The following is a 57,671-nucleotide window of genomic DNA, read 5'->3' on the forward strand; positions in this document are numbered from 1 at the left end:
CGGGCGGATAGACGCGGGCCGGACACTGCATATCGGCCGGCCGATCGCCAACACTCAGGTGTATGTGCTGGATGAGCACCTGCAACCGGTTGCGCGGGGCCTCACGGGCGAGTTGTATGTCGGCGGTGCCGGTGTGGCGCGCGGTTACCTCAACCGCCCCCAGATGACCGCCGAGCGTTTTATCCAGGACCCGTTCAGCCACGCCCCCGATGCGCGCCTGTATCGCACCGGTGACCTGGCCCGTTGGCTGGAAGACGGCACGCTCGACTACCTGGGCCGCAACGATGACCAGGTGAAAATTCGCGGTGTGCGCATTGAGCTGGGCGAGATCGAAACCTGCCTGGGCGAGCACCCGGATGTGCGCGAAGGCGTGGTTGTGGCCCGGGATGGCCGCCTCGTGGCGTACTTCACCGAGTACCAGGCGCTCGACCTCGACAGCCTGCGCGACTGGCTGCAAGCCCGGCTGCCCGACGCTATGGTACCGGCCGCCTATGTGCGGCTCGACAACCTGCCTTTGACGGCCAACGGCAAGCTCGACCGCAAGGCCTTGCCGGAGCCGGATCAATCGGCCGTGCTCAGCCAGGCTTATCAGGCGCCTGAAGGCGAGGTGGAAGTCGCCCTGGCTGCGCTGTGGGCCGAGGTGCTTCAGGTCGAGCGTGTCGGTCGCCATGACAACTTCTTTGAGCTGGGCGGGCACTCCTTGCTGGCCGTCAACCTGATCGGGCGCATGCGCCAGGCCGGGTTGAAAGCCGACGTGCGCAACCTGTTCAGCCAACCGACACTGGCGGGCCTGGCGAGGGAGCTGGGCAACGCCGATGAAGTACAGGTACCGGCCAACCTGATCAGTGCTGACTGCACCCGGATCACCCCCGCCCATTTACCGTTGGCGAACCTTGACCAGGCGAGCATCAACCGGATTGTCGCCACCGTGCCGGGCGGCGTGGCCAATGTGCAGGATATCTACGCACTGGCGCCGTTGCAGGAAGGCATCCTTTATCACCACCTGAGTGCTGCGCAAGGCGACCCCTACCTGTTGCAGGCGCGTTTCAGCTTTGCCGATAAAGGCCGTCTGGATGCGTTTGCCCAAGCGTTGCAGGCGGTGGTGGACCGTCACGATATCCTGCGTACCAGCATCGTCTGGGAAGGCCTGGACACGCCGATGCAAGTGGTGTGGCGCAGCGCCAGGCTGGCGGTGCGGGCCATTGCCCTGAATGTGGCCGACGGGGATGTGCTGAGCCAGCTGCACGAGCGCTTTGATGCCCGGCGCACGCGTCTGGATGTGAGCCAGGCGCCACTGATGCAACTGGTTTACGCCCAAGACCCGGCGAACCAGCGGATCGCAGCGATCTTGCTGTTCCATCACCTGGCCCTGGACCACACGGCCATGGACGTGGTGCGCCACGAGGTGCAGGCGAGCCTGTCGGGCAGCCAGCAAACCCTCGGCGAGCCGGTGCCCTATCGCAACTATGTGGCCCAGGCGCGCCTGGGCGTCAGCGAGCAGGCCCATGAAGCGTTCTTCCGCGAACAACTGGCCGATATCGACGCACCGACGTTGCCCTTCGGCCTGCAAGACGTACAGAGCGACGCCGGCGGCATCGAAGAACACTCGCTGGCGGTAGATGCCGCATTGGCCCTGCGCCTGCGGGCGCAGTCACGGCAACTGGGGGTCAGCGCCGCGAGCCTGTTCCATCTGGCATGGGCGCAAGTGCTGGCGGCCGTCTCGGGCCAGGACACGGTGGTCTTCGGCACCGTGCTGATGGGCCGCATGCAAGGCGGCGCGGGCAGCGAGCGTGCCCTGGGCATGTTCATCAACACCTTGCCGCTGCGTATCGACCTTGCCGGGCAAGGTGCGCGCGCCAGTGTGCGAGCCACTCACTCACGCCTGAGCGCGTTGCTGGGGCATGAGCATGCCTCACTGGCGCTGGCCCAGCGTTGCAGCGGGGTGGCGGCGCCCGCGCCGTTGTTCAGTGCGCTGCTCAACTACCGGCATAGCCAGCCGACCGACACACAAAACCTGGAAGGCTGGCACGGTATCGAGGTGCTCGGCGGCGAGGAGCGCACCAACTATCCGCTGGCATTGAACGTTGATGAGTTGGGCGATGCTTTCAGCCTCAACGTACTGACGCAGGCGTCTGTGGGCGCGCAGCGTGTTTGCCGGTTCATGCACAACGCGCTGGAGCAACTGGTGCTGACGCTGGAGCAGGCCCCGGATGCGCCGATCGACGGTTTGAGCATCCTGCCGACGGCAGAGCGTGATCAGGTGTTGCTGGCATTCAATGCCACCGCGACGGACTTCCCATCGACTCAGACCGTGCATGGCGTGTTTGAAGCTCAAGTGGTTGCGCGTGCGCACGCCGTGGCGGCGGTGCAGGGCGCGGTTTCAATGAGCTACACGCAACTGAACGCGCGGGCCAACCAACTGGCCCACCACCTGCTGGGCCTCGGCGCAGCGCCGGGTGAGCGGGTGGCGATCCTGCTGGAGCGCTCCCTGGATTTGCTGGTGGCGCAGTTGGCAATCAGCAAGTGCGCGGCGGTATATGTACCGCTGGACGTTAATGCTCCGGCAGATCGCCAAGCCTTCATGATCGAAGACAGCGGCGCCCGCTGGGTGTTGACCACCAGCGCGACCGAGGTGGCTGGCCACCGTCTGGACCTGGATACCCTTGATCTCGGCGAGCAGCCGGAACACAACCCGGCCCTGGAGCAGTCATCGGAAACCGCGGCCTACATCATGTACACCTCCGGTTCTACCGGTACACCGAAGGGCGTGCTGGTGCCACACCGGGCGATCACGCGACTGGTGATCAACAACGGTTATGCCGAGTTCAACCCGCAGGACCGCGTGGCCTTCGCCTCCAACCCGGCGTTCGACGCCAGTACCCTCGACGTGTGGGCACCGTTGCTCAATGGCGGTGCGGTAGTGGTGGTTGACCAGGACACGCTGTTGTCCCGTGAGGCCTTTGCGACCTTGCTGCAAGAGCAGTCAATCAGCGTGCTGTGGATGACCGCCGGTTTGTTCCATCAGTACGCCGAGGGCCTGTTGCCGGTATTCCCGCAACTGCGCTACCTGATTGTCGGCGGCGATGTGCTGGACCCAAGCGTGATCGCCCGCGTACTCAAGGACGGCGCGCCGCAGCACTTGCTCAACGGCTATGGCCCGACCGAAGCCACCACCTTCTCGACCACCCATGAGATCACCCGGGCGGATGAGGGCAGCATTCCGATTGGCAAACCAGTCGGCAACAGCCGCGCCTACGTGCTCGATGCCCGTCAGCAGCCGGTGCCGGTGGGGGTTGCCGGCGAGCTGTACATCGGCGGACAGGGTGTGGCCCTGGGTTATCTGAACCGTGCTGACCTTACGGCCCACGCGTTCCTGGTCGACCCGTTCAACGACGGCGGCCTGATGTACCGCACCGGTGACCTGGTGGCCTGGCGTGGCGACGGTACCTTGCAGTACCTGGGGCGTAACGACCAGCAGGTGAAGATTCGCGGCTTCCGTATCGAACTGGGCGAGATCGAAACGCGCCTGGGCGAACACCCCCAGGTCAAGGACGTGGTGGTGTTGGCTCGTCAGGATGAGCCAGGGCACAAGCGCCTGGTGGCCTACTTCACTGAACGCAGCCGAGTGGAAATCGAAGCGCTGCGCGACCATTTGCACGACCAGCTGCCGGACTACATGGTCCCGGCCGCCTACGTACGTCTGGACAGCCTGCCGCTGACCAACAACGGCAAAGTCGACCGCAAGGCTTTGCCGGTACCCGATCAGGACGCGTTGCTCAGCCGTGGCTACGAGGCGCCCCAGGGGGAAATCGAAACCCTGTTGGCACAGATCTGGGCCGATGTGCTCAAGGTCGAGCAAGTAGGGCGCCACGACAACTTCTTCGAACTGGGTGGCCACTCGTTGCTGGCGGTGAGCCTGATCGAACGGATGCGCCAGGCCAGCCTGAGCGCCGATGTACGGGTCTTGTTCAGCCAGCCGACACTCGCCGCGCTGGCGGCTGCGGTTGGCAGCGGACGCGAGGTGGCCGTGCCGGCCAACCTGATTACTCCGGATTGCACCCGCATCACCCCGCAGTTGTTGCCGTTGATCAACCTTGATCAACCGAGCATCGACCGCATCGTCGCCACGGTACCGGGCGGCGTGGCCAACGTGCAGGATATCTACGCGCTGGCGCCCTTGCAGGAGGGCATTCTCTACCACCACATCACCGCCGAGCAGGGCGACCCGTACCTGCTGCAATCGCAAATGGCATTTGACAGCGTCGAACGTCTGCAACGTTTTGCCCAGGCCTTGCAGGGCGTGATCGACCGGCACGACATTCTGCGCACCGCGATTGCCTGGGAGGATCTCGGCACCCCGGCGCAAGTGGTGTGGCGCAACGCCCGGTTGCCACTGCAAGAGGTGATCCTCGACCCGGCTGACGGCGACGTGCTGAGCCAACTGCACGCGCGTTTTGATGCCCGTCATTACCGCGTTGATGTCAGCCAGGCGCCGTTGCTGCGCCTGGCCTACGCCCGGGATGAGCACAACGGGCGCACGGTGGCGGTGCTGTTGTTCCACCACATGGCGCTGGATCACACGGCACTGGAGGTGGTCAGCCGCGAAATCGCTGCCAGCCTGGCCGGATCAACCGCCGCACCGGCACCGGCCATGCCGTATCGCAACTATGTGGCCCAGGTGCGCCTGGGCACGGATGAGCAGGAGCACGAGGCGTTCTTCCGCGAGATGCTCGGCGATATCGATGAGCCGACCCTGCCGTTCGGCCTGCAGGACGTACAAGGCGACGGTCATGCCGTCAGGGAAACCGGGCAAGACGTGCCCGCCGCCCTGAACCTGCGCCTGCGCGCCGCCGCACGGACGCTGGGCGTCAGCGTCGCCAGCCTGTTCCACCTGGCTTATGCACGGGTCTTGAGTGCTGCCTCGGGCAAACCGGATGTGGTGTTCGGCACCGTGCTGATGGGGCGCATGCAGGGTGGCGACGGCGCCGACCGTGCGTTGGGCATGTTCATCAACACCTTGCCGTTGCGGGTGAGCCTCGATCACCAGGACGTACGTGCCGGGGTGCGTTCCACTCACGCCCGCTTGTCGGCGCTGCTGGGGCACGAGCACGCCTCGCTGGCACTGGCCCAGCGTTGCAGCGGCGTAGTGGCGCCTTCACCGTTGTTCAGTGCGATGCTCAACTACCGTCACAGCGCCAGCGATGGCGTCATGCACGAAACCCGTGACGCCTGGGTGGGGATCGAAACCCTGGCCGGGGAAGAGCGCACCAACTATCCATTGGCCTTGAGCGTGGACGACAGGGGTGATGGTTTCCGGCTGACGGCGCAGGTGTGTGGTGCGGATCCGGAGCGGGTCGTGGCTTACATGCAGGCGGCGTTGTGCAGCCTGGTGGATGCGTTGGAAACGGCGCCGGGTACGACCTTGCCGCAGCTGTCGGTATTGCCTGCTGCCGAGCGCGAGAGCCTGCTCGGGTTTAACGCCACCGACGCCGATTACCCACGCGATACCACCGTGGTGCAGATGATCGAGGCCCAGGCCGCTCGGGCCCCGGCGGCGATTGCGGTGGTGCTGGGCGACCAGCAGTTGAGCTACCGCGACCTGAACGAGCAGGCCAACCGCGTCGCCCATTATTTGCGCAGCCTTGGCGCAGGCGCCGATAGCTGCGTGGCGATTTGCATGCCACGCAGCCTGGAGCTGATTGTCGGCTTGCTGGGCATCCTCAAATCCGGCGCTGCCTATGTGCCGCTGGACCCCGAATACCCGGCGCAACGCCTGGCGTTCGCCCTGCAGGACAGCCAGCCGCTGGCAGTGCTGGTGCAGGACGCCAGCCGTGGCGCGCTGGGCGATACGGCCATGCCGCTGATTGACCTGGCGGATGCCGCTTTGGCAGGGCAGCCGCTCGACAATCCGCCCGCCCTGGCCACGGCCCATGACCTGGCCTATGTGATCTTCACCTCAGGCTCTACCGGCCGTCCCAAGGGCGTGATGGTGGAACACGGCTCGCTGGTCAACCACATCAGCTGGCAAACCCACGCCTTTGGCTTCGATAGTACAGACCGGTTCCTGCAGCGGACCTCGGTGGCGTTCGACGCGTCGGTCTGGGAAATCTGGACGCCGTTGGCCATTGGCGCGCGGCTGGTCTTGCTGCCGGCTGAAGCTTCGCGGGATGTCGAGCAGATGGCGCATACGTTGGTGGAGCAGGGCGTGAGTGTTGCCCAGTTCGTGCCGAGCCTGTTACGCCTGCTGGTGCAATTGCCCGAGACGGGCGTGCGCTGCCGCTACCTGTTCAGCGGCGGTGAAGCCCTTGACCCGCAGTTGGCCATGCAGGCCCGTGCACTGACCACCCACGGCATCGTCAACCTGTACGGGCCGACGGAAGCGACCATCGACAGCACGTCCTGGACCTTCAATGACCCAGGCCCGCTCGATGCGGTGCCAATCGGCAAACCCATCGCCAACGCCCGCGCCTATGTCCTCGATGCGCACCTGCAGCTGCTGCCGCTGGGGGTTGCCGGTGAGCTGTACATCGGTGGTGCCGGGGTGGCTCGCGGCTACCTGGGGCGTGATGACCTGACCGCCGAACGCTTCCTGGATGATCCGTTCAACCCGGGCGGGCGCTTGTACAAAACCGGCGACCTGGTGCGTTACCTGGCCGACGGCACGCTGGAATACCTGGGCCGTAACGACGACCAGATCAAGCTGCGCGGCTTGCGCATCGAACTGGGTGAAATCGAGGCGTGCCTGGTCGCCCACGCCCAGGTGGACGAAGCGGTGGTGCTGGTGCGCAACGAGCGTCTGATCGCTTATTGCCGTGCGCCGTCGAACCTGGACATCCAGGCCTTGCGAGCGCAGGTCCAAGCGCAATTGCCGAGCTACATGGTGCCCCAGGCGTATGTGCTGCTGGACGCGCTACCCCTGAGCCCCAACGGCAAGGTGGATCGCCAGGCGCTGCCGGACCCGGACAGCACGTCGGTGCTGGTGCGCGAGTACGAGGCACCGGTGGGCGAGACGGAAATCGCCCTGGCACGGCTCTGGTGCGAATTGCTCGAGGTGGAGCAAGTCGGTCGTCACGACAACTTCTTTGAACTGGGCGGCCACTCACTGCTGGCTGTCAGCCTGATCGGGCGGTTACGCCAGGATGGCATCGATGCGAACGTCAAGGCGCTGTTCGAGCAACCCACGCTCTGGGAATACGCCGAAATTACCGAAAGAATGGAGATGGTCCTGTGAGTGTTCTCGAACTGTTGGCGACATTAAAAGAAAAAGACGTTCAGCTCTCCGTCAAGGGTGACCAGCTCGTCGTACAGGGCAACAAGCAGGCACTGAAGGAGCCGAGTGTGCTCGCCTCGCTGCGTGAGCATAAGGCGGCGCTGATCGCCTTGATCAATGCCGGGCAGTACACGGCACAGCGCGCCGGGCAGGTGGACATTCCGGCCAACCGCATCGTCGCCGGTTGCACGCGGATCACGCCGGACATGCTGACGCTGACCACACTCGACCAGGCGGCCATCGACCTTATCGTCGCGAACATTCCCGGCGGGGCCGCCAACATCCAGGACATCTACCCGCTGGCGCCGCTGCAATCGGGGATTCTGTTCCACCACCTGTCGGCGCAGCAGGGCGATCCCTACGTGCTGCAATGCGTCATCGGCATGGATAACCGCCAGTGCCTGGACGATTTCAGCCAGGCCCTGCAATGCGTGATTGACCGGCATGACAGCTTTCGGACCGCCGTCATCTGGGACGGGCTCGACGAGCCCCACCAAGTCGTGCTGCGCCAGGCCCAGTTGCAGGTTGAAGAGCTCGTGCTGGACCCGGCTGACGGTGATATTCGCCAGCAACTGGAGCAGCGTTTCGACACCCGGCACTTTCGCCTCGACATCAGCCAGGCACCGCTGATCCGCATCGCCTATGCCCATGACCCACAGAATGGGCGTTGGCTGGCCTTGCTGATGTTGCATCACATCATCTCCGACCATGCCGCGCTGGCCGTGGTGCAGCATGAAATCCAGCAATACCTGCTGGGCCACGCCGCGCAACTGGGCAAACCGGTGCCGTACCGCAATTACGTGGCGCAGGCGCGCCTGGGCGTAACTGAACAACAGCACGAAGCGTTCTTTCGCGACATGCTCGGCGAGGTGGACGAGCCGACACTGCCGTTCGGCCTGGCAGATGTGCAGGGCGATGGCAATGCCCTGGAGGAGGCCGTGTTGGCCGTCGCGCCGACGTTGGGCCTGCGCCTGCGTGCACAGGCCCGTCAGCAGGGCGTGAGTACCGCGAGCCTGTGCCACCTGGCCTGGGCGCAAGTGCTGGCGGCCGTCACCGGCAAACAGCGCGTGGTGTTCGGCACGGTGTTCCTGGGGCGCATGGAGGCAGGCGAGGGCGCCGAGCACGCGCTGGGCATGCTCATCAATACCTTGCCGCTGCGGGTGGATATCGCTGAACAAGGCGCCCAGGCGGCGCTCAAGGCCACCCATGCACGGCTGACCGCATTGCTCGGTCACGAGCATGCACCGTTGGTGCTGGCGCAACGCTGCAGTGGCGTGGCCGCACCGCAACCCTTGTTCAGTGCCTTGCTCAACTACCGTCACAGTACGGTGGCCCACACCAGTGACGAGGCCGAAAAGGCCTGGCGCGGCATCGAATTCTTCCATACCGAAGAACGCACCAACTACCCGCTGACCCTAAGCGTCGATGAGTACAGCGACGGTTTTTCCTTTACCGTTCAGGCCTTGCCGGTGCTGGGCGCACAACGCTTCTGCGGCTACATGCATACCGCCCTGGACCATCTGATCCAGGCGCTGGAGCAAAACCCGCAGGCTCCCGTCAACCTGCTGTCGGTGTTGCCGGATGCCGAGCGCCAACAGGTGCTGGCAGGTTTCAACCAGACCCATGCCGACTACCCACGCGGTTTGACCATTCACCAGCGTATCGAACAGCAGGCAGAACGCAGCCCCGAGGCGCCCGCGGTGGTGTACGAGGGCCAGACGCTGAGCTATGCCGAACTGAACCGGCAAGCCAACCACCTGGCTTATCGCCTGATCGAACTGGGCGTGCAGCCGGACGATCGCGTGGCGATCTGTGCGCGTCGCAGCCTGGAAACCCTGGTGGGTCTGGTCGCCATCCTCAAGGCCGGCGCGGCCTACGTACCCGTCGACCCGGCCCATCCACCGGACCGCATCGGCTACTTGCTCGAAGACAGCGCTCCGGTGGTGGTGCTGGTGCAACCGGGGCTGACCGGGCGCTTGCCTGCGATGAGCGTACCGGTACTCGAACTTGACCGCCTGTTGCTGGCAGGCCCCGCGCGCGCCAACCCACAGATTGCCGGCCTGACCCCGGCACACCTGGCGTATGTGATCTACACCTCCGGTTCCACGGGTTTGCCCAAGGGCGTGATGGTTGAGCACCAGACCCTCGACAACCTGGTGAACTGGCATTGCGAGGCCTTCAACCTCAACGCCGGCAGCCACACGTCCAGCGTCGCCGGATTTGGTTTTGACGCGATGGCCTGGGAAGTCTGGCCGGCGCTGTGCGTGGGCGCCACCTTGCATCTGCCACCAGCGGCGCAGGGCAACGAAGACATCGATGCGCTGCTCACCTGGTGGCTGGCCCAGCCGCTGGACGTCAGTTTCCTGCCTACGCCGGTGGCTGAATACGCCTTCAGCCAGAACCTGCAACACCCGACCCTCAAGACCCTGTTGATCGGCGGCGACCGCCTGCGCCAGTTCACCCAGGCGCAGCGCTTCACCCTGGTCAACAACTACGGCCCGACCGAAGCGACGATTGTAGCGACCTCCGGCGTGATCGAAGCCGGGCAGCCCCTGCACATCGGCAAGCCGGTGGCCAATGCCCAGGTGTACGTGCTCGACGCACAACTCAAGCCGGTGCCGCTGGGCGTCGCCGGTGAGCTCTATGTGGGCGGTGCCGGGGTGGCCCGCGGTTACCTGAACCGTGCGCAAATGACCGCCGAACGCTTTCTGAAAGACCCCTTCAGCGCCGACCCGCAGGCGCGCATGTACCGCACCGGCGACCTGGTGCGCTGGTTGGCTGACGGCCGCCTTGACTACCTGGGGCGTAACGACGACCAAGTGAAAATCCGCGGTGTGCGGATCGAACTCGGCGAAATCGAGACCTGCCTGGGCGGACATCCCGATGTGCGCGAGGCTGTGGTGATTGCCCGCGACGGACGTCTGATCGCGTACTTCACCGCGCGTCAGGCGCTGGATATCGAGCAGCTGCGCCGCTACCTGCAAGCCCAATTGCCGGACGCGATGGTCCCGGCGGCCTACATGCACCTGGACAACCTGCCGCTGACGGCCAACGGCAAGCTGGACCGCAAGGCGCTGCCGGAACCGGATCAAAGCGCACAACTGAGCCGTGACTACGTGGCGCCGGTGGGTGAGGTGGAAGTCGCACTCGCACAGATTTGGGCCGAAGTGCTCAAGGTCGAGCGCGTGGGCCGCCATGATCATTTCTTCGAACTTGGCGGGCATTCGTTGCTCGCGGTCGGCCTGATCAGCCGCATGCGCCAGGCGGGCTTGCAGGCCGACGTGCGCGTGCTGTTCAACCAGCCAACCCTGGCAGCATTGGCCGCTGCCGTTGGCCACAGCCGTGAAGTGACGGTCGAGCCCAACCGCATTCAGCCCGGGTGCACGCGCATTACCCCGGACCTGCTGACACTGGTCAGCCTCGACCAGGCCAGCCTTGACCGGATTGTCGACAGCGTACCGGGTGGCGCCTCCAACGTGCAGGACATCTACCCGCTGGCCCCGCTGCAGGAAGGCATTCTGTACCATCACCTCAGCGCCGAGCAGGGTGATCCGTACCTGCTGCAGGCGCGCTTCAGCTTTGCCGACATGCAGCGTTTGCAGGCATTTACCCAGGCGCTGCAGCGCGTGATCGATCGACACGACATCCTGCGCACCGCGATTGTGCTCGAAGGCCTGCCGGCCCCGGTACAAGTGGTGTGGCGCAAGGCTGAGTTGGATGTGCAAGAGGTGCCGCTGGAAGAGACAGGCGACGATGTGATGGCCCAGCTTGAGCAACGGTTTGGGGCCCGCCAACATCGTCTCGACCTGGCCAGCGCGCCGCTCATGCAACTGGTGTATGCCCAGGACCCGGCCCGGCAGCGTGTGGCGGCGATTCTGCTGTTCCACCACATCGCCCTGGACCATACCGCGCTGGAGGTGGTCAGCCAGGAAATGCAGGCCTACCTGGTGGACCCGGCTGTGCAACTGGCCGAACCGGTGCCTTATCGCAATTACGTGGCCCAGGCGCGCCTGGGTGTCAGCGAGCAGGAGCATGAGGCGTTCTTTCGCGAGCTGCTCGGGGATATCGATACCCCGACCTTGCCCTTCGGCCTGCAAGATGTGCAAGGCGATGCCCAACATATCGAAGAAGCGCACCTGGTGGTCGATGCCGAACTCGATCGGCGCCTGCGTGGCCAGTTGCGTCAGCTTGGCGTCAGTGCCGCCAGCCTGTTTCACCTGGCCTGGGCACAGGTGCTCGCGGCCGCGACCGGCCAGCAGAACGTGGTGTTCGGCACCGTCCTGATGGGCCGAATGCTCGGCGGTGAAGGCGCGGAACGGGCATTGGGCATGTTTATCAATACCTTGCCCCTGCGTCTTGATATCGACCACCGCGATGCCCGTGCCGGCGTGCGCCAGGCCCATGTGCGCCTCAGCGCGTTGCTGGGGCATGAACACGCGTCGCTGGCCTTGGCGCAACGCTGCAGCCAGGTGACCGCGCCCTTGCCGTTGTTCAGTGCATTGCTGAACTACCGGCACAGCGCCGTGGCCGAGGGCTCCGAGCAAGTCCAGCAAGCCTGGCAGGGTATGGAAGGGCTCGGCGGTGAGGAGCGCACCAACTACCCGCTGACCTTGAACGTGGACGAGTGGGGTGACGGTTTCAGCTTGACCGTACTGACTCTGGCTCAGATCGGCGCGCAACGGGTGTGCGGCTTTGTACACCAGGCGCTGGAGCAGTTGGTGCAGGCGCTGGAGCAGTCATCGACCACGGCGCTGCAGGCCCTGGCGATATTGCCGGCGACTGAACGCGAACAGGTGCTGCAGACCTTTAACTCCACCACACGGGCGTATCCTGCCGCGCTGACGGTGCACGGGGTTTTCGAAGCGCTCGTGGCCACGCAGCCTCAGGCACTGGCCGCAGTGCAGGATGGGCAGCGACTGACCTATGGTGAACTGAACAACCGCGCCAACCGCCTGGCCCACCACCTGCTGGGCCTCGGCGCAGCGCCGGGTGAGCGGGTGGCAATCCTGCTGGAGCGTTCCCTGGATTTGCTGGTGGCGCAGTTGGCGATCAGCAAGTGCGCAGCGGTATATGTACCGCTGGACGTGAACGCCCCGGCAGATCGCCAAGCCTTCATGATTGAAGACAGCGGCGCCCGCTGGGTGCTGACCACCAGCGCGACCGAGGTGGCTGGCCATCGTCTGGACCTGGACCGCCTCGACCTGAGCGCGGAATCCGAGCACAACCCGAGCCTGGAACAGTCGTCGGAAACTGCGGCGTACATCATGTACACCTCCGGTTCCACCGGCACTCCGAAAGGCGTGCTGGTGCCGCACCGGGCGATCACGCGGCTGGTGATCAACAACGGTTATGCCGAATTCAACCCGCAGGACCGCGTGGCCTTCGCTTCCAACCCGGCTTTCGATGCCAGTACCCTCGACGTGTGGGCACCGTTGCTCAACGGCGGTGCGGTAGTGGTGGTCGATCAGGACACGTTGTTGTCACGCGATGCCTTCGCCACCTTGCTGCAAGAGCAGTCAATCAGTGTGCTGTGGATGACTGCCGGGCTGTTCCATCAGTACGCCGAAGGTTTGCTGCCGGTATTCCCGCAACTGCGTTACCTGATTGTCGGCGGTGATGTGCTTGACCCAAGCGTGATCGCCCGCGTACTCAAGGACGGGGCGCCGCAGCACTTGCTCAACGGCTACGGCCCCACCGAAGCCACTACCTTCTCGACCACTTATGAAATTCAGCGTGCGGACGAGGGCAGCATTCCCATCGGCAAGCCGGTCGGCAACAGCCGCGCCTATGTGCTGGATGCCCGTCAGCAGCCGGTGCCAGTAGGTGTCGCCGGCGAGTTGTACATTGGCGGCCAGGGCGTGGCCCTGGGTTATCTGAACCGTACCGACCTTACGGCCCATGCGTTCCTGGTCGACCCGTTCAACGACGGCGGCCTGATGTACCGCACCGGCGACCTGGTGGCCTGGCGTGCCGACGGTACCTTGCAATACCTGGGGCGTAACGACCAGCAGGTGAAGATCCGTGGTTTCCGTATCGAACTGGGTGAGATCGAAGCGCGCCTGGGCGAACACCCCCAGGTCAAGGACGTGGTGGTGTTGGCTCGTCAGGATGAGCCGGGGCACAAGCGCCTGGTGGCTTATTTCACCGAACGCGAAACCATCAACATCGAAACCCTGCGCGACTATCTGCATGACCAGTTGCCGGACTATATGGTCCCGGCCGCGTATGTGCGTCTGGACAGCCTGCCGCTGACCAACAACGGCAAAGTCGACCGCAAGGCCTTGCCGGCGCCGGATCAGGACGCACTGCTCAGCCGTGGCTACGAAGCGCCCCAAGGCGAAATCGAAACCCTGCTGGCGCAGATCTGGGCCGATGTGCTCAAGGTCGAGCAAGTAGGGCGCCACGACAATTTCTTCGAACTCGGTGGCCACTCGTTATTGGCGGTGAGCCTGATCGAGCGGATGCGTCAGGTCGAGCTCAGCGCCGATGTGCGCGTGTTGTTCCGCCAGCCAACCCTGGCCGCGCTGGCGGCTGCGGTTGGCAGCGGACGCGAGGTGGCCGTACCGGCCAACCTGATTACCCCTGACTGCGAACGCATCACCCCGGCACTGTTACCGCTGGCCCAACTGAGCCAGGCCGGCATCGACCGCATTGTCGCCTCGGTACCGGGCGGCGTGGCCAATGTGCAGGATATTTATCCCTTGGCGCCGTTGCAGGAAGGGGTGCTTTACCACCATATCCGTACCGACGAAGGCGACCCTTACCTGCTGCAATCAAGCTACGGCTTCGACAACCTTGAGCGTTTCCAGGTCTTCGCCGATGTGCTGCAAGCGGTCATCGACCGGCATGACATCCTGCGTACCGGTCTGGTCTGGGAAGGTCTGGAAAGCCCGATGCAAGTGGTGTGGCGCAAGGCCCGACTGGTGGTGCAGGAGGTCGTATGCGACCCAGCGGCAGGTGACGTGCTGGCGCAACTGCGCGAGCGTTTCGACGCCCGTCACTATCGCCTCGACCTGACTCAGGCCCCCTTGATGCGCATGGTCTACGCCCAGGACCCGGCCAACCGGCGCATCGTCGCGGTGCTGATGTTCCATCACCTGGTCATGGACCACACCGCGCTCGATACCGTGCAGCAGGAAATGCGCAAGATCCTGCTGGGCCACGGCGAGGCGCTGGGGCATGCCGTGCCTTACCGCAATTATGTGGCGCAGGCCCGGCTGGGCAGCAGCGAAGCGGAGCACGAGGCGTTTTTCCGCGAGATGCTCGGCACCCTCGATGAGCCCACCTTGCCGTTCGGCCTGCAGGATGTGCAGGGCGAAGGTCACGGTGTGGGCGAGGCCACGCACTTGCTGGACGTCGACCTCAGCCTGCGGCTGCGTGAGCAGGCGCGTCAGGCCGGCGTGAGTGCCGCCAGTTTGTTCCACCTGGCCTGGGCCCGTGTATTGGGCACGCTGTCGGGTCGTCAGAATGTGGTGTTCGGCACCGTGCTGCTGGGGCGCATGCAAGGCGGCGAGGGGGCGGACCGGGCGCTGGGGATGTTTATCAATACCTTGCCGCTGCGCGTGGACGTGGCACAGGTCAGCGTGCAGGGGGCGGTCAAGTCCACCCATGCGCGGCTCACGGCATTGCTGGGGCATGAACATGCCTCACTGGCCCTGGCCCAGCGTTGCAGCGGAGTCGCGGCCACCACGCCGTTGTTCAATGCCTTGCTCAACTACCGCCACAGTGCCGGGGTCGAAGACGCGGTGGAGATGGACCAGGCGTGGCACGGCATGTACCTGCTGCACGCCGAAGAACGCACCAACTACCCCATCACCCTGAGCGTCGATGACCTGGGCGAGCAGTTCAATCTCAGCGCGCTGGTGGTCTCGCCGATTGAGGCGCGCCGCATTTGTGACTACCTGCTGACCGCCGTCACGCACTTGGTGCAGGCACTGGAGCAGACGCCGCAGCTGCCGTTGGAGCACGTCACGGTGTTGCCGGAGGAAGAAGCGCGGCAAGTGCTGCAGGCATTCAACGCCACGGCACGTGCCTATCCCGGCGGGCAGACCGTGCACGACGTGTTCCAGCAGCAGGCAGCGGCAACCCCGCACGCCGTGGCGGCGGTGCAGGGTGCAGTTTCACTGACCTATGGTGAACTGAATGCGCGGGCCAACCAACTGGCCCACCACCTGCTGGAGCTCGGCGCAGCACCGGGTGAGCGGGTGGCGATCCTGCTGGAGCGTTCCCTGGATTTGCTGGTGGCGCAGTTGGCGATCAGCAAGTGCGCGGCGGTGTATGTACCGCTGGATGTGAATGCGCCGACGGATCGCCAAGCCTTCATGATTGAAGACAGCGGCGCCCGCTGGGTGTTGACCACCAGCACAACCGAGGTGGCTGGCCATCGTCTGGACCTGGACAGCCTCGACCTGAGCACGGAATCCGAGCACAACCCGGCCCTGGAGCAGTCATCGGAAACCGCGGCCTACATCATGTACACCTCCGGCTCCACCGGCACGCCGAAAGGCGTGCTGGTGCCGCACCGGGCGATCACACGGTTGGTGATCAACAACGGTTATGCCGAGTTCAACCCGCAGGACCGCGTGGCCTTCGCTTCCAACCCGGCATTCGACGCCAGTACCCTCGATGTATGGGCACCGTTGCTCAACGGCGGCGCAGTGGTGGTGGTTGATCAGGACACGCTGTTGTCCCGTGACGCCTTCGCCGCCTTGCTGCAAGAGCAGTCGATCAGCGTATTGTGGATGACCGCCGGTTTGTTCCACCAATACGCCGAAGGTTTGCTGCCGGTATTCCCGCAACTGCGCTACCTGATTGTCGGCGGTGATGTGCTGGACCCAAGTGTGATTGCGCGCGTGCTTAAGGACGGCGCACCGCAGCACCTGCTGAACGGTTACGGCCCGACCGAAGCCACTACCTTCTCGACCACCTATGAAATTCAACGCGCAGACGAGGGCAGCATTCCCATCGGTAAACCGGTCGGCAACAGCCGGGCCTATGTGCTGGATGCCCGTCAGCAGCCGGTGCCAGTAGGTGTCGCCGGCGAGTTGTACATCGGCGGGCAGGGCGTGGCCCTGGGTTATCTGAACCGTACCGACCTGACGGCCCACGCCTTCCTGGTCGACCCGTTCAACGACGGCGGCCTGATGTACCGCACCGGCGACCTGGTGGCCTGGCGTGGCGATGGCACCCTGCAGTACCTGGGGCGTAACGACCAGCAGGTGAAGATTCGCGGCTTCCGTATCGAACTGGGCGAGATCGAAGCGCGCCTGGGCGAACACCCCCAGGTCAAGGACGTGGTGGTACTGGCCCGTCAGGATGAACCAGGGCACAAGCGCCTGGTGGCCTACTTCACTGAACGCAGCCGAGTGGAAATCGAAGCGCTGCGCGATCATTTGCACGATCAACTGCCGGACTACATGGTTCCGGCCGCCTACGTACGTCTGGACAGCCTGCCGCTGACCAACAACGGCAAAGTCGACCGCAAGGCTTTGCCAGCGCCCGATCAGGACGCACTGCTCAGCCGTGGCTACGAAGCGCCCCAGGGCGAAATCGAAACCCTGTTGGCGCAGATCTGGGCCGATGTGCTCAAGGTTGAGCAAGTCGGGCGCCACGACAACTTCTTCGAACTGGGCGGCCATTCGCTATTGGCGGTCAGCCTGATCGAGCGGATGCGCCAGGTCGAGCTCAGCGCCGATGTGCGGGTCCTGTTCAGCCAGCCGACACTCGCCGCTTTGGCGGCGGCCGTCGATAACGGGCGCATGACCGCGGCACCGGCCAATCGCATCGGCCTGGGCTGTGAGCGCATCACGCCTGACATGCTGCCCTTGGCCAACCTGGACCAGGCGGGCATTGATCGTGTGGTCGCCGGTGTACCGGGCGGCGTGGCCAACGTGCAGGATATCTATGCGCTGGCACCGTTGCAGGAAGGCCTGTTGTATCACCACGTCACCGCCAGCCACGGCGATCCATACCAGCAGCACGCGCTGTTTGCATTTGACAGTCGCGAGCGCCTGGATGCATTTGCCCAGGCCTTGCAGGCAGTGATTGCCCGTCACGATATCCTGCGGACCGCCCTGGTCTGGGACGGCCTGGAAACGCCGGTGCAGGTGGTCTGGCGCGAGGCGCCGCTGGGGCTCACATCATTGAATGTGGATGAAGACGGCGACGTGGCTGCGCAAGTGCGTGAACAACTCGACCCGAGCCGTTTCCCACTGGACCTGCGCCGCGCGCCGATGATGCACCTTGGGGTCGCCCATGACCCCCGCCAGCAACGCTGGATCGGCATGCTGGTCTTCCATCACCTGGTCAATGACGCTGCTTCGCTGGGTGTGCTGACGGCGGAAATCGAAGCGCATATGCTCGACCAGCAGCACCGGTTGCCCGCCAGCGTGCCGTATCGCAACTACGTGGCGCAAACCCGTCAAGGCAAGGATCGCGCCGCCCATGAAGCGTTTTTCCGCGACATGCTCGGCGACTTTGACCAGCCGACCCTGGCGTTCGGCTTGCTCGACACCATGGACGCCGCGAGCAGCGAGCAAGTGCTCGGCAACGTGCCGGCAGCGCTGGGGCTGCGTATCCGGGCCCAGGCACGTTTGGCCGGGGTGAGTGCGGCCAGCCTGTATCACCTGGCGTGGGCACAAATCCTGGGCGCCGTGTCGGGCCAGGATGACGTGGTGTTCGGCACCGTACTGCTGGGCCGTCTGCAAGCCGGTGAGGGCGCCGACCGGGCCTTGGGCATGTTTATCAACACCTTGCCGTTACGCGTGAAAATGGCCGGCCTGCAGGTCAAGGCAGCACTCAAGCACACCCACGCCGGGTTGTCGGCATTGCTGGCCCATGAGCACGCGCCGTTAAGCCTCGCGCAACGCTGCAGCGCAGTGGCCGCGCCAACGCCGCTGTTCAACAGCCTGCTCAATTACCGCCATATCACGGCCGCTGATGAACACAGCCAACAGGCCTGGGAAGGTATCGTCGGGCTGGAAAGCGACAGCATCGTCAGCTACCCGCTGGTGCTGGAAGTCGATGACCTGGGCAGTGAGTTCCGCCTGACCGCGCGCGCACCGCGGGCAATCGGTGCGCAGCGCCTGCTGGACTACCTGCTGATCAGCCTGGATAACCTGGCCAATGCACTGGAAATGGCGCCTCGCACGGCCTTGCCGCAACTGTCGGTATTGCCCGCCGCCGAGCGCGAGACCCTGCTCGGGTTTAACGCCACCGACGCCGATTACCCGCGCGATACCACCGTGGTGCAGATGATCGAGGCCCAGGCCGCTCGGGACCCGGCGGCGATTGCGGTGGTGCTGGGCGACCAGCAGTTGAGCTACCGCGACCTGAACGAGCAGGCCAACCGCGTCGCCCATTATTTGCGCAGCCTTGGTGCGGGCGCCGATAGCTGCGTGGCGATCTGCATGCCACGCAGCCTGGAGCTGATTGTCGGCTTGTTGGGCATCCTCAAATCCGGCGCCGCTTATGTGCCGCTGGACCCCGAATACCCGGCGCAACGCCTGGCGTTCGCCCTGCAGGATAGCCAGCCGCTGGCAGTGCTGGTGCAGGACTCCAGCCGTGGCGCGCTGGGCGATACGGCCATGCCGCTGATTGACCTGGCGGATGCCGCTTTGGCAGGGCAGCCGCTGGACAATCCACCCGCCCTGGCCAAGGCCCATGACCTGGCCTATGTGATCTTCACCTCAGGCTCCACCGGCCGCCCCAAAGGCGTGATGGTGGAACACGGCTCGCTGGTCAACCACATCAGCTGGCAAACCCATGCCTTTGGTTTTGATGCCACAGACCGCTTCCTGCAACGGACCTCGGTGGCGTTCGACGCGTCGGTCTGGGAAATCTGGACACCGTTGGCCATCGGTGCGCGGCTGGTCTTGCTGCCGGCTGAAGCCTCGCGGGATGTCGAGCACATGGCGCGTACGCTGGTGGAGCAGGGCGTGAGTATTGCCCAGTTCGTGCCGAGCCTGTTGCGCCTGCTGGTGCAATTGCCCGAGACGGGCGTGCGCTGCCGCTACCTGTTCAGCGGCGGTGAAGCCCTTGACCCGCAGTTGGCCATGCAGGCCCGTGCACTGACCACCCACGGCATCGTCAACCTGTACGGGCCGACGGAAGCGACCATCGACAGCACGTCCTGGACCTTCAATGACCCAGGCCCGCTCGATGCGGTGCCAATCGGCAAACCCATCGCCAACGCCCGCGCCTATGTCCTCGATGCGCACCTGCAGCTGCTGCCGCTGGGTGTCGCCGGTGAGCTGTACATCGGTGGTGCCGGGGTGGCTCGCGGTTACCTGGGGCGCGATGACCTGACCGCCGAACGCTTCCTGGCCGACCCGTTCAACCCGGGCGGGCGCTTGTACAAAACCGGCGACCTGGTGCGCTACCTGGCGGACGGCACGCTGGAATACCTGGGCCGTAACGACGATCAGATCAAGCTGCGCGGCTTGCGCATCGAACTGGGTGAAATCGAGGCGTGCCTGGTCGCCCATGCCGAGGTGCAGGAGGCCGTGGTGCTGGTGCGCAACGAGCGCCTGATCGCTTATTGCCGCGCGCCGTCGAGCCTGGACATCCAGGCCTTGCGAGCGCAGGTACAAGCACAGTTGCCGAGCTACATGGTGCCCCAGGCGTATGTGCTGCTGGACGCGCTGCCCCTGAGCCCCAACGGCAAGGTGGATCGCCAGGCGCTGCCGGACCCGGACAGCACGTCGGTACTGGTGCGCGAGTACGAGGCACCGGTGGGCGAGACGGAAATCACCCTGGCGCGGCTCTGGTGCGAACTGCTCGAGGTGGAGCAAGTCGGGCGTCACGACCACTTCTTTGAACTGGGCGGCCATTCGCTGTTGATGGTCAACCTGATGGGCCGCATGCGTGAAGCCGGCTTGAAGGCGGACGTGCGCACCTTGTTCAATCAGCCGACCCTGGCGGCGCTGGCCGCATCGGTGGGGGCGAGCGAAGAGCAGGCGGTACCGGCCAACCTGATCCCGGCCGACTGCACCCGCATTACGCCGTCGATGTTGCCGCTGGCCACCCTTGACCAGGCGAGCATCGAGCGCATCGTCGCCACAGTCAGCGGTGGCGCGGCCAACGTGCAGGACATCTACCCGTTGGCACCGTTGCAGGAAGGCATCCTCTATCACCACCTCAGCGCGGTGCACGGCGACCCTTACGTCATGCAATTGCGCTACGCCTTCGAGCACGTCGAGCGCTTGCACGCGTTCAGCGCAGCGCTGCAACAGGTGATCGAACGCCATGACATCCTGCGCACCAGCGTGGTTTGGGAGGGCCTGCAACAACCGATGCAGGTGGTGTGGCGCACTGCGCGGCTGTCGGTGCAGCGTGCGTCGCCGGATATCCGGCAGCCACGCCTGGACCTGACCCAGGCGCCGATGATGCAGCTGCTGTATGCCGAAGAGGCCACCGATGGCCGCGTGGTCGCCACGCTGTTGTTCCATCACATGATCCTCGATCACGTGGCCATGGAGGTGGTGCAGCAGGAAATGCAAGCCTTCCTCATGGGCGAGACGGCACAGCTGCAGGCCCCGGTGCCGTACCGCAACTATGTGGCGCAAACCCGCCTGGGGCAGGGCGAGCAGGCGCACGAGCGGTTCTTCCGCGAACAGCTGGCGGACATTGAGGAGCCAACCCTGGCCTTTGGCCTGCAAGGGATTGCCGATGACGAGCCGGTAGAGGAAGCCTATATGCCGCTTGACGCCGGGCTGAGTCGGCGCCTGCGCGTGCAGACGCGGCAACTGGGCGTCAGCCCCGCCAGCCTGTTCCACCTGGCGTGGGCTCAGGTGCTGGGTGTGGTGTCGAGTACCGAGCGCGTGGTGTTCGGCACGGTGTTGATGGGCCGCATGCAAGGCGGCGAGGGGGCGGAGCGGGCGCTGGGGATGTTTATCAATACCCTGCCGTTGCGTGTCGACCTGGGAGGTATCGGCGTGCAGGCTGCGCTCAAGGCCACCCATGCACGGCTCAACGGCCTGCTGGCCCACGAGCATGCCTCGCTGGCACTGGCGCAACGCTGCAGCAGCGTCGCGCAATCCACGGCGCTGTTCAGTGCCTTGCTCAACTATCGCCACAGCCATGGCGCACCGGTGTCCGGTGCCGAAGCCGAGGCCTGGCAAGGCATGCAACTGTTGCAGGCACAGGAACACAGCAACTACCCGCTGACCTTGAGCGTCAACGATCAAGGCCAAGCGTTCAGCCTCAGCGCGCTGGTGGTGGCCTCGGTGGGCGCGCAGCGCATCTGCGACTATGTCGTGGGTGTGGTCGAGGGCCTGGTACAGGCTCTGGAGCACACGGCGGACACGCCGATGCATCACCTGTCGATCCTGCCGGCTCATGAACGCCAGCAATTGTTGAGCGGTTTCAACGCCACGCAGATCGACTTCCCCGTCGGACACACCCTTCACCAGCGCTTTGAAACCCAGGTCGAGCTGTACCCCCACGCACTGGCCGTGGTGTACCAGGGCCAAAGCCTGACGTACAGCGAGTTGAACCGGCAGGCCAATCAGCTGGCGCACCAGTTGATCGAACTGGGCGTGCAGCCCGACGACCGCGTGGCCATCTGCGCGCGGCGCAGCCTGGAAATGCTGGTCGGGCTGGTAGCGATTCTCAAGGCGGGCGCGTGCTATGTGCCGATCGACCCGGCGCACCCGGCCGAACGCTTGAGTTACCTGCTGGAGGACAGCACACCCGTGGCCGTGCTGATGCAGCCCGCCCTGGCGCAGCGCCTGCCGACCGTGACCGCGCCAGTGCTGGAGCTGGACAGTCGCCTGTGGCAAGGGCCGTCGAAGGGTAACCCGCAGGTCAGCGGGCTCACCCCGGCGCACCTGGCGTACGTGATCTACACCTCCGGATCGACCGGGCTGCCCAAGGGCGTGATGGTTGAGCACCAGACCCTGGAAAACCTGGTGAACTGGCACTGCGACACGTTTGAGCTGCGGCACGGGAGCCACACCTCCAGCGTTGCCGGGTTCGGTTTTGACGCCATGGCTTGGGAAGTCTGGCCAGCCCTGTGCGTGGGCGCCACCCTGCACTTGCCACCGGCCCGGGAGGGCGGCGAAGACATTGATGCGCTGCTCAAGTGGTGGCTGGCGCAGCCGCTGGACGTGAGCTTCCTGCCCACGCCGGTGGCGGAGTACGCCTTCAGCCAGAACCTGCAACACCCGACCCTCAAGACCCTGTTGGTCGGTGGCGACCGCCTGCGTCAGTTCCACACGCCGCAGCGCTTCAAACTGGTCAACAACTATGGCCCGACCGAGGCCACGGTTGTCGCCACCTCCGGTGTGGTCGAGGCCGGCCAGGCGCTGCATATCGGCAGGCCGGTGGCCAACACCCAGGTGTACCTGCTGGACGCGCATCAACAGCCAGTGCCCGTCGGTGTTGCCGGCGAGCTGTACGTGGCCGGGGCCGGGGTGGCGCGCGGTTACCTGAACCGTGCGCAAATGACCGCCGAGCGCTTCCTCAAGGATCCGTTCAGCCACGACCCGCAGGCGCGTATGTACCGCACCGGCGACCTGGCGCGCTGGTTGCCGGATGGCACACTGGATTACCTGGGGCGTAACGATGACCAGGTGAAGATCCGCGGTGTGCGTATCGAGCTGGGCGAAATCGAAACCCGCCTGGGCGAGCATGCCCAGGTTCGCGAAGCCGTGGTACTGGCGCGGGAGGCGCGCCTGGTCGCTTACTTCACCGAGACGCAAGCCGTGTCGATCGAGGACTTGCGCAGTTGGTTGCAGGCGCAATTGCCCGAGTACATGGTGCCGAGCGCCTATGTGCGGCTCGACCATATGCCGCTCACCGCCAATGGCAAGCTCGACCGCCGGGCGCTGCCGGAACCGGGGCTGGATGCGCTGATCAGCCGTGGCTATGAGGCACCTGAAGGGGAAGTGGAAACCACCCTGGCGCAGATCTGGGCCGAAGTGCTCAAGCTGGAGCAGGTGGGGCGTCACGACAACTTCTTCGAACTGGGCGGGCATTCATTGCTGGCGGTGGGCCTGGTGGAACGCATGCGCCAGGCCGGTTTGCAGGCCGATGTACGCGTGCTGTTCAGTCAGCCAACCCTGGCAGCGCTCGCCGCTTCCGTGGGTGCCGGTCACGAAGTGGCGGTGCCGCGCAATCGGATCGAGCCGGATTGCACGCAGATCACCCCGGACCTGCTGCCCCTGGCCACACTGGATCAGGCGAGTATCGAGCGAATTGTCGCCAGTGTCCCGGGCGGCGTGGCCAACGTGCAGGACATCTATGCCCTGGCACCGCTGCAGGAGGGCTTGTTGTACCACCATATCAGCGCCGAACAGGGCGACCCGTACCAGCAACATGCGTTGTTCGCATTCGACAGCCGCCAGCGCCTGGAAGGGTTTGCCCAGGCCCTGCAACGGGTGATCGCGCGCCATGACATCCTGCGTACCAGCCTGTTCTGGGCGCAACTGGAAGCACCGGTGCAAGTGGTCTGGCGCGAGGCTCCGCTGACGGTTGAGGAATTCATCCCGCAAGCGGGCGAGGTGCTGGCGCAACTGCGCGAGCACTTCAGCCTGGGGCGTCACCGCATGGACATCCGCCAGGCACCGATGATGCATCTGGGCTTCGCCCATGATCCGCAGCATCAGCGCTGGATTGGCATGCTCAGCTTCCACCACCTGGTCAATGACGCCACGTCCATGGGCGTGCTGGTGGCGGAAATCGAAGCGCACATGAGTGGTTGTGAGGCGCAACTCGGGGCTTCGGTGCCGTACCGCAACTATGTCGCTCAGGCCATGCAGGGCAAGGACCGCGCGGCCCACGAGGCGTTCTTTACCCAGATGCTCGGCGATGTCGACGAGCCGACGCTGCCGTTTGGCGTGCAACGCATCGACAGCGCGCGGGACCCCAGCGAAGAAGCCGAACACTGGCTGGGCGCGGCGTTCAGCCAGCGCCTGCGCCAGCAGGCGCGGCAACTGGGCGTCAGTGCGGCCAGCCTGTATCACTGGGCATGGGCGCAGGTGGTCGGTGCGGTGTCGTCGCGCGACGACGTGGTGTTCGGCACGGTGTTGCTCGGTCGCTTGCAGGCCGGCGAAGGCGCCGACCGCTCCCTGGGCATGTTCATCAATACGTTGCCGCTGCGTGTGCGCCTGACCGATGACAGTGTGTCGGTGGCCGTCAAGCGTACCCATGCCGCCTTGAGCCAGTTGCTCGCCCATGAGCATGCGTCATTGACCCTGGCTCAACGCTGCAGTGGGGTTGCCGCGCCGGCGCCGTTGTTCAGTGCCTTGCTCAATTACCGTCATGGTTCGGCCAGCGCCAGCGACGCCAGCCGGGCGGCCTGGGAAGGGATCGAAATGATCGGCGGGGAAGGGGTCGACAGCTATCCGTTGATTCTTTCGGTGGACGATGTGGGCGAGGACTTCCGGGTCAATGCCCTGGCGCCGCAGTCGGTCGGTGCACAGCGCGTGCTGGGGTACATGACCACGGTGCTGGGCGATCTGCTCGATGCCCTGGAGCAGGCTCCCCATGCTGCTTTCCAGCACCCGTCGATCCTGCCCGCAGAGGAGCGCAGGCATGTGCTGCACGGATTCAATGCCACCGTACGTGACTATCCGGCGAGCATGCCGGTGCACCAGATGTTCGAGTCGTGGGCACAGGCGCAGCCGCAGGCCGTGGCGGCGGTGCACGGCGAGCAACAGGTGAGCTATGCCGAACTGAACGCCCGTGCTAACCGTCTGGCCCATCACCTGGTCAGCCTGGGAATGCCGGAAGGGTCAAGCGTGGCCGTGCTGCTGGAACGTTCGATTGACCTGCTCGTGAGCCAACTGGCCCTGAGCAAATGCGCGCTGGTGTATGTGCCGCTGGACGTCAATGCACCCGTCGAACGCCAGGCCTTCATGCTCAGCGACAGCCAGGCGACGTTGCTGTTGAGCCACGCCGGGCTGGGCAAGGCGTTGCAGGTGCAGCGGCTCGATCTGGATCAGGCCCACTTGGGCCAACTGCCTGATGACCAGCCGGCGGTGGTGGTCAGCAGCGAGGCGGCGGCGTACATCATGTACACCTCCGGCTCTACCGGTACACCCAAGGGTGTGCGGGTGCCCCATCGAGCCATCACACGACTGGTGATCAATAACGGTTATGCCGATTTCAATCAGCACGACCGCGTGGCGTTCGCGTCCAACCCGGCGTTTGATGCCAGCACCCTGGAAGTCTGGGCGCCGTTGCTCAATGGCGGCGCGGTGGTGGTGATCGACCAGGACACACTGTTGACGCAACATGCGTTTGCCGCCCTGTTGCAGCAGGACGTCAGCGTGGTGTGGATGACTGCCGGGTTGTTCCATCAATACGCCGAGGGTTTGCTGGAGGCCTTTGCGCGCCTGCGCTACCTGATCGTCGGCGGCGATGTGCTGGACCCGAGCGTGATTGCCCGGGTACTCAAAGGCGGTGCTCCTAGGCATCTGCTGAACGGGTATGGCCCGACCGAAGCCACGACCTTCTCGACCACCCATGAGATCACCCGGGCGGATGAGGGCAGCATTCCAATTGGCAAACCGGTCGGCAACAGCCGCGCTTATGTGCTTGATGCGCATCAGCAGCCCGTGCCGGTCGGGGTGACCGGTGAGCTGTACATCGGTGGGCAGGGTGTGGCGCTGGGGTACCTCAACCGGCCTGAATTGACGGCAGAGAAATTCCTCGTCGACCCGTTCAGCGACGGCGGCTTGATGTACCGCACGGGCGACCTGGTGGCCTGGCGCGCCGACGGTACGTTGCAGTATCAGGGGCGCAACGACCAACAGGTGAAGATCCGTGGCTTCCGTATCGAGCTGGGCGAGATCGAAACCCGCTTGGCCGGCTGCCCTGGCGTCAAGGATGCCGTGGTGCTGGCCCGCCAGGACGAGCCAGGGCACAAGCGTCTGGTGGCCTATTTTACCGAACGCGAAAGCCTGGATATCGAGGCTCTGCGCGCCCGCCTGCAGGGGCAGTTGCCGGAGTACATGGTGCCAGCCGCCTATGTACGACTGGACAGCCTGCCGCTGACCGGCAACGGCAAAGTCGACCGTAAGGCCTTGCCGGCGCCGGACCAGGACGCGGTGCTCAGCCGTGCCTACGAGGCGCCCGAGGGGCCGGTGGAAGTGGCATTGGCACAGCTGTGGCAAACGGTGCTCAAGGTTGAACGGGTGGGGCGTCATGACCACTTCTTCGAGCTGGGTGGGCATTCGTTGCTGGCGGTCAGCCTGGTCGAGCAGATGCGCAAGCAAGGGCTGGACGCTGACTTGCGCGTGCTGCTCGCCCAACCGACGCTGGCAGCCATGGCGGCAGCGGTGGGGCAGGTGGAGCACGTGGTGGTGCCGCAATCCAGCGTGCCGACCCTTGAGCGCAAGCGGCGCATTTGACGCGATGCACAACAGCTCCCCTGTGGGAGCTGTTGCGCTTTGGCCGGAAGGCTCCCGCCTTGGCGCTTGGGTGTGGCCAATCTGGCAGGCATAAACCTTTAACCGTGGGAGCCGGGCAAGCCGGCTCCCGCATGTTTATCCGCTGGGCATCCCCATTGTCCCGGCTTCCCATGACATACACCTCAGTGCGGATGTTTTAGTTTTCCTGCCCTGTGGGGAGCCCTGTGGCGGGCATTCAACCCATCACTTTTTGAACCTGTCGGCGGCGGCGCCTCTGTCCATGGAAGGCATGCGCCGGCGTTCGATGCCCGGTTTTTCGGTTACACGCGAATTCGGGCTTTTTCGTCATTGTTTTCGAATCTTAAGCAGGGCACACCATGCACTTCAGCGAATTGATGGCAGTTCTTTCGACCCACCCGATCCATCTTCAACGTGAAGAGGATGACCTGATCATCCTGGGCGACGATGAGGGGCTCGATGACGGGGTGATCGACAGCCTGCGCAGGCACAAGGCGCAATTGCTTGAGTTGATCGCCCGCAACGGTGGCGACTGGCTGAGCCCGGCCTATCGCATTACCCCGCAGATGCTGCCATTGACGACGCTGGACCAGGCGACCATCGACCAGATTGTCGAGGCCGTGCCCGGTGGCCTGGCAAACGTGAAAGACATCTACCCACTGGCGCCGTTGCAGCAAGGCATGCTGTACCACCACTTGTCCGCCGAACAGGGTGACCCGTATCTGCTGCAATCGCAGTACGCGTTCGACAGCCGCGAGCGCCTGGAGCAATTCACCGAAGCCTTGCAGTACGTGATCAAGCGTCACGATATTCTGCGCACCACGGTGGTGTGGGAGAGCCTCGATGAACCGGTCCAGGTGGTGCTGCGCAAGGCCGCGCTGGTCAGTGAGGAAGTGCACCTGGACCCGCGCGACGGTGACGTGCTGACCCAACTGCAAGGTCGCTTCGATGCCCGTCATTATCGCCTGGACATTCGCCAGGCGCCGATGATGCGCATGGCTTTTGCGCTGGATTCAGCGAGTCAGCGTTGGGTGGCGGTGTTGATGTTTCACCATATGGCGCTGGACCATACCGCGATGGAGGTGGTGCAGCACGAAATGCAGGCCTTCCTGCTGGGGCAGGTCGAGCACCTCGGCGAGCCGGTGCCGTACCGTAACTACGTGGCCCAGGCTCTGCTGGGTGTGACGGAACAGCAGCATGAAGCGTTCTTTCGCGAGATGCTGGGCGACATCGACGAGCCGACCCTGCCTTTCGGCGCGCAGGATGTTCAGGGGGATGGTCACGGTATCGACGAAAGCCACCTGATGCTCGACAGCGGTTTGAGCAAGCGCCTGCGTGCCCAGGCGCGCCAGATAGGCGTGAGCGCCGCCAGCATGGTGCACCTGGCGCTGGCGCAAGTGCTGGGCAAGGTATCCGGACGCGAGGAAGTCGTCTTCGGTACGGTCCTGCTGGGTCGCATGCACGCGGGCGAGGGCTCTGACCGCGCCCTGGGCATGTTCATCAACACCTTGCCGCTGCGTGTCAGCGTCGGCGCGCAAAGCGTGCGCAGTGGCCTGAAGCTGACCCATCAGCGCCTGACCGCGCTGCTTGCGCATGAGCACGCCTCGCTGGCTCTGGCCCAGCGCTGCAGCGCCGTGGCCACGCCCACGCCGCTGTTCAGCGCGATGCTCAATTACCGCCACAGTGCCACCGGCGCTACCACCGAAGCGCAGGTCGCCTGGGCCGGCATGCAAGCGCTCGGGGCACAGGAGCGTACCAACTACCCCTTGACCGTCAACTTCGATGACCTGGGTGAGGATTTCCATATCACGGTACTCGCAGGCCCCGACATAGGCGCCGAGCGTGTCGCGCGCTACCTCAATGCCGCCTTGCAGAGCCAGGTCGATGCGCTGGAACACTCCCCGCAGGCGCCGCTGCAAACCCTGGGCATCCTGCCTGCAACCGAGCGCGAGCATCTGCTGCACGCCTGGAACAGCAACGAAACGGTGTATGCCGACAGCGCACTGATCCACAGCCAGGTCGAAGCCCGTGCGGCGGCGCGGCCTGACGCTGTCGCGGTGGTGTTTGATGACCAGCGCCTGAGCTACGGCGCGCTCAACCAGCGCGCCAACCAGGTCGCGCATCGCCTGCTGGCGTTGGGCGTGCGCCCGGATGATCGCGTAGCGATCTGCGTCGAGCGCGGTCTGGAAATGATCATTGGCCTGTTGGGTATTCTCAAGGCCGGTGCCGGTTACGTCCCCATCGATCCGGCCTACCCCCAGGAACGCATCAGCTACACCTTGCAAGACAGCGCGCCGGTGGCCGTGCTGGTGCAACAGGCCACCCACACCCGGGTGGCCGAATTGTCGGTGCCGGTGATCACGCTGGATGCGGGGGACTGCCAGGACGAATCAACCGGCAACCCCGAGGTCGCGGGCCTGACGCCGGCGAACCTGGCCTATGTGATCTACACCTCCGGTTCCACCGGATTGCCCAAGGGCGTGATGATCGAACACCGCAACGTGGCGCGCCTGTTCACCGCCACCGAGGACTGGTTCCACTTCAACGATCACGACGTATGGGCTTTGTTCCACTCGTTCGCCTTCGACTTCTCGGTCTGGGAAATCTGGGGCGCGCTGATGCACGGCGGGCAGTTGCTGGTGGTGCCGCAGCTGACCAGCCGCTCACCCGATGAATGCTATGCGCTGCTGTGCAGCGCCGGTGTAACCATTCTCAACCAGACCCCGAGCGCCTTCCGCGCACTGATCGTTGCCCAGGGCCAAAGCACCCTCAAGCACGCCCTGCGCCAGGTGATTTTTGGTGGCGAAGCACTGGAACCGGGGATTCTCAAGCCGTGGTACGCCCACACCGCCAATAGCGGTACGCAACTGGTGAACATGTACGGCATCACTGAAACCACAGTGCATGTGACTTATCGCGCCCTTGAAGCGGCGGATGCGCAGCTGGTGGGTGCCAGCCCGATTGGCGGGGGCATTCCGGACTTGCAGTTGTATGTGCTCGATGATCGGCGCGAACCCGTGCCGGTCGGGGTGGTGGGCGAGCTGTACGTCGGTGGCGCGGGCGTGGCCCGTGGTTACCTGAACCGCCCGGAACTCAATGCCGAGCGCTTTATCGACGACCCGTTCAGCGGCCGCCCTGGCGCTCGCCTGTACAAGACTGGCGATCTGGGCCGTCGCCTGGCAGACGGCAGCATCGACTACCTGGGGCGTAACGACGACCAGGTGAAAATTCGCGGTTTCCGGATTGAATTGGGCGAAATCCAAGCGCGCCTGGCAGCCTGTGACGGCGTGCGCGAAGCCGTGGTGATTGCCCGTGAAGACACGCCGGGGGACAAACGCCTGGTGGCCTATGTGATTGGTGATGAGGGCATGGCGCCGAACGCCGCCGACCTGCGGACCCAGTTGCTGGTGCATCTGGCCGAGTACATGGTGCCTGCTGCGTTTGTCATGCTCGACAGCTTCCCGTTGACCACCAACGGCAAGCTCGACCGCAAGGCCTTGCCGGCACCGGACGCCGACGCACTGGCGCGGCGTCAGTACGAAGCACCTCAAGGTGCGGTCGAAACTGCAATCGCGACGATCTGGCAGGACTTGCTCAATGTTGAGCAGGTTGGGCGCCAGGATCACTTTTTCGAGTTGGGTGGCCACTCGTTGCTGGCGGTCAAGTTGATCGAGCGCATGCGCCAGGTCGGGCTCGGTGCCGATGTGCGTGTGCTGTTCGGCCAGCCGACCCTCGCGGCCCTGGCCTCGGCTGTCGCCGGTGCGAGCAAGGACGTGGAGGTGCCCGCCAATCGTGTGCCCGAGGGTTGCGATCACATCACCCCGGACATGCTGCCCCTGGCGGACCTCGATCAGGACGCCATCGAGCGCATCGTGGCGACGGTGCCGGGCGGGGCGCGCAACGTCCAGGAAATCTACAGCCTGGCGCCCCTGCAAGAGGGCATCCTGTACCACCATTTGGCGGCCGCCCAGGGCGACCCCTATCTGCAATACGTGACCTTCAGCTTCACCAGCCGCGAGCGGCTGACACGTTTCGCCGACGCACTGCAAGGCGTGATTTCGCGACACGACATTCTGCGTACGGCGGTGGTCTGGGAGCGCCTGGACGAGCCGGTGCAAGTGGTCTGGCGCGAGGCACAGCTGGGCCTTGATGAAATCCCCCTGGATCCGGCCGCCGGTGATATCGCTGAACAACTGACCGCCTGCCTCAACCCGCGCCACCATCGCCTGGACATTCGCCAGGCCCCGCTGATGCGCATCGGCTACAGCGAGGACGCCCCCAACGAACGCTGGGTGGCCGTGTTGCTATTGCACCACCTGGTGGACGACGCCACCTCCCTGCGCATGCTGATCACCGAAGTCGAAGCCCATACCCGCGGTGAAGAAGCACAATTGCCGGCTTCGGTGCCGTATCGCAACTACGTGGCGCAGGCACGCCTGGGCGTGAGCCGCGAAGAACACGAAGCGTTCTTCAGTGAAATGCTGGGCGATATCGACGAGCCAACCCTGCCGTTTGGCCTGCAGGATGTGCAAGGCGATGGCCACGGGGTGGAAGAGGTGCTGCTGCAACTCGATGACACCCTCAACACGCGCCTGCGCAAGCAGGCTCGGCAGTTGGGCGTGACCCCGGCGAGCCTGTATCACCTGGCCTGGGCCCGGGTGCTGGGCGGTGTTTCCGGCCGCGATGACGTGGTGTTCGGTACGGTCTTGCTGGGGCGCCTGCAAGGCGGCGAAGGCGCCGACCGCGCCCTGGGGATGTTCATCAACACGCTGCCGTTGCGCATCAGCCTCAGTGAGGCGGGCGTACGCAGCCTGGTCAAAACGACCCATGCGCGCCTGACCGGTTTGCTCGGCCATGAGCACGCGTCGCTGGTGCTGGCGCAGCGCTGCAGCAAGGTGGCGCCCTCTACGCCGCTGTTCAGCTCGCTGCTCAACTACCGTCAGCTTGGCGGTGGGGATGTGTCCCAGGCCGCGCAGGCCGCCTGGGAAGGTATCGGCATCCTCGACAGCAAGGAACGCACCAACTACCCACTGACCCTGTCGGTCAACGACATGGGCGATGCCTTCAGCCTGTCGGTCATGGCCGACGGCACCATTGGTGCCGCACGCATCTGCGGCTATATGCAATGTGTGCTGGAAAACCTCGTGCAGGCGCTGGAACAGACGCCACAAGCCGCGCTGCCAAGCCTGGGCATGTTGCCGGCGCTTGAGCGTGAGCAACTGTTGCAACACTGGAACGCCACGGACAGCCTGTATGCCGATGCCGCGTTGATTCATCACCAGATCGAGCGCCAGGCGGCCGAACAGCCCGATGCCATCGCGGTGGTGTTTGAAGACAGTCACCTGAGCTACGCCGAGCTGAACACGCGCGCGAACAGGGTTGCGCACCGCCTGCTAAGCCTGGGCGTAAGCCCGGATGAGCGGGTGGCGATCTGCGTGGAGCGTGGGCTGGAAATGATCATCGGCTTGCTCGGCATCCTCAAGGCGGGTGCCGGTTACGTACCGATCGACCCTGCCTACCCGCAGGAACGCATCAGTTACACCCTGCAGGACAGTGCGCCGGTGGCGGTGCTGGTGCAGGCGGCGACACAGGCGCGGATTGCCGAACTTGCGGTGCCGGTGATTGACCTGGACGCGACGGACCTGCAACTGCAGCCGATGCAGAACCCGCAAGTGCCTGGCCTGACCTCGGCCAACCTGGCTTACGTGATCTACACCTCAGGCTCTACCGGCCTGCCCAAAGGTGTGATGATCGAGCACCGCAACGTGGCGCGGCTGTTCTCCGCCACCGAAGGGTGGTTCAACTTCAATGACAAGGACGTGTGGGCGCTGTTCCACTCGTTCGCCTTCGACTTCTCGGTCTGGGAAATCTGGGGCGCGCTGATCCACGGCGGGCAGTTGCTGGTAGTGCCGCAACTCACCAGCCGCTCGCCGGACGAGTGCTATGCGCTGCTGTGCAGTGCCGGTGTGACCATCCTCAACCAGACCCCGAGTGCCTTCCGTTCATTGATCGCCGCCCAGGGCCAGAGTGCCTTGAAGCATTCCCTGCGCCAGGTGATTTTCGGTGGCGAAGCCCTGGAACCGGGGATGCTCAAGCCTTGGTATGCGCGTGCGGCCAACGCCGGTACGCAACTGGTAAACATGTACGGCATCACCGAAACCACGGTGCATGTGACTTACCGCGCCCTTGAAGCGGCGGATGCGCAGTTGGTGGGGGCCAGCCCGATTGGCGGGCGTATTCCGGACTTGCAACTCTACGTGCTCGACAGCGCACGCGAACCGGTGCCGGTGGGCGTCGTGGGTGAGTTGTACGTCGGCGGTGCCGGGGTGGCACGTGGTTACTTGAACCGCCCGGAACTCAATGCCGAGCGCTTTATCGCCGACCCGTTCAGCGGGCGTGCCGATGCCCGCCTGTACAAGAGCGGTGACCTGGGCCGCTGGTTGCCCGATGGCAGCATCGACTACCTGGGACGCAATGACGACCAGGTGAAGATCCGTGGTTTCCGTATCGAACTCGGGGAAATCGAGGCGCACCTCGCGGCCTGTGACGGCGTGCGTGACGCGGTGGTGATTGCTCGCGAGGACCAGCCCGGCAACAAGCGCCTGGTGGCCTACGTCATCGCGGCCGATGGTGCCGAACTTGTGGCGGCCGACCTGCGCCAGCAGTTGCTGGTGTCCTTGGCCGATTACATGGTGCCCAGCGCATTCGTGATGCTTGAGCGCTTGCCGTTGACCACCAACGGCAAGCTTGATCGCAAAGCCTTGCCGGCGCCGGATGGCGAGGCCCTGGCGCGGCGCGAATACGAGCGTCCGGAGGGGGAGGTGGAGCAGACCCTCGCCGCGCTGTGGCAAGAGTTGCTGGGCGTGGAACGGGTGGGGCGGCACGACAACTTCTTCGAACTGGGCGGCCATTCGCTGCTGGCGGTGAAGTTGATCGAACGCATGCGCCAGCTCGAATTGAGCGCCGATGTGCGTGTCCTTTTTGGCCAGCCCACTTTGGCGGCCCTGGCGGCCGCCGTGGGCGGCCATGCGCAGCTGCAGGTGCCGGCCAACCTGATCGAGCCTGGCTGCGAACAGATCACTCCGGACCTGCTGCCCCTGGCCGAACTGGACCAAAGCAGCATCGATCGCATCGTCGCCAGCGTGCCCGGCGGCGTGCGCAATGTGCAGGATATCTACAGCCTCGCACCGCTGCAGGACGGTATGTTCTACCACCACCTGGCAGCGGATCAGGGTGATGCCTACCTGCTGCACATGCTGTTTTCGTTTACCGGGCCCGAACCGCTCAACCTGTTCGCCAAGGCCCTGCAAAGCGTGATCGACCGTCACGACATCCTGCGCAGCAGCATCGCCTGGGAAGGGCTCGTGGAGCCTGTGCAAGTGGTATGGCGCCAGGCTTCGCTGGGCCTGGAGCAAGTGGCCATCGACCCGACCGAGGGTGACGTACTGGCGCAACTGCACAGTCGGTTCGACCCGCGCCACTATCGCCTGGACATGACCCGTGCTCCGCTGATGCATTTGGCCTACACCGAGGACAGTGCCAACCAGCGCTGGGTCGGCATCCTTTTGTTCCACCACATGGTGCTCGACCATACCGCGCTGGAGGTGCTGATCGAGGAGGTCCAGGCCAGCCTCAAAGGCCAGAGCGCACAGTTGCCGCCGTCGATTCCGTATCGCGAGCATGTGGCGCAGTCGCGCCTGGGCGCCGATCGCCGGGCCCATGAAGCGTTCTTCGGAGAGATGCTGGGTGATATCGATGAACCGACCCTGGCGTTCGGCCTGCAGAATGTGCAGGGCGACGGCAGGGGGGTCGAGGAATCGCACCTGATGCTCGACAGCGTACTGGGCGGGCGGCTGCGTGAGCAGGCGCGGGTGCTTGGGGTCAGCGCCGCGAGCCTGATGCACCTGGCGTGGGGCCAGGTGCTGGCGCAGGTCAGTGGCCGTGAGGACGTGGTGTTCGGCACGGTGCTGCTGGGCCGCTTGCAAGGCGGTGAAGGGGCAGGGCGTGCGCTGGGCTTGTTCATCAACACATTGCCGTTGCGTGTCAGCATCGGCGCCCACGGGGCCCGCGAAGCAGTGCGTGCCACTCACACGCAACTGGCGCAACTGCTGGCCCACGAACATGCGTCCTTGTCGCTGGCCCAGCATTGCAGCGGCATGCCGGCGGCGCAGGCGTTGTTCAACACCTTGCTCAACTACCGCCACAGTGCGGCCGCGCCAGTCTCCACCGCAGACATTGCCGCCTGGGACGGCATTCAGGCGCTGAGCATGGAAGAGCGCACCAACTACCCGCTGGTGCTTAACGTCGATGACTTCGGCAGCGGCTTTCAACTCAATGCCCAGGCGCTGGTGGGGATTGGTGCACTGCGTGTGTGCGTCTATATGCAGGCGGCGCTGGCGCAATTGGTCGATGCCCTGGAACATGCGCCCGGTACACCGTTGCAGGACCTGTCGGTCTTGCCCGAGGCTGAGCGCCAGGAACTGCTGGAAGCCTTCAACGACAGCGAGCGTCCGTTCCCGCAGACCTCGACCGTGCACGCGTTGTTCGAGGCTCAGGTACGCATCCGTCCGGACGCTGTAGCGGTGGTTCACGCTGAACAGTCGCTGAGCTATGCGCAATTGAACCGGCGCGCCAACCGCCTGGCCCACCACCTGATCGGCCTGGGCGTGCAGGCGGGTGACAGTGTCGCCATCCTGCTGGAGCGTTCCGTAGACTTGCTGGCCAGCCAACTGGCAATCAGCAAGGCAGCCGCGGTGTATGTGCCGCTGGATGTCAACGCTCCCGCCGACCGTCAAACCTTCATGCGCCAGGACAGCGGCGCGCGATGGCTGCTCACCACCAGCGCCCATCAAGCCCCCGAAGGCGGCGAGCGCCTGGACCTGGACAGCCTCGACCTGAGCGATGCTCCGGTCCACGACCCGGCCATTGAACAGTCTGCCGAGTCGGTCGCCTACATCATGTACACCTCCGGTTCCACCGGCGTGCCCAAGGGCGTGCTGGTGCCGCATCGGGGCATCACGCGGCTGGTGATCAACGGTGGTTATGCCGATTTCAATACCCATGACCGTATTGCCTTTGCCTCCAACCCGGCGTTCGACGCCAGCACCATGGACGTCTGGGGCGCCTTGCTCAATGGCGGCCAAGTGGTGGTGATCGACCACGACACGCTGCTTGACCCACTGCGTTTTGGCGCCGTATTGAGCGAATCGGCGGTCACGATCCTGTTCACCACCACGGCGCTGTTCAACCAGTACGTACAGCTGATTCCCGACGCCCTCAAGGGCTTGCGCATGCTGCTGTGTGGCGGCGAACGCGCGGACCCGGCGGCGTTCCGCAGCCTGCTTGAGCATGCGCCCAAGCTGCGTCTGGTGCATTGCTACGGCCCGACCGAAAGCACCACCTACGCCACCACCTTTGAAGTGCGTGCGCTGGCCGACGATGCCGAGAGCGTGCCGATCGGCGGGCCGATTTCCAATACGCGCATTTACCTGCTCGACCAACGCCAGCAGCCGGTACCGTTGGGCGTTGTCGGGGAGATCTACATTGGCGGCAAAGGCGTCGCCAAGGGTTACCTGAACCGGCCCGAGCTGAGCGCCGAGAAATTTATTCTGGACCCGTTCAGCCACGAGCCGGGCGCGTTGATGTACCGCACGGGCGACCTTGGCCGCTGGTTGGCCAAGGGCGAACTGGATTGCCTGGGCCGTAATGACGACCAAGTGAAGATCCGTGGTTTCCGCATTGAACTCGGGGAGATCGAAAACCGCCTCGGCGAACACCCGCAGATCAACGAGGTCGTGGTGCTGGCCCGTGAGGACGAGCCGGGCAGCAAGCGCCTGGTGGCCTACTTCACCGAGCACCAGGCGTTGGACATCCAGGCCCTGCGCACCTGGCTGCAAGAGCAGCTGCCGGAGTACATGGTGCCGCGTGCCTATGTGCGCCTCGACAGCCTGCCGTTGACCAATAACGGCAAGGTGGACCGCAAAGCGCTGCCGATCCCGGATCAGGAAGCCTTGCTCAGCCGTGGCTATGAAGCGCCGCAGGGCGAGGTGGAAGTGGCGCTGGCGCAGATCTGGAGCCAATTGCTCAAGGTCGAGCAGGTCGGGCGTGAAGATCACTTCTTCGAGCTGGGCGGGCATTCGTTGTTGGCCATGCGTTTGATTTCCCAGGTGCGTGTGCACCTGGGGGTGGAACTGGACCTTGCAGCGCTGTTTGCCCACCCGCAACTCTCGGCCCTCGCCCAGGCGGTGGCCAAGGCGGGGCGCAGCAGCCTGCCGCCGATCGTGCCGGTGTCCCGTGAAGAGGCGCTGCCACTGTCGTTTGCCCAGCAGCGCCTGTGGTTCCTGGCGCAGATGGACAATGTCGGCGCCGCCTACAACATGCCGATTGGCCTGGGCCTGCGTGGCGCCCTTGATGCGCTGGCGCTGGAGCGCGCCCTGGCGCAGATCGTCAGCCGGCATGAAGTGCTGCGCAGTGTGTTTGTGGTCGATAACGATGAGCCGCAGTTGGTCATCACCCCGGTCGAAGGCGCCTTTGTGCTTGAGCACAACGACCTGCGCGAGCTGGCCGATGCAGCGCAGCAGTTGCAGGCTTTGACCGAGCACGAGGCGCTGGCCCCGTTTGACCTGGTCAACGGGCCGTTGCTGCGTGCGCGCCTGGTGCGCATGGGTGACGAACACCACGTGCTGCTGTTGACCCTGCACCACATCGCTTCTGACGGGTGGTCGATGGGCGTGCTGACCCGCGAGCTGATGGCGCTGTATGGCGCCTTCAGCCAGGGCCTGGCCGACCCGTTGCCGCCGCTGGCCCTGCAATACGCCGACTTCGCCGTGTGGCAGCGCCGCTGGTTGAGTGGCGAGGTGTTGCAACAGCAAAACCTGTATTGGCAACAGGCTCTGGCCGGTGCTCCGGCCATGTTGACGTTGCCCACTGACCGCCCGCGTCCCGCGCAGCAGGACTTCGCCGGTGCGGTGCTGAACCTGCAACTGGATACCGAGCTGACCCAGGGCCTCAAGACCCTCAGCCAACGCCATGGCACCACGCTGTACATGACGCTGCTGGCGGCCTGGGGCGCGTTGCTCAGCCGTCTGGCCGGGCAGGATGAAGTGGTGATCGGTTCACCGGTGGCCAACCGCAACCGTGTCGAGGTCGAAGGCCTGATCGGTCTGTTCGTCAACACCCTGGCCGTGCGTATCGACGCCTCGGGTGAGCCGACCGTGCAAACCCTGCTGGCGCGGGTCAAGGCCCAGACGCTGGGCGCGCAGGCCCATCAGGACCTGCCGTTCGAACAGGTGGTGGATATCATCAAACCTGTGCGCAGCATGGCCTACAGCCCGATCTTCCAGACCATGCTGACGTGGCAGAACAACGAAAGTGTGGCACCGGTACTCGGTGACCTGGTGCTGGAAGGCAGCGGCCAGATCAACAGCGCGGCGAAATTCGACCTGTCGCTGGAGCTGTGCGAGGCCCAGGGCCATATCATCGGCTCCCTGAGCTACGCCACGGCGTTGTTTGATGCACCGACCCTGACCCGTCACCTCGGCTACCTTGAGCGCATGTTGCGCGCCATGGTCGCCGACGATCAGGCGCTGCTAGCCCGTGTGCCACTGCTCGATGATGACGAGCGCCAACAGCAGCTGGCCGGCCTTGGCGGCCTGCGCACTGCATTGCCGGGCGCCACGGTGCACAGCCTGTTCGAGGCTCAGGCACTGCGCACACCGGATGCCCGTGCCGTGCAGGCCGGCAACGGTTCACTGACCTACCGCGAGCTAAACGAGCGTGCCAACCGGCTGGCCCACCACTTGCGCGAGCTTGGCGTACAGCCCGATGCCCGCGTGGCGATCTGTGTGGAGCGCAGCGCCGAGCTGATTGTCGGCTTGCTGGCGATTCTCAAGGCCGGCGGCGCCTATGTGCCGATCGACCCGAACTACCCGCTGGAGCGCATTCACTACATGTTGCACGACAGCGCCCCGGCGGCGCTGCTGGTGCACAGTGCCACCGCGCACCTGGCCGGCGAACCGGGCATGCCGGTGGTCGACCTCGACCGTGATGACGCGTACACCCCGAACCTGCATAACCCGCAGGTGGCCGAACTGACGGCCACACACTTGACCTATGTGATCTACACCTCAGGCTCCACCGGCCAGCCCAAGGGCGTCATGGTCGAGCATCAGGGCGTGCTCAACATGCTTGGCTGGTACCTTGACGACGTGGGTCTTAATGCCAGCGATGCAGTGTTGCTGCTGACCTCCCACAGCTTTGACCTGACCCAGAAAAACATCTTCGCCAGCCTGGCCGTGGGGGCCACCTTGCACCTGGCGGACAGCCCGTTTGATCCTTCGAGCATCGTGCGCCAGATCAGCGACCAGGCGATCACCCACATCAACCTGGCTCCCAGCGCGTTTTATGCGCTGATCGACGCCGACCAGCAGTCCGCCCTGAGCCAGCTGCGCCGCGTGGTGCTGGGTGGCGAGCCGATCAAGCTGTCGCAATTGGAAAAACTGCAGGTGCCGCGCCCGCAATTCATCAACAGTTATGGCCCGACCGAATGCAGCGACGTGGTTGCCTGGCATGCGGTCGACGCTGACCTGGACAGCTACGGTGCCACAGATATTCCGCTAGGCCGGCCATTGCGCAACCTCACGCTCTACGTGCTGGACGCCTACGGGCAACTGGTGCCGACCGGCAGCGTGGGTGAGCTCTACATCGGCGGCGCCGGCGTGGCCCGTGGTTACCTCAACCGTGAAGCACTGACTGCCGAACGCTTCCTCGACGATCCGTTCACGCCGGGCGGGCGCATGTACCGAACCGGTGACCTGGCGCGTTACCGCGCCGACGGCACGCTCGACTACTTGGGCCGCAACGACGACCAGGTCAAGATCCGTGGCCTGCGCATCGAGCTGGGCGAAATCGAAGCGCTGCTCGCGGCCCACCCGGAAGTCACCGAGGCTGCGGTACTGGTACGTGATGAGCGGCTGGTGGCCTACTTCACCGGCCTTACGCCGCAGATCGAAGAGCTGCGCGCCTACCTGCAAAGCGCACTGCCGGAGTACATGGTGCCATCGGCCTATGTGCAACTTGAGGCATTGCCCCTGAACCCTAACGGCAAGCTGGATCGCAAGGCCTTGCCGGCGCCGGGCCTCGATGCAGTGGTCAGCGGTGTGTATGAAGCGCCCGAGGGCGAGATTGAAGCGACCCTGGCGCATATCTGGCAGGACCTGCTGGGGCTGGAGCAGATTAGCCGGCAAGGGCATTTCTTTGATTTGGGCGGTCATTCGCTGTTGGCGATGCGCCTGATTTCCCAGGTGCGCCAGCGCCTGGGTGTGGAACTGGCCCTGGCCGATCTGTTTGCCCACCCGCAACTGGCCGCATTGGCCCAGGTGCTGGCACAGGCGTCCCGCAGTACCTTGCCGGCGATTTTGCCGGTATCGCGCGACCAGGATTTGCCGCTGTCGTTTGCCCAGCAGCGCTTGTGGTTCCTGGCGCAGATGGAAGGTGCCAGCACCGCCTACAACATGCCGATTGCCCTCAGGCTGCGCGGTCACCTGGATGCCGACGCGCTGGAACGCGCGCTCACGGCCATCGTGGCGCGCCACGAAGCCCTGCGCAGTCGTTTCGTGCAGCACAACAGCGAGGCGCTGGTGCGTATCGACCCGGCCGAGCGGGCCTTTGCGCTGCGGCGTCTGGACGTCGACAGCGAGGCCGCTGTGCAAGCGCACATCAGCGCCGACGCGCTGCAACCGTTCGACCTGGAACAGGGGCCGCTGATTCGTGCACAGCTGTTGCAGCGTGCCGACGACCATCACGTGCTGTTGTTGACCATGCACCACATCGTCTCCGATGGCTGGTCGATGGGCGTGCTGACCCGTGAACTGATGGCGCTGTACGAGGCCTTCCGCCACGGCCAGCCGGACCCGCTGCCGCCGCTGGCCCTGCAGTACGGCGATTTTGCCGTGTGGCAGCGCCGCTGGTTGAGTGGCGAGGTGTTGCAGCAACAGAGCCAGTACTGGCAGCAAGCGCTGGCGGATGCACCCGCCTTGCTGATGCTGCCCACCGACCGTCCACGCCCGGCGCGCCAGGACTACAGCGGCGCGACCTTGACCCTGTTGCTCGACGTCGACCTTACCGCCGGGCTCAAGGCCTTGAGTCAACGCCACGGCACCACGCTGTACATGACCATGATGGCCGCGTGGGGCGCGTTGCTCTGCCGTCTGTCCGGCCAGGATGAGGTGGTGATCGGTTCGCCGGCCGCCAACCGCATGCGAGCCGAAGTTGAAGGCCTGATCGGCCTGTTCGTCAACACCCTCGCCGTGCGTATTGGTGCGGGCGAGGACCTGACCGTCGCCGCTTTGCTGGCGCATGCCAGGGACCGCACGCTGGCAGCGCAAGCCCATCAGGACTTGCCGTTCGAGCAAGTGGTGGAAGTGGTCAAGCCGGCGCGCAGCCTGGCCCATAGCCCGGTGTTCCAGACCCTGCTGACCTGGCAGAACAGCGACGGCCCAAGCCTGGTGATGGGTGACCTGCAGTTCGAAGCGGTCGGCGAGACCAGCAACTTCGCCAAATTCGACCTGTCCCTGGACCTGGGGGAAGTGCAAGGCCACATCGCCGGTAACCTGGAGTACGCCACGGCGCTGTTTGATGAATCCACCCTGCAACGGTACCTGGGGTATTTCAAGCGACTGCTGCACGCGATGGTCGCCGATGACCAGGCGCAGTTGGCGCATATCGCGCTGGTGGATGAGGAGGAGCGCGATTACCTGCTGCACGCACTCAACAAAACCGAAGTCGCTTACCCGCACGAGGCCACTATTCACCAGTTGTTTGAAGCCCAGGTCGAGGCCACGCCGCAGGCCATCGCGGTGGCGTTCGAAGCTGGGCGCATCAGTTATGCCGAGCTCAACCGCCGGGCCAACCGCCTGGCGCATCACCTGATCGGCCTGGGCATTGGCCCGGACGAGCGCGTGGCGATCTGCGCCGAGCGCGGCGATGAGGTGCTGGTGGGCCTGCTCGGGGTGCTCAAGGCCGGCGCTGCTTATGTGCCGCTGGACCCCAATTACCCGCCGGAGCGCCTGGCTTACATGATCGCCGACAGTACACCTTCGGCGGTGCTGACCCAGCGTCCGTTGCAGGACCGTCTGCCGGCCCTGGCGATCCCGAGTGTGTTGCTGGATGAACCGGTCGAGGGTGCCGACCACAACCCGGTGGTGCCGGGCCTCAATGCCCGTCACCTGGCGTATGTGATCTACACCTCCGGCTCCACCGGCAACCCCAAAGGGGTGATGATCGAGCACCGCGGGCTGGTCAACTACAGCCTCGACGCCGCGCGCCTGTTCGGCTTGACGCCGCAGGACACCGTGTTGCAACAGAACACGCTGAACTTCGACCTGTCGGTGGAGGAGATCTTCCCGGCCCTGTTGGCGGGCGCGACCCTGGCGCCAAGCCGCCATGTGTTCGGCACCGAAGCCGCGCGCGACCCGGCCATTACGCCGACCTTCCTGCACCTGACGGCCGCTCACTGGCACACCCTGGCCGCTGAATGGCATCACGATCCGCAGCAGGCCCAGGCCCATCTGCGTGATGTGCGCTTGATCAACGTGACGGGGGATGCGTTGTCGGCGCAAAAACTCAAGCTCTGGGACGAGGCGCGCCCGGCCCATGTACGGCTGATCAACACCTACGGCCCGACCGAAGCGACGGTGTCCTGCACCACTGCTTACGTGAGTTACACCGGCGACATCAATGGCAACACCACCATCGGCAAACCGATGGCCAACACCCGTATCTACCTGCTCGACAGCCGGCAGCAGCCGGTGCCATTGGGTGTGGCGGGGGAGATTTTCATTGGTGGCGACGGCGTGGCACGCGGTTATCTGAACCTTGAACAGATCAGCACCGAGCGCTTTATTGCCGACCCGTTCAGCCCGGTACCGGGTGCGCGGATGTACAAGACCGGTGACTTGGCACGTTACCTGGCGGATGGCTCGATCGAGTACCTGGGCCGTAATGACTTCCAGGTCAAGGTGCGTGGTTTCCGCATCGAGCTGGGCGAAATCGAATCGCGCCTGGGCAACTGCGCCGGCGTCAAGGAAGTTGCAGTGATTGCACGCGAAGACCGCCCCGGCGAGAAACGCCTGGTGGCCTACGTGGTGCCGCATGCCGGGGTCGAGCTGAGCGCCGCCGGATTGCGCAGCTACCTGGCGCCGTTGCTGGCGGAATACATGATTCCGTCAGCCTTCGTCACCCTGCAAGCGCTGCCGCTCACGCCGAACCGCAAACTGGACCGCAAAGCCTTGCCGGCCCCGGATCAGTCGGCGGTGGCGAGCCGTGATTACCAGGCACCGCAAGGGCGTATCGAACGCCGCCTGGCGCTGGTCTGGGAGCAAGTGCTGCAGCTGGAACAAGTGGGTCGGCATGACAACTTCTTCGAGCTCGGCGGCCATTCGTTGCTGGCGGTCAAGCTGGTGGAGCGCATGCGCCAGGAAGACCTGCGGGTCGACGTCGGTGCCTTGTTTACCCATCCGACCCTTGCCGGGTTGGCCAAAGTCGTCGGCAGCAGCCGCGCGCTGGTGATTCCGGCCAATGCCATTGAAGCTGATTGCCCACGCATCACGCCTGAGTTGCTGCCGCTGGCCAGCCTCAGCCAGGACGAGATCGACAGCATCGTTGCCAGCGTGCCGGGCCAACTGGCCAACGTACAGGACATCTACGGCATGACGCCGTTGCAGGAAGGCATCCTGTATCACCACCTGTTGGCGGATGAGGGCGATTTGTACCTGGAGCAGGCGTCGTTCAGTTTCGACAGCCGCGAGCGCCTCGATGCCTTTACCCAAGCCCTGCAAGGCGTGGTCGAGCGTAACGACATCCTGCGCTCCACCATGCGCTGGGAAGGCTTGGGCGAGCCGGTGCAGGTGGTGTTGCGCCACGTGCCGTTTGCCCTGGAAGAGTTGAACCTGGACGGCGAAGGCGATGCCGGTGCGCAACTGCGTGAGCGTTTCAACCCGCAGCATTTCCGCATGGACCTGCGCGACGCGCCGCTGATGCGCCTGGTGGGTGCCTATGACGCTGGGCAACAGCAGTGGTGTGCGCTGCTGATGTTCCACCACATGCTGTTCGATCACGTCGCCATGGATCTCTTGCAGTACGAGTTGCAGGCGTTCCTCACCGGTCAGCAAGACCGCTTGAGCGCGCCCGTGCCGTACCGCAACTATGTGGCCCAGGCGCGCCTGGGCCTGACGGAGCAGGAGCATGAAGCGTTTTTCAGCGCGATGCTGGCAGACATCGACGAGCCGACCTTGCCGTTTGGCCTGCACGATGTGCAAGCCGGCGGCACGCTGGAAGCGGCGCAACTGCTTGTGGACGAGGACCTTGGCCAGCGTCTGCGCAGCGCCGCACGGCAACTGGGCGTCAGCGCCGCGAGCCTGATGCATGTGGCTTGGGCGCAAGTACTGGCGCATGTCTGCGGCCAGGATGAGGTGGTGTTCGGCACGGTGCTGATGGGAGGGCTGCAGGGCGGTGAACGCGCCTTGGGGCTGTTCCTCAACACCTTGCCGTTGCGCGTCAGCGTGGGCGCCGAGGGTGCACAGGCCGGGGTCAAGGCCACCCATGCGCGCTTGAGCACGTTGCTCGGTCATGAACACGCGTCTCTGGCCCTGGCCCAGCGTTGCAGCGGTGTTGCCGCCCCGGCACCGTTGTTCAGTGCCTTGCTCAACTACCGTCACAGTGCAGGTGCCGCCTCCAGTGAAGACATCGCGGTATGGACCGGCATCCACGCGCTGGGCGGTGAAGAACGCAGCAACTACCCACTGTCGCTGGACGTCGACGACTTTGGCCAGGCCTTCGCCCTGACCGTTCAGGTCAGCCCGGAAGTTGGCGCACAACGGGTCTGCGGCTATATGCACGGCGCACTCGACAGCCTGGTGGATGCCCTGGAACGTACTCCGGACGCGTCGCTGAGCAGCCTGGAGATCCTGCCGCTGGCCGAACGTCAGCAGGTACTGCTGGACTTTAACCAGACTCATACCGACGAAGCCCAGGATCAACTGATCCATGGCCTGTTCGAGGCCCAGGTACTGCGTACCCCCGGCGCGATCGCGCTGGAGTTCGACGGCCAGGCGCTGAGCTACGCCGAACTGAATGCCCAGGCCAACCAGTTGGCCCATCATTTGATTGCCCTCGGCGTGCAGCCTGACGACCGTGTCGCTATCGCGCTGGAGCGCGGGATGCAGATGGTGGTGGCCTTGCTCGCCACCCTCAAATCCGGTGCTGCGTACGTACCGCTCGACCCGGCTTACCCGCCGCAACGCCTGGCTTTCATGCTCGGCGACAGTGCGCCACGGGTGTTGCTCAGCGAGTACGCAGTGCTGCCGCTGCTCGGCACGCTGCCACAGGCCATGCAGGTGGTGACCTTGAACAGCGCGCTGCAACCCTGGCGCGAGCTGGGCACGCACAACCCGCAGCCTGCGCAACTGGGGCTAGTCAGCGAACACCTGGCCTATGTGCTCTATACCTCCGGTTCGACCGGCACGCCGAAGGGCGTGATGATCGAGCATGCCGGCCTGTGCAATGAGATCCAGGCGATTCGTGGCTTGACCGGCTTGGGGGCGGGGGATCGTGCGCTGCAATTTGCGACCATCAACTTCGACGCGTCCATCGAAGAGATTTTTGGCGCGCTGACTTGCGGCGCCACCCTGGTACTGCGCAGTGCCGACTGGTTGACCGATGCCGCGCACTTCTGGAGCCTGGCGGCGCAGGCACGGCTGTCGGTGATCAGCTTGCCGACTCGCTTCTGGCAGGGCCTGGCGGACGATCACAGCACTGTCATTCCGGCGTCTGTGCGGGTCATTGTGGTGGGGGGCGAAGAACTGAGCCCGGAGGCGGTGCAGCATTGGTTCCTGCGCAGCGGCCACACGCCGCGCTTGCTCAATACCTATGGCCCGACTGAAGCGACGATCATTGCGACCGCCAATGAAGTGTTTGCCGCCAACCCGCATCCTCGGGCCATTGGGCGTCCGATCGCCAACACCCGAGTGTATGTGTTGGACACCCATGGGCATCCGACGGGCCTGGGGGTGGCCGGTGAGATTCACCTGGCCGGTATCGGGATCGCCCGCGGGTACCTCAACCAGCCGCAACTGAGCAGTGAGCGCTTCCTGGCCGACCCGTTCAGCGACAGCCCGGGCCGTCTGTACAAGACCGGCGACCTGGGTCGCTGGTTGCCGGACGGCACCCTGGAATACCTGGGGCGTAACGACGATCAGGTGAAAATCCGTGGTTTCCGTATCGAATTGGGCGAAGTCGAAAGCGCGCTGTTGGCCTGTGAAGGCGTACGGGAGGCCGTGGTCATGGCTCGCGACGACAGTGAAGGGCAGGTCGCCGGCAAGCAATTGGTGGCTTACCTGTGCGGTTCGACGGGCTCAATCGAGCAACTGCGTGAAGAACTGCTGAGCCACTTGCCGCAGTACATGCTGCCGAGCGCGTATGTCCAGCTGGACAGCTTGCCGGTGACACCGAACGGCAAACTCGACCGCAAGGCGTTGCCGGCGCCTGAGCAGGCGGTGCTCAGCCGCGACTATGCAGCGCCGGTCGGGGCACTGGAAGAACGCCTGGCGGGCCACTGGGCCCACGTGTTGAAGCTGGCAAGGGTAGGGCGCCACGACAGCTTCTTTGAAATGGGCGGGCATTCGCTGCTGGCGATTCGCCTGGTCAGCCTGCTGACCCAGGACGGCCTGCCGGTCACCCTGGCGCAGTTGTTCCAGCACGCCAGCGTCGCGTCGATGGCCGCGCTGCTGCGCATGCGCAGCGACGCGCCGGCACTCGAGCAAGGCCTGGTCACGGTACGTGCCGGCGGCACCCAGGCGCCATTGTTTCTGGTGCATGAGTTCAGCGGGCTGAATGTGTATTTCCCGGCGCTGGCCCGGCATGTGGATGCGGACATTCCGGTCTACGGCCTGGAAGGCGTGGCCTGGGGCGAGCCGCAGTTGCGGACCCTGGAATGCATGGCCGCCCGGCACATCGACATGATGCGCAGCGTGCAGCCCCACGGCCCCTACCGTTTGGCCGGCTGGTCGTTCGGCGGGTTGCTGGCGTATGAAATCGCCGCGCAGCTGATCGGCATGGACGAGGAGGTGAGTTTCCTCGGCCTGTTGGACACCCACGTGCCGCGTCTGGTCGATCAAGGCAAGGCGCGCTGGTCGGTGGCCCATGCCCACAGCCTGCACCTGCTCGAACAGTGCCGCGCCTTCTGCCAGGCTCAACGGCCGGTGGATGGACAGGCGCTGGCCACCCTCACGCAGTTGGAGGGTGACGCGGCACAGATGGACTTTGACACCCTGTGGCAACGCTGCTGCGACGCCGGCTTGCTGCAACCGCAGCTGGCGGCGCTGTCCCGCGACGCCTTGTGGGCCTACCTGGACCGTGAAGTCGCCCATGGCCATGGGCAAGCCCATTACAGCTTGTTGCCGCTGACCATGCCGGTGCATTTGTTCACGGCCGAAGAACGCATGGATGAGGCTTCGCGCAGCAGTGACACGCTGGGTTGGGATGAGGTTCTGCCGACGGCCCTGCTGCAGCGTATCAGGGTGCCAGGCGACCACCAGAGCATGATGCAGGCGCCGCACATCGCGGCGTTGGGCCAGGCCATCGGCGATGCCTTGAATGCCTTGCCGGCAACATCGGCCAACACACCCTACCAACCGGTGCTGACGATCCAGAGCGGGCAGGCCGGGCAGGCACCGATCTTCTGCATACCGGGGGCCGGCGATAGCGTCACAGGGTTTATCGGCCTGAGTGATGCGTTCGGGCCGGCCTGGCCGATCCATGGCCTGCAACCCCGCGGGCTGGACGCCAAGGCGTTGCCCCACAGCCGCGTGGAAACGGCGGCGCAGGCCTATCTGCAGGCACTGGAACAGCAATGCCCGCATGGGCCGGTGCATCTGCTGGGGCATTCTTTTGGTGGCTGGGTAGCCTTCGAGATGGCTCTGCGCCTGCAGGCCCAGGGGCGCGAAGTGTTGTCGCTGACCCTGATCGACAGTGAATCACCGGGCAGTTCGGGCGTGGTCGGCAAGCCGTACACGGCAACCGGCGTGCTACTGCGCCTGATCGAAACCCTGCAGCTGGCGGCTGGAAAACCGTTCGGGATTGATCAGCAGGCCTTTGTTGATCTGGATGAATCGGCACAACTGGCAACCTTGCACGCCGCCATGGTGCGCGTCGGCATGCTTTCGGCGCGCTCCACACCTGATGTGATGCAAGGGCCGGCGCGTGCCTTTGGTGCTGCGCTGCGCACGGTCTACCAGCCGCGCCAGCGCTACAACGGTCCGGTGCGCCTGGTGTTGGCCGATGATCCGACGCTGGATGCACAGGGCAATCAACGTGAGCAGACCAGCATGATCGAGGGCTGGAGCCGACACACGGATCACCTGCAGACCTGGTACGGGCCAGGCAACCATTTCACCCTGCTCAAGGCGCCGCACGTCTACAGCCTGGCGTCCTGGTGGCACGACGGCCTGATCGTGCCGCCCGGCAAGGTGACCTCATGACGCGTGATACAGGGGGAGCCGGCACGGGCGCTTGCGCCCCTACCTGAAGCGAACATTCGAGCAACTTAGCGCAAGCCCGGCCAGTGGCCGGGTCTACCTTTCAACGTATTAGTGGTCATCTATGGAAAAGTCGAAGTTTCGCAAGGTTGTCTGGGGCGTAGGCCTGACCGTTGTTGCCGGCCTGATTGTCTATTCGGTGCAGTCACCGGCTGAGCCACCCCAGTATTTGACCGCCAGGGTCGAGCGGGGCGAGATCGAGAACTCGGTGCTTGCCACCGGGATCTTGCAGGGGATCAAACAGGTCGACGTCGGCGCCCAGGTCTCCGGTCAATTGAAATCGCTGAAGGTCAAGCTCGGCGACAAGGTCAAGAAGGGCCAATGGCTGGCGGAAATCGATCCGCTGGTGCTGCAGAACGCCCTGCGCCAGGCGCAGGTCAACGAGGAAAACCTCGAAGCACAACGCAAAGCCACGGCAGCACAAGTGGTCCAGACCAAATCGGTGTGGGAGCGTTACAACCGCCTGCAATCGGACGCGGCCATCTCCCGCCAGGATTTCGAGACCGCCGAATCCAATTACCTGGTGCAGAGCGCCAACCTGGTAGCCCTGGATGCGCAGCTGAAAAATGCCCGAATCCAGATCGACACCGCCAAAGTCAACCTCGGCTATACGCGTATCGTTGCACCGATGGACGGTGACGTGGTGGGCATCGTCACCCAGGAAGGCCAGACCGTGATCGCCGAGCAGCTGGCGCCGGTGCTGCTGAAATTGGCGGACCTGGACACCATGACCATCAAGGCCCAGGTCTCGGAAGCCGATGTGATTCACATCCAGCCAGGCCAGGAGGTGTACTTCACCATCCTTGGCGAGTCCGATAAACGCTACTACGGCAAACTACGCGGCACTGAACCGGCGCCGCAGAACTACCTGGACACCCAGGCCGCCGGCACGACCAAACAGAACACCGCGGTGTTCTACAACGCCCTGTTTGATGTGCCAAACCCTGATCATCGCCTGCGCATCTCGATGACCGCCCAGGTGCGCATCGTGCGCGACACCGCCAAGGATGTCCTGATGATGCCGGTTGCGGCCCTGGGCAAGCGCAATGACGACGGTTCGTACGTAGTGCGGGTGGTGGATGAGACCGGCCACGCTCAGGAGCGCAACGTGCAGGTGGGGATCAACAACAAGGTCAAGGCCCAGATCAAGGATGGCCTGGTGGAGGGCGACCAGGTCGTCATCGGTGATCCGACGCCGGCCGTGGCGGGGAGCTGACAATGACCCAAGCATTGTTGGAACTCAAAGGCATCAGCCGCAGCTTTATGGCCGGTGAAAAAGCCTTCATGGCACTCAAGAATGTCAGCCTCACCATCAACACCGGGGAAATGGTGGCGATCACCGGGGCGTCGGGCTCAGGCAAGTCGACCCTGATGAACATTCTCGGTTGCCTGGACTACGCCACTGACGGCAGCTACACCATCAGCGGTCGCGAAACCCGTGACCTGGCGGACCAGGAGCTGGCGGAACTGCGCCGCGACCATTTTGGTTTTATCTTCCAGCGTTATCATTTGCTGCCGCACTTGAGCGCCATGCATAACGTCGAGATGCCGGCGATTTATGCCGGCGTGCCGGAAGGCCAGCGCCATAGCCGCGCCAAGGAACTGCTGGCCCGGCTGGGCCTGGCCAATCACTTGGTCAACCGGCCGAGCCAGTTGTCCGGTGGGCAGCAGCAGCGGGTGAGTATCGCCCGGGCGTTGATGAACGGTGGCGAGGTGATCCTCGCGGATGAGCCGACCGGCGCCCTCGATACCGCCAGCGGCAAGGAAGTGATGAACATCCTGCTGGAGCTGCATGCGGCGGGGCATACCGTGATTATCGTGACCCACGACGCCAAGGTTGCGGCCCACGCCGAGCGCATCATCGAGATGCGCGACGGCGAAGTGCTCAGCGATCGCCTCAACGAGCGCGCCGCACCGGAGGTCGAGGCCCCGGTTCCCACCCAGGGCCGGGCTACGCCGGGGCGGCGTCTGGTGGCGAGCCTGGGGTTGTTCAAGGAAGCCTTCGTGATGGCCTGGGTCGCGCTGATTTCCCACCGCATGCGAACCTTGTTAACCATGCTCGGCATCGTGATCGGCATCACGTCGGTGGTGTCGATCGTGGCCATCGGGGAGGGCGCCAAGCGCTATGTCTTGAATGATATTCAGGCGATCGGCAGCAACACCATCGACATCTACCCGGGCACCGACTTTGGCGACAGCCATGCGTCGGCGATTGAAACCCTGGTGTTGTCCGATGTGACCGCCCTCAGCGAGTTGCATTACATCGACAGCGCCACCCCTAACGCCGGACGCAACCTGCTGTTGCGCTTTGGCAATATCGATGTGAACGCCACGGTGAATGGCGTGAGTGCCAGCTCGTTCCAGGTCCGCGGGATCAAGATCGCCGAAGGCATCACCTTCAGCCAGGACGACGACACCCACCAGGCCCAAGTGGTGGTGATTGACCACAACACCCGTAATCGCCTGTTCGGCCCGGACGTCGAGGCGCTGGGCCAGATCATTTTGGTGGGCAACCTGCCGTGCACGGTGATTGGGGTGGCGGCGGACAATAAGAATATCTTCAACACCAGCAAGGCACTCAACGTCTGGGTGCCTTACGAAACCGCCGCCGGGCGCCTGTTGGGTCAACGCTACCTGGACAGCATCACGGTGCGGATCAAGGATGGCCAGCCGAGCAAGGTGGTGGAGGATAACGTGGTCAAGCTGTTGCAACAGCGCCACGGGACCAAGGACTTTTTCACCTACAACCTCGATAGCATCATGCAAACCGTGCAGAAAACCAGCCAGTCGCTGGCATTGCTGCTGTCGTTGATTGCGCTGATCTCACTGGTGGTGGGTGGCATCGGGGTGATGAACATCATGCTGGTGTCGGTGACCGAGCGTACACGCGAAATCGGTATTCGCATGGCGGTCGGGGCGCGGCAGTCGGACATTCGCCAACAGTTTCTGGTGGAGGCGGTGATGGTTTGTCTGATTGGCGGGGTGATCGGGATTGCGTTGTCGTTTGGTATCGGGTTCGTGTTCTCCCTGGTGATCACGGAATGGCAGATGGTGTTTTCGCTGGAATCGATTATCACCGCCTTCGTGTGCTCCAGCCTGATCGGCATCATCTTCGGGTTTGTACCTGCGCGTAATGCTGCGCGGCTGGATCCGATCGAGTCGCTTGCCCGGGACTGAAGCGCATACCAAAAAGCCCGCCAACCGGTGTCGGTTGGCGGGCTTTTCATTGCATCAGGTTTGGCATGGCACAACAGCAGCTCGGCGCTGCTGCTGTTTTCATGGGCTTAGCCGACCACCTGCAAACGGTGCGCGGTGGCGCTGCTGATGGCGTCTTCGAAACGATCAAGTACGCTGCCAACCTGGGCTTCGGTGATGGTCAGGGCGGGCAGGAAGCGCAATACCGAACCGTGGCGCCCACCGGTCTCGATGACGAGGCCGTTGTCGAAGCAGTTGAGCTTGATCGCCTTGGCCAGTGTGCCGTCGCCCAGGCCGGTGCGGCTCTCCGTACGCGGCTTGGTGACCTCGACGCCGATCATCAGGCCACGGCCACGCACGTCGGCAATCGCATCATGGCGCAGGGCAATGTCCTGCAGGCCGGCGAGCAGTTGCGCTCCGCGTGCGGCGGCGTGTTCCACCAGGCCCGCCTGGCGAATGTGGCGCATGGTTGCGCGCCCGGCGACCATAGCGATCTGATTGCCACGGAAGGTACCGGCGTGCATGCCCGGGCCCCAGGTGTCGAGGTGTTCGGCGTAGACAATGACCGACAGCGGATAGCCGCCACCGATGGCCTTGGACAGCACCAGAATATCGGGGACGATCCCTGCGTGTTCGATGGCAAAGGTGCTGCCGGTGCGGCCCAGGCCGGTCTGGACTTCGTCGATGATCAGCACGATACCCAGCTCATGGGTGATCTCGCGCAGCCCGCGCAGCCAGGCGTTCGAGGCAGGAATGCAGCCGCCTTCGCCTTGCACCACTTCGACGAGCACGGCGGCCGGGCGGGTGACGCCACCTTCAGGGTCCGACAGCACGGTGCGGATGTACTCGAGCGACAGTTGATCGGTTTGCTCGCCGTCGGTACCGAACGGGCAGCGGAAGCGGTACGGAAATGGCAGGAAATGGGTGTTTTGTGCAGTAACGCTGGGGATGCCCTTGGGGTTGAGGTTGCCCATGGCCGAGAGGGCGCCAGCCGTCATGCCGTGATAGCCACCGTGAAACGCCATCAATGCCGCACGTTTGGTGTAGTGGCGCGCCAGCTTGATCGCCGCTTCCACCGCATCCGAGCCGCTGGGGCCGCAGAACAGGATCTTGCTGGTATCGCGCATGCCTGCCGGCAGTTGTGAAAACAGCTCCTGCACAAAGGCATGTTTGGCCGGAGTGGAGAGGTCCAGTGCTTGCTGCAACTGGTCGGAGCCCAGGAACTCCAGCACCGCGTCCTTGACTTCCGGCGGGTTATGGCCCAGCGCCAGGGTACCGGCGTTGGCCAGGCAGTCGAGGTATTCCTTGCCTTGCGCATCCCTGAGCCACACCCCGTTGCCGCTGACGAACAGGCGCTGGAAATTGGCGGCATAGGTGCGTGCGTTGGATTCGACTTTCTTCAAATAACTTAGCTCTTCCATGGTCATGCACTCATCGGCTGCGGCAAACGCAGCGCTGGAAAGTTGATGGAACAAGAGAGGGTGTTTAATCCATGACAGCGACTATATTCAGGCAGTAAGCAGTGGGCCGCAGAGAGGGCTGAATGACAGTCGAAAGTGAAAAATAAGTTACACCGAACAGGCGCTGGAACAAGCGCTGCCCGAGCAACTAGAGAGCATGCTTAGCTTGAAGAAAGGTGGCCGTTATCGCTATTGACGCAGACACCGGATGTCCCCGATATCTCTGTCATTTTATAGGGCCTTTAGAGCGGGAAGTTAATGGCAGAAGTGGGGCGCTGGAAGGAACAGCAGGGCGGGCTCATTAGAAGGTACTTTAAGTGCCGCCGGTGCAGATTTTCTTTTCACGGTTGGACAGGCGCAACTCGGGCTGCTGCAAACATTCCTCGAAACGCTGGCGCAAGGAGGTGGCGTCCCCGTTGTACGCAGTGATCATACTCACCCTTTACAACGTAGCAAATGGGAACGCCGCGACCTTCACGCTTTCTGAAGACGAGTTCTAAGGAGCTGAAGGTGGCTCCACAAGCACGAAAGGCTAGACACTCCAAAATATCAAACCTAGGACATGCCGTTGGTGAGCCGGTTGACATTGCAGCTGCCATGGATAATTATGCGACCATTCAGTCCGTTTATTGAGTCACACCAGCTATGGCCCGCACCCGCAACGAACAATTGCATGAGCAACGCCGCGAACAGATCCTGTTGGCAGCTACCCGCGTCTTCAAGGAGAAGGGATTCCATGGCGCCCGTACCGAAGACATCTGCCAGCAGGCGGGCATGAGTGCCGGAGCGGTCTTTCGTTATTTCTCCGACAAACGAGAGATTATTGACGCCATTATCGCAATTGAGTGCGAACGCTACCTTTCTCAGGCTCAACAATTATTCAGTAAGGACGGGTTGCACCACTTAGCTAGCATCAGCGCAGAGAAACTGGCGCAGGAATTGTGCCCTGGAGATCTTGATCTCAGCCTGGATAGCTGGTTGGAGGTAACGCGTGGTCATGACCAGACACGTCTCATTGAAGTAGACCAGCAGATGCGTAAACAGCTGATTGAGCTTCTAGCCAATGGTCAACGTGAGGGCTGGGTTCGCCCGGGTCTTTCTCCACAAGGAGCGGCGGGGCTCTTGTTTTCATTACTCAGCGGTCTGTGGCTGGAAATGAATTTGGGCTTGGCCGCCAATACTGACCACGCTGCTGCGGCACTCGGCGATTTTGTAAGAACCTATCTATTTGTTCCTGAATTTCAACGCAGGTTTGGATCATGGTGAATAGAACCGTTTTAAAACGCCCTTCATCGATGGGCTTTTTTTTAAGAGATAATGAGACGGAGTACTCCGTTTATTTTTTGAAAGTTTCGAATTGGCCTATTGAGCTTCTGCTGTTGATTGTCGGCGTTTTGCTGATGAGCGCCTGTAGTCATTCGCAGGTGGCGCACTCGGAGGAAGCTGTAAATGACTTTTCTCCACATGTAAATAGCACCGATAGAGCAGTGATCAAGGTCCAGGCTACCGAGATCGCGGCGGAGTCCTCGAAAAGCAATGCCTCGCTAGGGGGGAGCAAGAAGATGGATTCTCAAACGAAGCTTCCCATGCCCGAAACGTCCATGAAAAAGACTTGCAGATATTGGGCGACGATCTCGTCGACAGTTACCTATGGACTTCACATGCCGAGAGTCTTACGCAGGAGCCCACTGAGATCCTCCCTCTGTTCGGGCATCTCGGACGCTAAATCAACCCCGTCCAGTGGGCCTTCTGATCTCTCAGGAAAACGTGGTGAACACAGCGATTGCTTCTCTCCATTCTTGAATTCGATAGAAATACTAAGCACCGATATCCAAGCGGGATTGGAAAGTTTTTTATGAGGAAATGTATTGCCTACCGGGAAAATCTACAGCATCCGGAGTATCTAACCTGCCCGCGGTTTATTTCTATGAAAATTCTCTTTACTCAACATGTCACTCAATTAGCGAGTGACAGTTCGCGCCCTACAGGGGAAGCCTGCTCATGCAGTCAACTGCCAATTCAACGGTGAATCCAATTCGGTTGTTTAAACGCCCCCACCGGCTAGCACTCTTTTTTTCTTTTATCAGTACTACCTTGCTCTTATGTAGTTGTGCAACCAAACATGTGGAGCAACTATCAGCCGATCCCAAAGTGCCGGCGCAATGGGAAGCGCCAATGCCTGATTCACGGCGGGCAACTGAGTTGAAGAATTGGTGGAAATCGCAAAATGAGCCGGAGCTTGTGACGCTAATTGAGGCCGCTAATCAAGTCAGCCCCAATATCGCAAGTGCATTAGCACGAATAGAACGGGCGAAGGCATCACAGGTGCAGGATCTATCATCTTTGCTGCCAGAATTAACAGCAACCATGTCGCGTAATAAGTCCTATTCTCCACTCGCTAATGGTGCCTACACTCAAACTCAAACAGGGGTTCAAGTCAGTTGGGCGCTGGACTTGGCCAAACTTAATGGTTCGCAACTAAGCGGTGGTCGAGCGGGACGAGAAAGCGCCGATGCACAATGGCATGACGCCCGCATTTTGGTTGCGGCAGAAGTAGCCGACCTTTATTACGCGTCACGTATTTGTCAGCGTCAGTCCGAACTCTATAACCGGGACGCGAAGTCTTATGAGCGCTCGGTTCAGATGATGCTGCGTTCTTTGCAAGCTGGCATGGCTGCAGATGGGGATCTGGCAGCAGAGCGATATAACGCAGCGCAGGTGATGGGGCAGTTGCAGAAGCAACAAGCTACTTGTGAGCTACAGATCAAGGGACTAGTAGCCTTGACCGGACAAAGCGAACCTAGTCTCCGACAACTGTTGCAACCAGCCTGGCAACGCCCTCTGTCATTAGCCTCATTCAGCGTGTCGGCAATACCAGCCCAGGCCCTGAGCCAGCGTCCCGACGTCTATGTGGCCGAGCTGGATGTCATACAAGCTCAGGCAAGGGTCATGCAAGCGCAAGCCAACCGCTTACCTCGTTTGAGCCTGGAGGGTTTCGTCGGGCGCAGCAGTATCGATGCTGGAGACGTCAGCGTTCGCAATGCCACTAGCTGGACCTTCGGACCCCTGGCGCTAAATCTTCCGATATTCGATGCCGGACGTCGGGCTGCTGACCAGCGGGCCGCCGAGGAAGATCTCAATGCCTCGATCAGTGCGTACCACGCACGGGTTCGCCTTGCAGTACGCGAAATCGAAGAAGCCTTAGTGCAACTCGACAGTGCCGACCAGCGCTTGTGCTACAGCCGCGTCGCTGCTGAACAAGCGGCTATTCGTCTGCAGTCGAGCGAGCGCTTGCTACAGGAAGGAATGCTCAGTCCGTTCGAGCTGGAGGAGCTCCGGCGCAAGGCGCGCGCGGCCGAGCAGGATTCGTTGGCCTTGGATCTGGAAGGTCGACGTGCCTGGACAACCCTCTACCGCGCTGTTGGCGGGGGCTTCGACCGCTCATCTATGAATACTGAATCTAAACCATGACCCAACCAACACCCTTGAACACCGAGGCCCGCATGCGACCTTCGCCTTTCTATGTCATTGCACTGGCGCTGACTCTTCCTCTGTTCATGACAGCCTGCGGGCCTACAGAACTACCAGCGGTTGCGGAGGCCAGTAAGCCCGCACTGACAGTCAGCCTTGCCACCCCGACCTTGCAACCGGTGAGCAATGTGATCAGCGCCAACGGTTCAGTTGCTGCGTGGCAAGAGGCAATTATTGGCCCAGAGATCAACGGCTTGCGCGTAGAGGAAGTCTTGGTCCAAGTCGGAGACCGAGTGCGAAAGGGGCAACCCCTGGCAAGGTTTGCTCGCGATACGGTGGAGAACGATCGAATGCTGGCAGAGGCGGCCTTGCATGAGGCTAGCGCGGCGGCAGGAGAAGCACGCGCGGATGGCCAGCGGGCTCGTAACTTGGAGGATTCCGGCAACCTAAGCGCGCAACGTATTCAACAACTATTGACCCAGGAACAGACTACCCAGGCCCGCCTGGAAACCGCTCGGGCCCAGCTGGCGTTGCAGAAACTGCGCTTGAGCCAGACGGTACTGCGTGCTCCTGACGATGGAATCGTGGCTGCGCGCTCAGCAACCATCGGTTCGGTACCAGCCCAGGGTAATGAAATGTTCCGCTTGATTCGCCAGGGCCGCCTCGAATGGAGAGCGGAATTGGCTGCGCAACAATTAGAGCAGATTCGCCCAGGCCAAAAAGCCATGATCACCTCGCCTGGCGGCAGCACGTGGAGCGGTGTGGTACGTCTTGTTGCTCCGACTATCGATCCAAGCTCACGTCGGGGGATGGTTTATGTGGACATCGACAGCGCGAAAGCAGGGGAGGAGGGCTTTATCCCACCTGGGGCGTATGTCAGCGGTGAACTGATGACGGGGATACAACGAGCGATGATGGTGCCGCAGTCCGCTGTGGTGGCTCGTGATGGTTTTCACTTGGTATTTGTAGTGAGCAAGGACATGCAGGTCTCTGCACTGAAGGTTAGCGTTGGACGCATCTTCGGCGACCAACAGGAAGTCCTTTCAGGTCTTAAAGGAGCCGAGCGTATCGTCGCCAGCGGCGGGGCCTTTCTGAACAACGGTGACAGAGTTCGGCTAGCCAGTTCACCTGCCAACCCTGACCAGCATTGAGAGCCCCGACATGAATCTTTCGACCTGGTCTATCCGCAGTCCCATTCCTTCTATTCTGCTGTTCCTGATATTGAGTATTGCTGGTCTTTACGCCTTCCATGGAATGAAGGTACAGAACTTTCCGGATATGGATCTGCCGACCGTCTCGGTATCGGCGGCAC

At 63.6% G+C, this 57,671-nt stretch carries 10 protein-coding genes (2 of these 10 only partly in view); 9 read left to right on the plus strand and 1 reads right to left on the minus strand.

Annotated elements, in window-relative coordinates:
• The 5 genes from I9018_RS15730 to I9018_RS15760 form a co-directional block, all read left to right on the plus strand.
• Positions 1 to 7,231, plus strand: the final stretch of a protein-coding gene (locus I9018_RS15730; protein ID WP_241110050.1) for a non-ribosomal peptide synthetase. 12,011 nt of this gene lie to the left of the window's left edge; only the last 7,231 of its 19,242 coding nucleotides appear in the window; the start codon falls outside the window, past its left edge; its stop codon occupies positions 7,229 to 7,231.
• Positions 7,228 to 26,625, plus strand: a complete 19,398-nt coding sequence (locus I9018_RS15735) for a non-ribosomal peptide synthetase (RefSeq protein ID WP_277398108.1) — start codon at positions 7,228 to 7,230, stop codon at positions 26,623 to 26,625. Before I9018_RS15730 ends, I9018_RS15735 begins: the two co-directional genes overlap by 4 nt.
• A 377-nt stretch (positions 26,626 to 27,002) precedes the next feature.
• Positions 27,003 to 48,176: a non-ribosomal peptide synthase/polyketide synthase gene (locus I9018_RS15745; RefSeq protein ID WP_277398109.1), complete on the plus strand. Its 21,174-nt coding sequence runs from the start codon at positions 27,003 to 27,005 to the stop codon at positions 48,174 to 48,176.
• A 121-nt stretch (positions 48,177 to 48,297) separates the two neighbouring features.
• The gene (gene macA / locus I9018_RS15755) at positions 48,298 to 49,449 is read left to right on the plus strand and encodes a macrolide transporter subunit MacA (protein WP_124347620.1); all 1,152 of its coding nucleotides are present in this window, start codon (positions 48,298 to 48,300) and stop codon (positions 49,447 to 49,449) included.
• A gap of 2 nt (positions 49,450 to 49,451) precedes the next feature.
• The gene (locus tag I9018_RS15760) at positions 49,452 to 51,410 is read left to right on the plus strand and encodes a MacB family efflux pump subunit (RefSeq protein WP_068588126.1); all 1,959 of its coding nucleotides are present in this window, start codon (positions 49,452 to 49,454) and stop codon (positions 51,408 to 51,410) included.
• A gap of 107 nt (positions 51,411 to 51,517) precedes the next feature.
• Here I9018_RS15760 and I9018_RS15765 read toward each other — a convergent pair whose 3' ends face one another.
• On the minus strand, positions 51,518 to 52,849 hold the full coding sequence (locus tag I9018_RS15765) for a diaminobutyrate--2-oxoglutarate transaminase family protein (RefSeq protein WP_068588129.1): 1,332 nt from the start codon (positions 52,847 to 52,849) through the stop codon (positions 51,518 to 51,520).
• A 684-nt stretch (positions 52,850 to 53,533) separates the two neighbouring features.
• Between I9018_RS15765 and I9018_RS15770 the strand changes: the two genes are divergently transcribed.
• The 4 genes from I9018_RS15770 to I9018_RS15785 all read left to right on the plus strand — a co-directional run.
• On the plus strand, positions 53,534 to 54,154 hold the full coding sequence (locus tag I9018_RS15770) for a TetR/AcrR family transcriptional regulator (RefSeq protein ID WP_124347630.1): 621 nt from the start codon (positions 53,534 to 53,536) through the stop codon (positions 54,152 to 54,154).
• 735 nt (positions 54,155 to 54,889) lie between these two features.
• On the plus strand, positions 54,890 to 56,359 hold the full coding sequence (locus tag I9018_RS15775; protein ID WP_241110051.1) for an efflux transporter outer membrane subunit: 1,470 nt from the start codon (positions 54,890 to 54,892) through the stop codon (positions 56,357 to 56,359).
• A 32-nt stretch (positions 56,360 to 56,391) separates the two neighbouring features.
• Positions 56,392 to 57,510: an efflux RND transporter periplasmic adaptor subunit gene (locus tag I9018_RS15780; RefSeq protein ID WP_218188659.1), complete on the plus strand. Its 1,119-nt coding sequence runs from the start codon at positions 56,392 to 56,394 to the stop codon at positions 57,508 to 57,510.
• A gap of 10 nt (positions 57,511 to 57,520) precedes the next feature.
• Positions 57,521 to 57,671 carry the 5' end (the start) of an efflux RND transporter permease subunit gene (locus tag I9018_RS15785; protein WP_241110052.1) on the plus strand. It continues 3,170 nt past the right edge of the window, so the window shows 151 of its 3,321 coding nt (coding positions 1-151); its start codon is at positions 57,521 to 57,523; the stop codon falls past the right edge of the window.

The sequence above is a fragment of the Pseudomonas sp. MPFS genome, assembly GCF_022537035.1.
In the GTDB taxonomy this organism is placed as follows: Bacteria; Pseudomonadota; Gammaproteobacteria; order Pseudomonadales; family Pseudomonadaceae; genus Aquipseudomonas; species Aquipseudomonas sessilinigenes.

What these genes read in the sequence shown, in the direction of transcription:
- I9018_RS15745 (WP_277398109.1), top strand. Translation starts at nt 27,003, where the DNA reads ATGCACTTCAGCGAATTGATGGCAGTTCTTTCGACCCACCCGATCCAT.
- macA (WP_124347620.1), top strand. Translation starts at nt 48,298, where the DNA reads ATGGAAAAGTCGAAGTTTCGCAAGGTTGTCTGGGGCGTAGGCCTGACC.
- I9018_RS15760 (WP_068588126.1), top strand. Translation starts at nt 49,452, where the DNA reads ATGACCCAAGCATTGTTGGAACTCAAAGGCATCAGCCGCAGCTTTATG.
- I9018_RS15765 (WP_068588129.1), bottom strand. Translation starts at nt 52,849, where the DNA reads ATGGAAGAGCTAAGTTATTTGAAGAAAGTCGAATCCAACGCACGCACC.
- I9018_RS15770 (WP_124347630.1), top strand. Translation starts at nt 53,534, where the DNA reads ATGGCCCGCACCCGCAACGAACAATTGCATGAGCAACGCCGCGAACAG.
- I9018_RS15775 (WP_241110051.1), top strand. Translation starts at nt 54,890, where the DNA reads ATGCAGTCAACTGCCAATTCAACGGTGAATCCAATTCGGTTGTTTAAA.
- I9018_RS15780 (WP_218188659.1), top strand. Translation starts at nt 56,392, where the DNA reads ATGCGACCTTCGCCTTTCTATGTCATTGCACTGGCGCTGACTCTTCCT.